Source organism: Bradyrhizobium sp. B120 (genome assembly GCF_049075665.1).
Taxonomy (GTDB): Bacteria; Pseudomonadota; Alphaproteobacteria; order Rhizobiales; family Xanthobacteraceae; genus Bradyrhizobium.
In genome coordinates, this window is the sequence record NZ_CP185242.1 from 6,106,666 (window position 1) to 6,164,336 (window position 57,671).

General features: G+C 59.9%; 46 protein-coding genes, 1 tRNA gene and 3 pseudogenes (2 of these 50 only partly in view). 23 read left to right on the forward strand and 27 right to left on the reverse strand.

Features of this window, described 5'->3' with window-relative positions:
• The 3 genes from ACOIX3_RS28410 to ACOIX3_RS28420 form a co-directional block, all read right to left on the reverse strand.
• Positions 1-782: the 5' portion of a FecR family protein gene (locus ACOIX3_RS28410; RefSeq protein WP_420965294.1), read on the reverse strand. Its footprint begins 205 nt before the window's first position; 782 of the gene's 987 nt are visible here — the first part of the coding sequence; it begins with the start codon at positions 780-782; the stop codon falls past the left edge of the window.
• Between the two features lie 93 nt (positions 783-875).
• A complete protein-coding gene (locus ACOIX3_RS28415) occupies positions 876-1,391 on the reverse strand; it encodes an RNA polymerase sigma factor (RefSeq protein WP_420965295.1) in 516 nt (171 codons plus the stop codon).
• Positions 1,388-2,071 carry a secretin and TonB N-terminal domain-containing protein gene (locus ACOIX3_RS28420; protein ID WP_420965296.1) on the reverse strand — a complete coding sequence of 228 codons (684 nt, stop codon included), beginning with the start codon at positions 2,069-2,071 and terminating at the stop codon, positions 1,388-1,390. Before ACOIX3_RS28420 ends, ACOIX3_RS28415 begins: the two co-directional genes overlap by 4 nt.
• Positions 2,072-2,990: 919 nt before the next feature.
• On the opposite strand from ACOIX3_RS28420, the gene ACOIX3_RS28425 reads away from it, so the two are divergent.
• From ACOIX3_RS28425 to ACOIX3_RS28440, 4 genes are all read left to right on the forward strand, one after another.
• Positions 2,991-3,064 (forward strand) — tRNA-Arg (locus tag ACOIX3_RS28425).
• 585 nt (positions 3,065-3,649) lie between these two features.
• Positions 3,650-4,822, forward strand: a complete 1,173-nt coding sequence (locus ACOIX3_RS28430) for a Fic family protein (RefSeq protein ID WP_420965297.1) — start codon at positions 3,650-3,652, stop codon at positions 4,820-4,822.
• Entirely contained in the window at positions 4,819-6,156 is a 1,338-nt protein-coding gene (locus ACOIX3_RS28435; protein WP_420965298.1) for a hypothetical protein, read from the forward strand. The genes ACOIX3_RS28430 and ACOIX3_RS28435 overlap by 4 nt, the downstream gene beginning before the upstream one ends.
• A complete protein-coding gene (locus ACOIX3_RS28440) occupies positions 6,153-8,531 on the forward strand; it encodes a hypothetical protein (protein WP_420965299.1) in 2,379 nt (792 codons plus the stop codon). Before ACOIX3_RS28435 ends, ACOIX3_RS28440 begins: the two co-directional genes overlap by 4 nt.
• 533 nt (positions 8,532-9,064) lie before the next feature.
• On the opposite strand, the gene ACOIX3_RS28445 is transcribed toward ACOIX3_RS28440, so the two are convergent.
• The 5 genes from ACOIX3_RS28445 to ACOIX3_RS28465 all read right to left on the reverse strand — a co-directional run bounded on the left by ACOIX3_RS28445 (position 9,065) and on the right by ACOIX3_RS28465 (position 14,309).
• Positions 9,065-10,126: a CBASS cGAMP-activated phospholipase gene (locus tag ACOIX3_RS28445; protein ID WP_420965300.1), complete on the reverse strand. Its 1,062-nt coding sequence runs from the start codon at positions 10,124-10,126 to the stop codon at positions 9,065-9,067.
• Positions 10,101-10,589 (reverse strand): hypothetical protein, encoded by a 489-nt coding sequence (locus ACOIX3_RS28450; RefSeq protein ID WP_420965301.1) that lies wholly within the window; start codon positions 10,587-10,589, stop codon positions 10,101-10,103. Before ACOIX3_RS28450 ends, ACOIX3_RS28445 begins: the two co-directional genes overlap by 26 nt.
• Complete coding sequence (locus tag ACOIX3_RS28455; protein ID WP_420965302.1) at positions 10,586-11,830, reverse strand: nucleotidyltransferase; 1,245 nt, start codon at positions 11,828-11,830, stop codon at positions 10,586-10,588. The genes ACOIX3_RS28450 and ACOIX3_RS28455 overlap by 4 nt, the downstream gene beginning before the upstream one ends.
• A 733-nt stretch (positions 11,831-12,563) precedes the next feature.
• A complete protein-coding gene (locus tag ACOIX3_RS28460) occupies positions 12,564-12,767 on the reverse strand; it encodes a cold-shock protein (RefSeq protein WP_420965303.1) in 204 nt (67 codons plus the stop codon).
• 1,029 nt (positions 12,768-13,796) lie between these two features.
• Positions 13,797-14,309: a hypothetical protein gene (locus tag ACOIX3_RS28465; protein WP_420965304.1), complete on the reverse strand. Its 513-nt coding sequence runs from the start codon at positions 14,307-14,309 to the stop codon at positions 13,797-13,799.
• A 125-nt stretch (positions 14,310-14,434) separates the two neighbouring features.
• Here ACOIX3_RS28465 and ACOIX3_RS28470 point away from each other — a divergent pair, with 125 nt between their 5' ends.
• From ACOIX3_RS28470 to ACOIX3_RS28480, 3 genes are all read left to right on the forward strand, one after another.
• Positions 14,435-14,782, forward strand: a complete 348-nt coding sequence (locus ACOIX3_RS28470; protein WP_420965305.1) for a spore coat protein U domain-containing protein — start codon at positions 14,435-14,437, stop codon at positions 14,780-14,782.
• Between the two features lie 711 nt (positions 14,783-15,493).
• Positions 15,494-16,054: a hypothetical protein gene (locus ACOIX3_RS28475; RefSeq protein WP_420965306.1), complete on the forward strand. Its 561-nt coding sequence runs from the start codon at positions 15,494-15,496 to the stop codon at positions 16,052-16,054.
• Between the two features lie 406 nt (positions 16,055-16,460).
• Positions 16,461-16,844: a hypothetical protein gene (locus ACOIX3_RS28480; RefSeq protein WP_420965307.1), complete on the forward strand. Its 384-nt coding sequence runs from the start codon at positions 16,461-16,463 to the stop codon at positions 16,842-16,844.
• Here the strand turns inward: ACOIX3_RS28480 and ACOIX3_RS28485 are convergent.
• From ACOIX3_RS28485 to ACOIX3_RS28495, 3 genes are all read right to left on the reverse strand, one after another.
• A complete protein-coding gene (locus tag ACOIX3_RS28485; protein ID WP_420965308.1) occupies positions 16,828-17,169 on the reverse strand; it encodes a hypothetical protein in 342 nt (113 codons plus the stop codon). The two genes, ACOIX3_RS28480 and ACOIX3_RS28485, sit on opposite strands and share 17 nt — an antisense overlap.
• A gap of 303 nt (positions 17,170-17,472) precedes the next feature.
• Positions 17,473-17,700: a hypothetical protein gene (locus ACOIX3_RS28490; RefSeq protein WP_420965309.1), complete on the reverse strand. Its 228-nt coding sequence runs from the start codon at positions 17,698-17,700 to the stop codon at positions 17,473-17,475.
• 56 nt (positions 17,701-17,756) lie between these two features.
• Complete coding sequence (locus tag ACOIX3_RS28495) at positions 17,757-18,266, reverse strand: hypothetical protein (protein WP_420965310.1); 510 nt, start codon at positions 18,264-18,266, stop codon at positions 17,757-17,759.
• Positions 18,267-18,596: 330 nt separating this feature from the next.
• Here ACOIX3_RS28495 and ACOIX3_RS28500 point away from each other — a divergent pair, with 330 nt between their 5' ends.
• Positions 18,597-20,408 (forward strand): patatin-like phospholipase family protein, encoded by a 1,812-nt coding sequence (locus tag ACOIX3_RS28500; RefSeq protein WP_420965311.1) that lies wholly within the window; start codon positions 18,597-18,599, stop codon positions 20,406-20,408.
• A gap of 80 nt (positions 20,409-20,488) precedes the next feature.
• Here the strand turns inward: ACOIX3_RS28500 and ACOIX3_RS28505 are convergent, their stop codons facing one another.
• On the reverse strand, positions 20,489-20,764 hold the full coding sequence (locus tag ACOIX3_RS28505; RefSeq protein WP_420971813.1) for a hypothetical protein: 276 nt from the start codon (positions 20,762-20,764) through the stop codon (positions 20,489-20,491).
• Positions 20,765-20,979: 215 nt separating this feature from the next.
• Between ACOIX3_RS28505 and ACOIX3_RS28510 the strand changes: the two genes are divergently transcribed.
• On the forward strand, positions 20,980-22,830 hold the full coding sequence (locus tag ACOIX3_RS28510; RefSeq protein WP_420965312.1) for a recombinase family protein: 1,851 nt from the start codon (positions 20,980-20,982) through the stop codon (positions 22,828-22,830).
• A gap of 765 nt (positions 22,831-23,595) precedes the next feature.
• On the opposite strand, the gene ACOIX3_RS28515 is transcribed toward ACOIX3_RS28510, so the two are convergent.
• From ACOIX3_RS28515 to ACOIX3_RS28530, 4 genes are all read right to left on the reverse strand, one after another.
• Entirely contained in the window at positions 23,596-24,936 is a 1,341-nt protein-coding gene (locus ACOIX3_RS28515) for a type II toxin-antitoxin system HipA family toxin (protein ID WP_420965313.1), read from the reverse strand.
• Between the two features lie 59 nt (positions 24,937-24,995).
• Positions 24,996-25,400 carry an XRE family transcriptional regulator gene (locus ACOIX3_RS28520; protein ID WP_420965314.1) on the reverse strand — a complete coding sequence of 135 codons (405 nt, stop codon included), beginning with the start codon at positions 25,398-25,400 and terminating at the stop codon, positions 24,996-24,998.
• A 685-nt stretch (positions 25,401-26,085) separates the two neighbouring features.
• Positions 26,086-26,748: a hypothetical protein gene (locus ACOIX3_RS28525; RefSeq protein WP_420965315.1), complete on the reverse strand. Its 663-nt coding sequence runs from the start codon at positions 26,746-26,748 to the stop codon at positions 26,086-26,088.
• Between the two features lie 487 nt (positions 26,749-27,235).
• Positions 27,236-27,448 (reverse strand): DUF2188 domain-containing protein, encoded by a 213-nt coding sequence (locus ACOIX3_RS28530; protein ID WP_420965316.1) that lies wholly within the window; start codon positions 27,446-27,448, stop codon positions 27,236-27,238.
• A gap of 394 nt (positions 27,449-27,842) precedes the next feature.
• Here ACOIX3_RS28530 and ACOIX3_RS28535 point away from each other — a divergent pair, with 394 nt between their 5' ends.
• Both ACOIX3_RS28535 and ACOIX3_RS28540 read left to right on the forward strand, forming a co-directional pair.
• A complete protein-coding gene (locus ACOIX3_RS28535) occupies positions 27,843-28,112 on the forward strand; it encodes a hypothetical protein (protein ID WP_420965317.1) in 270 nt (89 codons plus the stop codon).
• Between the two features lie 27 nt (positions 28,113-28,139).
• Positions 28,140-28,421 (forward strand): hypothetical protein, encoded by a 282-nt coding sequence (locus ACOIX3_RS28540; RefSeq protein WP_420965318.1) that lies wholly within the window; start codon positions 28,140-28,142, stop codon positions 28,419-28,421.
• 201 nt (positions 28,422-28,622) lie between these two features.
• Here ACOIX3_RS28540 and ACOIX3_RS28545 read toward each other — a convergent pair.
• Positions 28,623-29,717: pseudogene (locus ACOIX3_RS28545) on the reverse strand (IS3 family transposase); the annotation flags it as partial.
• Positions 29,718-29,820: 103 nt separating this feature from the next.
• On the opposite strand from ACOIX3_RS28545, the gene ACOIX3_RS28550 reads away from it, so the two are divergent.
• Positions 29,821-29,967, forward strand: coding sequence for a hypothetical protein (locus tag ACOIX3_RS28550; protein WP_420965319.1), 147 nt, complete (start codon positions 29,821-29,823; stop codon positions 29,965-29,967).
• 49 nt (positions 29,968-30,016) lie between these two features.
• The gene (locus tag ACOIX3_RS28555; protein WP_420965320.1) at positions 30,017-30,454 is read left to right on the forward strand and encodes a hypothetical protein; all 438 of its coding nucleotides are present in this window, start codon (positions 30,017-30,019) and stop codon (positions 30,452-30,454) included.
• Positions 30,455-30,488: 34 nt separating this feature from the next.
• On the opposite strand, the gene ACOIX3_RS28560 is transcribed toward ACOIX3_RS28555, so the two are convergent.
• On the reverse strand, positions 30,489-30,806 hold the full coding sequence (locus tag ACOIX3_RS28560; protein ID WP_420965321.1) for a hypothetical protein: 318 nt from the start codon (positions 30,804-30,806) through the stop codon (positions 30,489-30,491).
• Between ACOIX3_RS28560 and ACOIX3_RS28565 the strand changes: the two are divergent.
• Positions 30,793-31,558 (forward strand): annotated as a pseudogene (locus ACOIX3_RS28565) (IS6 family transposase). The gene ACOIX3_RS28560 and the pseudogene ACOIX3_RS28565 overlap by 14 nt on opposite strands.
• A gap of 1,883 nt (positions 31,559-33,441) precedes the next feature.
• Here the strand turns inward: ACOIX3_RS28565 and sfnG are convergent.
• The 7 genes from sfnG to ACOIX3_RS28600 form a co-directional block, all read right to left on the reverse strand.
• Positions 33,442-34,527, reverse strand: a complete 1,086-nt coding sequence (sfnG, locus tag ACOIX3_RS28570) for a dimethylsulfone monooxygenase SfnG (protein ID WP_420965322.1) — start codon at positions 34,525-34,527, stop codon at positions 33,442-33,444.
• A 16-nt stretch (positions 34,528-34,543) separates the two neighbouring features.
• On the reverse strand, positions 34,544-35,338 hold the full coding sequence (locus ACOIX3_RS28575; RefSeq protein WP_420965323.1) for an ABC transporter ATP-binding protein: 795 nt from the start codon (positions 35,336-35,338) through the stop codon (positions 34,544-34,546).
• Positions 35,339-35,356: 18 nt separating this feature from the next.
• A complete protein-coding gene (locus ACOIX3_RS28580) occupies positions 35,357-36,664 on the reverse strand; it encodes an ABC transporter substrate-binding protein (RefSeq protein WP_420965324.1) in 1,308 nt (435 codons plus the stop codon).
• 108 nt (positions 36,665-36,772) lie between these two features.
• Positions 36,773-37,831, reverse strand: a complete 1,059-nt coding sequence (locus ACOIX3_RS28585) for a branched-chain amino acid ABC transporter permease (RefSeq protein ID WP_420965325.1) — start codon at positions 37,829-37,831, stop codon at positions 36,773-36,775.
• Between the two features lie 3 nt (positions 37,832-37,834).
• Positions 37,835-38,716, reverse strand: a complete 882-nt coding sequence (locus tag ACOIX3_RS28590; RefSeq protein ID WP_420965326.1) for a branched-chain amino acid ABC transporter permease — start codon at positions 38,714-38,716, stop codon at positions 37,835-37,837.
• A gap of 7 nt (positions 38,717-38,723) precedes the next feature.
• A complete protein-coding gene (locus tag ACOIX3_RS28595) occupies positions 38,724-39,494 on the reverse strand; it encodes an ABC transporter ATP-binding protein (RefSeq protein WP_420965327.1) in 771 nt (256 codons plus the stop codon).
• 6 nt (positions 39,495-39,500) lie between these two features.
• Complete coding sequence (locus ACOIX3_RS28600; RefSeq protein WP_420965328.1) at positions 39,501-40,922, reverse strand: LLM class flavin-dependent oxidoreductase; 1,422 nt, start codon at positions 40,920-40,922, stop codon at positions 39,501-39,503.
• Here ACOIX3_RS28600 and ACOIX3_RS28605 point away from each other — a divergent pair.
• Positions 40,888-41,310 carry a hypothetical protein gene (locus ACOIX3_RS28605; protein WP_420965329.1) on the forward strand — a complete coding sequence of 141 codons (423 nt, stop codon included), beginning with the start codon at positions 40,888-40,890 and terminating at the stop codon, positions 41,308-41,310. The two genes, ACOIX3_RS28600 and ACOIX3_RS28605, sit on opposite strands and share 35 nt — an antisense overlap.
• Positions 41,311-41,439: 129 nt before the next feature.
• On the forward strand, positions 41,440-42,663 hold the full coding sequence (locus ACOIX3_RS28610) for an acyl-CoA dehydrogenase family protein (protein WP_420965330.1): 1,224 nt from the start codon (positions 41,440-41,442) through the stop codon (positions 42,661-42,663).
• Between the two features lie 156 nt (positions 42,664-42,819).
• On the opposite strand, the gene ACOIX3_RS28615 is transcribed toward ACOIX3_RS28610, so the two are convergent.
• On the reverse strand, positions 42,820-43,950 hold the full coding sequence (locus ACOIX3_RS28615; protein ID WP_420965331.1) for a Fic family protein: 1,131 nt from the start codon (positions 43,948-43,950) through the stop codon (positions 42,820-42,822).
• 144 nt (positions 43,951-44,094) lie between these two features.
• Between ACOIX3_RS28615 and ACOIX3_RS28620 the strand changes: the two genes are divergently transcribed.
• Positions 44,095-48,159, forward strand: coding sequence for a helix-turn-helix domain-containing protein (locus tag ACOIX3_RS28620; protein ID WP_420965332.1), 4,065 nt, complete (start codon positions 44,095-44,097; stop codon positions 48,157-48,159).
• A gap of 1,233 nt (positions 48,160-49,392) precedes the next feature.
• Here ACOIX3_RS28620 and ACOIX3_RS28625 read toward each other — a convergent pair.
• Positions 49,393-50,751: pseudogene (locus ACOIX3_RS28625) on the reverse strand (alpha,alpha-trehalose-phosphate synthase (UDP-forming)); the annotation flags it as partial.
• A 654-nt stretch (positions 50,752-51,405) separates the two neighbouring features.
• Between ACOIX3_RS28625 and ACOIX3_RS28630 the strand changes: the two are divergent.
• The 6 genes in view from ACOIX3_RS28630 to ACOIX3_RS28655 are tightly spaced (at most 34 nt apart) and all read left to right on the forward strand, a layout consistent with a single transcriptional unit that may run on beyond the window.
• Complete coding sequence (locus tag ACOIX3_RS28630; RefSeq protein ID WP_420965333.1) at positions 51,406-54,462, forward strand: DUF2169 family type VI secretion system accessory protein; 3,057 nt, start codon at positions 51,406-51,408, stop codon at positions 54,460-54,462.
• On the forward strand, positions 54,452-55,528 hold the full coding sequence (locus ACOIX3_RS28635; RefSeq protein ID WP_420965334.1) for a pentapeptide repeat-containing protein: 1,077 nt from the start codon (positions 54,452-54,454) through the stop codon (positions 55,526-55,528). The genes ACOIX3_RS28630 and ACOIX3_RS28635 overlap by 11 nt, the downstream gene beginning before the upstream one ends.
• Positions 55,529-55,532: 4 nt before the next feature.
• Positions 55,533-55,940, forward strand: a complete 408-nt coding sequence (locus ACOIX3_RS28640) for a DUF4150 domain-containing protein (protein WP_420965335.1) — start codon at positions 55,533-55,535, stop codon at positions 55,938-55,940.
• 34 nt (positions 55,941-55,974) lie between these two features.
• The gene (locus tag ACOIX3_RS28645; protein ID WP_420965336.1) at positions 55,975-56,916 is read left to right on the forward strand and encodes a hypothetical protein; all 942 of its coding nucleotides are present in this window, start codon (positions 55,975-55,977) and stop codon (positions 56,914-56,916) included.
• 17 nt (positions 56,917-56,933) lie between these two features.
• Positions 56,934-57,590, forward strand: a complete 657-nt coding sequence (locus tag ACOIX3_RS28650) for a DUF3540 domain-containing protein (RefSeq protein WP_420965337.1) — start codon at positions 56,934-56,936, stop codon at positions 57,588-57,590.
• 3 nt (positions 57,591-57,593) lie between these two features.
• Positions 57,594-57,671: the beginning of a tetratricopeptide repeat protein gene (locus ACOIX3_RS28655; RefSeq protein WP_420965338.1), read on the forward strand. Its footprint extends 1,698 nt past the window's final position; 78 of the gene's 1,776 nt are visible here — the first part of the coding sequence; the start codon lies at positions 57,594-57,596; its stop codon lies off the right edge, out of view.

The following is a 57,671-nucleotide window of genomic DNA, read 5'->3' on the forward strand; positions in this document are numbered from 1 at the left end:
AACAGCAGGAAGCCGCGCTGCCAGGCAGAGGCGGCTTCGATATCTGCAGCGGCAAGTGTCTCCCCGCGCGCGTCGTAGCGCAGTTGCTGCCCCTCCTTCATGGCGATCGCCTGGGCACCACCCTGGACCTGCAGCTCGCCCTTGAGGCAGGTCACGCAGACCGGCTGCTCGCCGCCAGCCGGCACATAGCGCACGTCGAACTGCGCCTTGTCGGCGAGAATCCATCGGTCGGCCGCGCGTACGCCAAAGCTGCGCCCGGACGTGGCGAACGCCGCCTCGCCGGAGAGCAACTCGATCCGTGCCGCGCCGGGATCGGCGGGCCGAAGCGCAATGCTGGTCTGCACGTTCATCTGGATCGAAACATCGCCCGGCAACGCCACGTGGCGCTGCTCGCCGGTGCCGGTCCGGTAGTCGGCCGCGAACTCCGACCAGGACGGCCACAGACCGAGCGGCGGCCGCGCAAGCGCATAGACGCTCGCCGCCGCGGCCGCGGTCGCGAGCCCGCCGCCAAGCAACGCACGGCGATTGAGCGGGCGCGAAGCGCTCGGCAACTGTCCGGTCATCATTGCCGCCCGCACATTGCGGCCGGCCGGCGCAAGGTCTCGCCACAGGCGGCTCGCGGCGGCGAAAGCGGCGCCATGGTCTGCGCTCTGGGCACACCAGCGCCGCAGCGCCTCGGCGTCAGCCGCGGTGGCCTGTCCGGAGGTGAGATGCCGGACCCAGCCCACCGCTTCCCGCTTGAGCGGATCAAATTCCATGTCGTCCTTATCCATCGCGCTCATGGTCGGCGTCCGCCCCGTGCCCACCTACGCAGAGATGCGGCGGCTTTTGCCACCACTCTCAAGAAGACGTTTCCAGACGGGCGGAACCGCATGCTATCCGCCGCTCCGATCACGCCGCATCAGACAATATTCTTGCGCCCGCTGCAGCTCTAGCTCAACCAGGCGCAGGGAAATACCGAAGCGGCGGGCTATCTCCTGCCGCGGCATCTGGTCGAGCCGCGCCGCCAGCAGAATCGCGCGGCGGCGCGGCGGCAGCTCGTGCAGGATGGCTTCCAGCCCGCGCAGATCCGAACGCGCGCGCGTCACCTGCTCCGGATCTGGCGCGCCATCGGCGATCTCGAGCAGTCCATCGACCTCGGCTGCGCTCAGGGTGCGGCTATCGGTATTGCGTTGGCGATCACGCGCCGCGTTCATGGCGACGCCAAAAATATAGCTGCCGGGATCGCGGACGACACCGACCGAATCCACCCGGGCGATGCGCAGCCAGGCGTCCTGCAGCGCCTCGCCCGCCAGCTCGGCCGATCCGAGCCGTCTTGCCAGCCGTCGCTTGAGTTCATCATAGCGCTCGACCAGCAGGCGTCTTATCAGCGTCAGGGACGCCTCGGTCATGGTGCCGCGCTGGCGCGACGCGCCGGAGAACCATTACAGGCCATCGTCGTGCCAGGTCCCTGCGGGACGACCACCAGAGTAACCGGCTGGGCAAGGCCCGCCGGCGGCGGCGCGTCGACCTGCATCCGGCGTAGCGCGTGATCGATGCCCGCATCGACCGTGGCGCTGCCCGCCGAGCCCAGCCGCGCGAATCGCTCCAAATTGCCGGCCGGATCGATCCAGAACTGCAGCGCGATCCGATAATGGCCCGGCCGTGCATCGGCTTCCGCACACAGCGCGGCCCGAAGGCCGGTCTGCAGCCGCGCATAATAATGATTCACCGGAACCGGCAGCGCCGCCTGCGCCGTGGCCGGTGCGGGATAAAGCACGAACGACGTCTCTCCGAGCACACGCGCCGACAGACCGCTACCCGCAAGCAGACGCGCAAGCGCTGCGTCCGCGGTCATGGGCCCGCGCACGGCGCTGGAGTGCAGTCCGGCCGTCAGGTTGCTGTTGTAGAGGACGTTCCGGCCAGCCACGGCACCATACTGCTCGAGCGCGGCCGCCAACGGCTGGACTGTGATATCAAAGTCGATCTGCGCCTCCTGTGCCGACACGTCCGGCGGCGCCAGGACAAGACAGACGCCGAACATCAGAGCACGGCACAGCCGAGCGCTCGACGCTCGCGCATCCGGGGTCAACTCGGCTCCTCGCCTCTACAAGCCTGTCATGGTCGGGCGGGGACGATAGGCAGGCTGTGTAACAATCTCATGTCAGCAGGGATCGACGGCTGGATCGCACAGCAATTGGGATGCGGGCCGATGTTTCTGATCCTCGGCGCTTCGCCGCGCTCTCGGTCGCGCTGTGGAGCATCTGCGCTCCGTTGTTGAAGCCTGGTTGTGCGACGAAGCCCCGGGCGCGCATCGGACGGAGTGGTTTCAAGCGTCGCCTCGTGTTCACTAACAACACCGCGACCTGGGCAATCGCCGGCCTTGCCGCCGGCAAGATCCTGAAGACGGCGCTCCGCGAACAGTCCTTCAACAAGGACCGTCGCGCGAGACCCATTTGTTCTCGGCGACCACTCCGCGAAGGTCCTGGAAAATAAGGATTTTCCTTTGGTGGGCGCACCAGGGCTCGAACCTGGGACCCGCTGATTAAGAGTCAGCCCCGGGTTGAGAACAATCAATGACTTACTGGTCGCACCACTGGGCTTATCCGACTGAAAGTTGGCATTCGTCGCACGATCATAGTGCACTGCCTGATATCCGAACACGCGCTACTCGGACTTTACGGGGTCAACTGCGACTAAATGGCCATCGATCGATAGGTTCAAATCGGGGACACGCAACACCCGATCCCGGCGAAATGGAACGTCTGTTCCAGGGATCGGGGTTACGCAAGAATCGGTGGTTACCGTGGCCCGCAACCACCGATTCTTGCGATTAGTCGAACGGGCCATTCCGCGATTGGCAGCGTAGGCCGCCCGTTGCTCTCCGAAGTGTCAAGGCAGCTGGTGCGAAAAGTGATTAAGAAAAAGTATTGTAATGCAAAGGCTTGCGAGGGCTGCGTGTTGGGGTTAACTCATGCGCGAAATCTGCGTAAGCACAGCGTAAGCAGTAAGCACCCGTAGCTCAGCTGGATAGAGCGTCGCCCTCCGAAAGCGAAGGCCACACGTACGAATCGTGTCGGGTGCGGCACTTCCGAACTGTAGGACGCCACGTAAGTTTGGACTTGTGCCACCCAGGCTGGACTCGGCGCCACCTATGTCTGGACTGGCAGCGAGTACCTTCCCTCCCGCCTATGGCTTCAATGGTTAGAATTGGCCGCTCATAACGGTCTGGTTCCTGCCGGGCCCACCAATGATCTCAACGGGCTGCGGGACTTTCGCCGGCTCAGATTTCCCGCCAACCAATCGCTCAACCAATACTACGTTCTTACGTGGTGCCCGACGCGTACCCACCGCGTTCGCTGCCCCGCGCAAGTAGTCCGGGTGATGATGGCCGTACGTTTCCCGCAGCGTTTTCTCGCTCATACCAAGAAAACCAGTCGCTTCCCACATGGGAGCGCCTGCTTGCATCAACCATGTGGCGCGGTGTGCCGAAGGGTAGGCCAAGGCGGTGCAGAACAGCATGATGCACGGCAAGCAACCGGCATTGAAACCGGCACAAGAACCGGAATATTCCTTTATATAATCCGAATAACCATAATATATTCAATAAATTGACTGCACTTGAAACTGGCATAAATTCCGGTATGCTGGCAACATGGATATTGGCAGCATGGAACCGATGGTCCCGGACGAGGCGTCGCGGGCGCTCGAGGACGACGTCCTTCCGCTGGTGGCAGAAGCGAACCAGCTCGCCGGCCGTATTCATCCGATCCTACGCGAGTCAATCGGCGACCTCGTGCGATCGATGAACTGCTATTATTCGAACCTAATCGAAGGCCATGACACTCATCCGCGCGATATCGAGCGGGCCTTGGCGAACGATTTTTCTTCCGAACCGAAGAAGCGCGACCTGCAAAAGGAGGCAGTCGCCCATATTCACGTTCAGAAACTGATCGATACTGGCAGCGATCCTGATGCGTGGCCAGCCTCGGCAGCCTACGCAGCGTGGCTGCACGAGGAATTTTGTTCACGTCTGCCCCCGGAGATGCTGTTCGTCACCAATAACACGACCGGTGAACGCCTCGAAATTGTTCCCGGCGAATGGCGCAAGCGTGATGTCCAGGTTGGACGACATGTGCCGCCCGAACACGACCAGCTCGCGCGCTTTATGGCGCGGTTTGACACCGCCTATGGATCGCCGGCGCTAAGCAAGACGCGCCAGATTCAGACTGTAGGCGCCGCTCATCATCGCTTCCTGTGGATCCACCCCTTCCTCGACGGCAATGGCCGCGTGGCGAGGTTAATGTCGCATGCTCTGTTCAAGCGGCTCGGAATAGGTACGAGCCTGTGGTCGGTCGCTCGCGGCCTTGCCCGTGACGAAACACGCTACAAGGCACTACTCGCACAAGCCGACGGTCCGCGCGAGGGTGACCGTGACGGCAGGGGCAACCTCACACAACGCGGGCTCATCGAATTCTGCAAATTCTTTCTTGAGCAATCGGTCGATCAGATTCGGTTCATGAGCGGCCTACTGGAACCCGCCACGCTGCTGACGCGAATGGAAATCCACATTGAGGAAGAAATCCGAACCAAGCGCTTGCAGCGGGGAAGCTTCTCGGTGTTACGGGAGGCGGTGATGAGCGGCGAAGTCGAGCGCTCCAGAATTCCGACACTCACAGGCTTTGAAGAGCGGACCGCGCGCAACGTTACTGCGGCGTTGGTGGATCGCGGCATGCTTACGGCCGCAACCCATCGCGCGCCCTTACGTTTGGCCTTCCCCGCCGACGTTGCTGAGCGTTGGTTTCCTAACCTCTATCCAACCAACGCTGGATCGCGATCATGACCGAGAAAGTCGTCGAGCTTATCCGGCGATTCACCCCGATGTCCGCCCGTTACCGGGAATGGGACACCCTGATGCCTGAGTCGGGTCGTTCGCAACGATGGCACGAGATCGAAGAAGAGCATCGCGTCCTGATCGTCGCCGATCCAGGTGCAGGCAAAACGTTCGAAGCGAAAAGCCGCGCGTGCAAAATGCGGGAGCGCGGCAAGAAAGCATTCTTCATTCGAATCGAGAGAATCGACTCGAGCTTCGATAAGGCACTCGAGGTTGGCACTTCGGAAGAGTTCGGCGCTTGGCTTAGTTCAACCGAAGAGGCGTGGTTCTTCCTCGATTCGGTCGACGAAGCTCAAATCGAAACTCCACGTGCGCTGGAAAATGCAGTGCGTGTGTTTGGTGCACGGATCCACGATGCGCTTGAGCGGACACACGTCTTCATCACCAGCCGCGCGGATGCTTGGCGCGCGCTTCCAGACCAGACGCTGATCGAACAGCATCTTCCCTATGGCGAACCCGAACAAGCTGAAGAAAGCGAGGCCAGCGGCAAACGCGACGAGATGCTCAAGCTGTTCTGGCTTGCCGGACTTTCTGAGAACGAAATCGCATTGTTCGCGGGTCACTACGGCGTCGGCGACGTTGGTGACTTTGTCAACGCTGTTAAGCGTGGGAACCTGTTGACGCTCGCTGAACGGCCCTTCGATCTAAAGGCACTTATTGGCGTCTGGATCGCAGACCGTAAACTCGGCAGCCGCTTCGATGTTCTCCAGCGGATGATCGGTCTTCAGCTGCAGTCCGCCAAAGCGGCGCCCGCACCGGTACGGGTTGACACGGCGAAGGCGCGCGATGGTGTCCGTCTGCTGGCTGGCGCGGTGATGCTAACGGGTAAGGCCGTGATTTGTTTGCCTAATGGCGCTCATAGTTCGGATCGGCTCGATCCGCGAATGGTTTTGTCCGGCTGGAGTGACCCGGAAATCGACGCCTTACTACGTACCGGGTTGTTCGACGACATCGTCTATACAAGCGTACGCTTCCGCCATCGCGAAATCCGCGAACTGCTTGCTGCGGAGTGGGCCGGCGACCTTCTCAGTGAGCCAGAAAGTCGCGAGCAAGTTGAGCGTCTATTCTTCCGCCATAGCTACGGAGAAGATATCATCGTCCCGCGCACACGGCCGACCCTGACCTGGCTGATTCTCCTGGACCAGGCGGTGCGCGATAAGGCACTGGCGTTGTCGCCTGAGATTGCGACCGAAGGAGGCGATCCTTCCCGGCTCCCACTCGAGGTGCGTCGCTCTATGCTGCACGACATCGTCGTGAGGATCGCGAAGGAAGACAAACAATGAGCATCATGGACAACGGCGCGATCGAGCGCATTGCGACACCCGACCTGACGAACGACGCGCTTGCGCTTCTCAACACCTACGGCACGAATGACGATGTTATCTTCTTTCTCGGCCGACTGGTGTGGCAGGGTGACATGGTGAACTGCGCGCCTGTCCTCGCTGCAATCGCTTGCGATTCATCACGTGGACTGTATGCACGCATCGCTGCGATCAGAGGCGTGATGGCGGTTGGCGAGGCCGATCAGAAGGAGCGAGTGTGGAAAAGGATCGCCGACAGTGCTGACCTGCTCGATCATGCCATACTCGCCGAGCTTTTTGATTGGACCCCTCCGACGACTCACGGCGTTGAGTTGGTGCTTCGCATGCTTGAGCATACTGCGCCTTTCGAGCGGTTCAGCACTAGCGGGGTTGATCGCGCGCTCCATTTGTTCATCGAGCGCCTTCCCATCATGTCGGACGAAGCGGAGCACCATCCGTTAGGACGTTTAGTTGAGGGTCTAAACAACTTCCTCCAGCGGGAGCCTTTCATTGAGCGCGGCGAGTGCCATGTCTCGGAAGAATTCGCCTGGATCATGCCGCCCGCGCTTCATGCGGTCGATCGGCTTGTGGCCGCTCGCTCTGCCCAGGCGTATACACAAGCGGCGATTGCGGTCATGCGTAATGTGACAGCACTCCGGTTTTGGTGTGGCGGCGATGTCAACGATTACAAAGACGCGCTCTCCAAGAACGTGCCGCGCTGGCGCTATCTCAACGATCTCCTCTACTGGACCAGTGTTTCCGATGCGCGGGTCAGGCTGGAACGCAAGGGTCAACCGCTGGTCGATGACTGGCAAGTTGCCGTCTTTGGCCATTTCTGGAGCTTCGGGCCTGAAGACTTCGAGCGTTGTCTGGAGTGGGCGCGCACGAAGGGAGGCGATGATCGGTCTGTTGCTATCTCTCGGTGCGTTCTTCTCTATGTCGAGGCGGATCGACCGGCGGCGTGGCTCGCGCCACTTCGAGCGGCGGTTGCCGATAGCGAGAAACTCACGGCAATGCTTGAAGCGCGGCTGGATCCCAAGCCGTCGCCTGAGATGGAGAAAATAAACGCCGAACATCAGCGTTGGAAGCGACGGCATGAAAGGCGGGAACGCAAGGAAAAGAGGAATCGGGCCGACTGGGTGCGGGCGCTAAGGGCCGATCCCGATCGTATTCTTCATCCTGTCGGGCTTAAACCCGGGGAGTTTAGTCGCGACCAGTATTATCTGCTCGCGAGTATCATGAATGGTAGTCTCTCTACGAGCCGTGAAGATGGGGCGAACTGGCAGTCGCTTGTCCCAGATTTTGGAGAAGCTGTAGCGCGCGCCTATCGCGATGCCGCGGTGGCGCACTGGCGCGCTTATCGGCCGAAACTTCGCTCCGAAGGCGCTGATTCCAATTCCACGCCATATTCGTTACTCTTTGCGATGGCCGGCCTTGCGATTGAAGCTGCCGAAGACAGCGCCTTTGCTGAGCGACTATCGCAGGATGAGGCGCGCGTGGCGTTTCGTTACATTACTTGCGAGCTCAATGGCTTCCCTGCATGGTTTGAGCGGCTGTATCGTGCCTTTCCGGAGATCGGGCATGAGACGGTGGCAAAAGAGTTGCTTTGGGAACTTGAGCACAGCGTGGCTGAACACCCGCTCCACTACATATTGCACGACATTTGGTATCACGCGCCGTGGCTGCACGCGGACACTTCGCCGCTGATTCTCGACTGGTTGCGAGCGAACAAGATGCCGAGCGCTGAGGGGCTGCGATATTGCATCAACATCCTGACGAGCGGCGGCATACCAGCTGAGACGCTAGCCGAACTTGCAGCCGAAAATGTCGCGAATAAAGAGTTCAGTGAACAACAAGCACGCTGGTTCAGTCTCTGGGTCGATACAGATCCCGACTCCGCCATTCCGTCGTTCGAGGCTGCCCTCGAAGAATTGCCGCCTGATGACGCGTCCGCCTTAGCACAGCAGTTCGTGGTTGGTCTTCTCGGCGATCGGCATGGCACCGGGACAAGAATTGGTGCATATCGCAACGCCCGGCATCTGAAGGCGCTTTATCTCCTGATGCACCGCTTTATTCGCGTCACAGAAGATATCGAGCGTGCAAATAAGGGGGTCTACTCGCCAACTTTGCGGGATGATGCCCAAGAGGCGCGCGACAGGCTATTTAATATGCTCGTTGAGGTGCCGGGTGCTGAGGCCTATGCGGCAATCAAAGCCCTTGAAGCTGAGCATCCCGACCCCGGGCACCGTCGCTGGATGGCGGCGCGGGCCCGCGATCGTGCCACCATGGATGCCGACGAGCCGGCATGGACTGCCGAGCAAGTCCGCGACTTCGCACGGAAGATCGCGGGTTTATGAACCGGAGCGTACAGCGCATCTTCAATATGGTTCTGTCTTCTAAGTCAGCTGGATGGGAACTAAGCTCGCTACGATCGAAACACGAAACCTTCGGACCGCGGCAAGTTGAGCTATAATCTGCAAACTTGCTGAGCAGACATCAAAAGAGGTTCGGTCGTTGTTCGCCTGCTTGCGGTCCCCAGCAGGCGTTCCGGCGGAGCTCGGTCCCCTGACCGTAGCAGCGTATTGCTAGGGGGTATCGAATCCTTGGCAACAAAGAGGCTGCGACCGGCCCTTAGGAAACTGTTCTTATCCACAAAATAAGGGTTCATCGTTTGTCGTTTTCCCAGAACGCGAGACTGATCGGGGATTTCATCGCGCGCACACGTCATGGGAGCCCCCGCGCAATCGCGCTAGGAGCGGGCTGGAGCGGCGTTCCGGGGGACTGGGGCCGTGTGACATAGGGGGAGCCCCGGAAACCGCGTCCGGACTCCGTTGCTGGACGTTGGATAGGCCCCGCTAACGCGTGATCCTGTATTCCGGAATGGCCAGGTCTAGGTCTCAACAGCGCGCGGACCGTAGACCGCGGGATAGGGCTCCGCAGGAGCGAGGAGAAATCGATCCCGGATGACGTCGCCATTATCTTCGATGAGCTTGCGCGCGATGCCGGGCAGTTCGGCGCTTGCCCGCGCGTAGTCGTCGAGATCGATCGGCTTCTTGCCGTCCGTTGGCGACGGGGCATTTAGCCGGATGAGTTGATCACGACCGATTAACAGCCCGGCCTGCCCCGTCGCGTTTTGGCTTTGCAAATGCATCGCCGACGAGATGATTTTCCTCCAATCCCAAAGGCCGCCGTGCATGATCTGCCCTTCGGTGAATTTGATCTCGGTATCACCCGTTCCCAAAGATAGGATGTGGACCTGTCGGCGTTGCAGCTGATAGCAAACGAGCGCATCAACTAGTCCGATCATGACCGGATTGTTTGCCCAAACCCCGCCATCAGCGAACATCCGTTGCCCATTCTTGTAGACCGGGAAGTAGGTGGGCGCAGCCGCAGTCGCCATCGCGACCGTGACCATGTCTTCCTTCCAGTCCATTTTGTAGTCTCGATGATGAGGCGTCTTGAACACGTTGACTTCGGTAAAGCCGTCAAACGACGGAATGCACAGCCTGCGCTCCGCATTCCCTATCTTCAATGATTGGAAGACCTGCTTGAGTGGCCCCTCAAGCTTCGCTGGATCATAGCGATGGTGTTGCGCGCCTTGTATCGATCGCCACACTCTGCGGAGATTGAGGAAATTGTACCGCGCAGGCGGGAATATCTTGTCGCCATGCTCAATGTAGAGGTCAAGAATGGTCTTAGCGGTCTTCCCGATCGACAGACCCAATGCGATGATGCCGCCGGTCGAAGTGCCCGTGATCATGTCGAAGTAGTCGCCGACGCAACGTCCGTTGAGGTAGCGGGCCTCGATCTCGGTCAGCATTGTCGCGGGCAGAATGCCGCGTATGCCGCCGCCGTCGATCGATAGAATGCGGAACGGTTTGCCCTCAGGCCAAGGCAGCGGTTCGCGAAGCCCGAGCAGGGTTCCGCTAGATCGGCGCGGCGGCTGGCTCAAGACGCTTTTCCTCGTCGTTCGGGGTGACATGGCGGCCGCCGCCACGCCACTTCTTCGTTACGAGCCAGCCCTCATAGAAGTAAAGCCACTGTGCCGCCCAGTGAATGGTCGTGTCTGCGATCAGGTCGTTGATGTCCCACTCGCGCAGTGTTGGGCTGAACAGACACAAGTACGGCTCCGCGGCGGCGTCGCTGCGGCTCCAGTAGACATGGGGGATCGGCCCTTCCTCATAGTCGGGATGGCGTTCGAGCAGCGGCTTCAGCACCTGAACACGTGGTTGCGCGTCGTGAAGCGATACGTCCTCAAGAACCATCGGAATCCGATGCCGAACGCGCACAAGATGCTCGCGCTTGTCGGGCGCCAAGGTTCCGTTCCACTCAACGTGAGACTCGCCCTTGTCGACGACCTTGAAGCCAGGCCAGCACTCGGCCATGGCCTCAATCTGCTGATCGATCGTGGTCACTGCGAAAGCTCGCCTCCGCCTTCACGCGTCGCGGCCTTCGCCGGTGTTGAGCTCGGAGCGACCACAGCCGGTGCTGCCATGCCGACAACCTTGCCGGTGTTGGTGAGACGCATGCGATTTGCATCCATCTCGTGACGCTGGGCTTCGAGCTTGCTCACGATCGCATAGGATGCCGCAGTCTCACCAAACAGGCGCTTCAGAACCTCTTGCTGTTCCGCAAGGCTGAGATCTTCATTGCGCAGCTTGTAGAGGTCGACGATCAGGCGGCGGAGGTCGCCATCGTACAGGTCTTGCGCGGTCTTGTTCTCGGGCCAGCGGTCGGTGAATTCATCGGCCGGGTAAGCTGGGTTGACCACGCGCACCGTGCCGCGCGGCCCGTTGGTCTCCAAAAGGCGCGTGCGGATATAGGTTGCAATGGCGATGACTTCGTCGAGAAGGCTCGGATGCACCGGTCCAGCGTCCAGCGACATCGCGGAAAGTGCGATGGCTGGCGGCTTGCGACCCTTCCGGCTAGGCGCGCGCCATACGATGTCCCTGTTGCGCTTCAACAGCTGCAAGGCCACAACGCGCGCCGACTTTTCCTCGATCGGAACATGTTCAGGCATCGGCTGGGTCTCGGCCTTCTCGACGATCTTGCCCTCGACCAGCATACGACGGCCCTTGAACAGATCGTGGAATGCCGGGTCGAAATCGACGTGATCGTTAAAGTGCTTGGCGAAGCCCCACGGGTTCACCCGCTTGTGGTAGGATTCGCCAGTCTCCGCCTTGTGATGGAAGAGGTTCCCAGCACGCTCCGGCCCATCGATGCGCGCGATTGGCATCAGGTCGACAGTCGTGCCGTCGTCGTACTCAACGGTGACGCAACGGCTGTTCTGGGTGACCTTGCCGTGATAGCGGCTCCCCTCCTCGCCATTGATGGCCTTGAACAAGAGCGAAAGGATCGCCGAGGGCGCGGTGTTGGACGCGACATCGAGTTCCATAACAACGTCGACGTCGTGCTGGTCTTTGGCGACCCGAGAGGCGATGGCCGTACCTGTCGCGAAACTTCCGCTGGGGTAACACTCGATGACCTTATTCTCGAGCGGGCTGCCCTCGCGATCGACATACTGGCACAATGCCCGAAAATTAGTCTCGGCCACCTCGTGCTTGGTCTTTGACAACTGGATGCGACGGGCCACATCCATCAACAGAGCGTCGTAGTCGTTGAGAACGGGCCACGGCCCCGGATAGGCAACGTTCATTAATGCAACTCCTTGGCGGCACCCACCGCACATTAACTGTTCAATGTTTGTTCAGGTGGGCGCGGCGCACAAGTTCCGCAAGATTAGTTCAAACAGATTCTTTCTAGCGCAATATCTTGACTAAATTATGGTTCCATGGGCCACTAATAGTGGATTCGCGGAAAGGTCGTATCTTGGCCAGTTTCCCGTGGCTGAGGCCCGCCGTCGCTCGCAGGAAGGTTACTCGACGAGACGAGGCGGGCCTGATCGCGGGTCTGCCGCGATCATCCGGTCGTGACCGAAACGACCGGAAACGTTGCAATGCCCGCATGCTGGGGAATGACAGACGACGGCGGGCTCCGATCGTGAACGCCCAATGGGCCAGATTGGTGCTCGATGACCACTCCACATAAGCAACGACCGCAAAGGCAAACACCGCTACGACCAGAACTCCGGCCACCGAAGCGGCGGCTGCCCTCGACCATTTTTTGCTGCTGAATGATGGCATCGCGATTCTCCGACACCGGGTTTGGCCCGTTCGTTAGATCGACTCGCGATTTTCAAATGTGAATGGTCTTACAATTCACGCGCACTTGATGCTGGACACGCCACCGGCGCGCTCAAGGTGCGCCGTAAACAGCGACCCCGGCGCAGGGAGCGCCAGGCTCGCCACTAAACTCCCGGTCGGGGGGCAACGAGATCGCGGGAGCATATGTACGACTCCCTGCATTGCCACTTGTTCCCGATAGCGGTGTCAGCCGACTCTGAGGTTTTCGGCGGATGTTTTGCCGCGATTTTCGCGCTCTTCGTAGCTTACTTTCGCACCCTCATTGAGGCTGCTCAGTCCCGCTTTCTCAACGGCTGAAATGTGCACGAAGACGTCTTTGCCGCCGTTGTCGGGTTGGATGAACCCAAATCCCTTGGCCGGATTGAACCACTTAACGGTACCTGTAGCCACGCCCGATCTCCTCTTTGGAATAGAGGATTGCAGCCTAGGTCGATAGCGCAGCCGACAGCAAGAAAAACCGGCCGAGCATGAATCGGCGACCTGGGTTGCTCGCCGAAAAACGATGTCGATTTTTCAGTCGATTGGGCTGGCCAAGTGAGTCCGTTAGCAAACCAGCAAGCAGGTCGGCCCGAGGGACGGGACCGGTTTGTGGAATGTCTTGCGGTCACCGTTTCGGAGGAGCCGGCGCCCCTGCCCCTTCCTGCCGGCTCCTCTTCTCTAATTTTCCGGTCAAGCTCCGATATTGGCATCGCAGGCGGGTCTAAATTTGATCCAGGTCAAGACTTGCCGACCCGTCCTCGTTCTATCTTTGTATGCGCTGGCATTGCGGACCAGCTGAAATTCAGCCGCCGGGACAAATCATTTCGAGCCCGGCGGCGTAATTTTTTGGGGGGCGATGGCATCTGCAACTGCGCCTACAGACAAAAAGTTTCTGTGCCCGATTTGCGGTGAGGTCACACTGACCCTTTCTGCCGCAGCAGCTGCCTTTGCGTCTCGTGCAATATCTGATCTCACTTGCCCCAACGGGCACAGACTCAAAATCACGCCAGAGGGCAAGGTCGTGGTCGCCCGATAACCTCCGCGTGAACGAAACACCATTTCGGCTGTCTCGAAGCGAGCGTGAAACAAACCGCGCGCAGCCTGTCGTTCAGCACCTGAAGGGGAGCGACGGCCATGATGAATTCAGTGTGGAGGCGCAAGGGCACGTTTCGCGGCAACCGCAGTCTCGCTGTCCTGTGTCGTCATTTTGCTAGCATGGCCGCTCCCCGTTGTGTCTCGAGCAATGCGCTCGGCAGTGAGTGGCAGTGCAGCAAGGCTGGTTTTGTTTTAACCACCTGCCGTCAGCTGCCGGCAGCCTGAGCCAATCTGGCATAGGCGCTGCAATTGAGACCGTGCTGGGGATTTCAGCGTCCCAGTTCAGGAAGGAAACGCCGCCGGGCGTGTATTTTTGAGACCGGCGGCGTATTTTCTTGGGTCGGATCAGATCCAAACAGCAGCCCAGTCGGGCAAGTCTGGAAGCGGCTTGTCCAGCAGGCCAGCGACAAGCACGCCGAGGGCCACGCCTTCGACGCAGCCTTCGGTGAACTCGACATTTTCGCCGTCCCACTCGAAGTGAAGCACTGCTGAGGCTATCGCCCGCATGCCCTCGATAGTCGTGGGGCGCATCGTGATCATGCGGGCAAACATCGTTCGCATTTGGTCCATGGCATCCTCAAACGCGTCTTCAGCCGCCGTGTGGTCAGCACCGATTTCGTAAAGCCGGTGAGTCTCGTCGCTGGCCGCATCACGGAGCCGCGATATTTCGACAAACTGGCGCCCCAGCTCGATCAGCTGTGCGTCATCGGTTGCTCCCTTCGACTGTGTCCAGACTTCCGCAGCAGGGCGCTCGCCGAGGTGTTCCCGAATGAGCCAACCGAACTGGCGATCCGGCCGCCAGTTCGATGACGCCACGTCGCCACGACCTACGTTCACGACCTCGCCGGCCGGCTGCACTGTCAGAAGTGCCGCAAGGCAGCGCCCAGCCGCCGAGCTGCTGCAGCTTTGGCAACGCTCGCCGATCGGAGACGAGACGTGACCGAGCTGACGCGCCGGCGCGACAAGGAGTCGGCTCGGGAGAAATGCAGGCAACAATACCCGGGACCTACGTCTGGAGTACGACCTCTCCGGTCGCCGCCTACGCGGCCTATCTTCTAACAAGCCCGAATTGTTCGTCGAGCCCGGGAACGACGACAAATGCGGGCTCCTCCCCCTGGACGGCGACAATCGCCGGAAATTGCATTGTTTCGACCACGCCACTCAACTTCGGTAACGCTTCGCTGTTGACGTCGAATATTGACGGCGTTGGAACGATATCAGTGAAGTGCACCAATACGACCCCGTGCTCGATCGGCCTCGACATGGGCGCGTTCCACCGCAAACCTCACCCCCTCCAGGAGCCTACGCCGACACCATCGTCGTCACCGTGACCTTCTAGCCTGATCTTCCCGGATGAGCGGTTTGAAAATCCGAAAGTAAAAATCGACACAATGCCGATCGCGGCAAATGTCCAACTCCTTCAATTTCGACAGCCGATGACCGCATCAGTTTCGCGCCAGAAACGAGCTCACCGAAACGCAACGAACGCGATCAAACTCGAACAAAAGCGCTGCCAAATCAACCAAGCCGATCTTTATCCCGCCGCTCATAACGGTCTGATTGCAGGTTCGAGTCCTGCCGGGCCCACCAATAGATCAATCACTTAGCTGGTTTTCGTTTCGTAAGCTGTTGGTCACCGCACCAGAAATGCCTCGCTTCGTTGGTCCGAGTGAAGGTTCAGCAGTCCGCAAACTGCTTCTGTATCTTCTATCTAGCGACCATTTCTCCCGCGTGATCGTAGTTTAGGCGGCAATTTCGCATTTCGATTCGCGGTCACACGCTGTATTCCGTGATCGGAACGGCCCTTCGACCGACTGAGAACCTACGAACGGAACGTGCAGATCGGCGACGTTGACAGCGACGCATCCGCGTCGCCTCTGGTCCGCTCACACCTCGAAAGCGGATATAGCAGCGGCCTACCCACGGTGATCGTGTTGATGTTGGAGCGGCAGTCGTCCCGCCGCTTGGCGACAAACCTGTAGATAGATTCCACGAAAGCAGTATAGCATCCACCGGCTGTCAACCGGCACGAGGGAAAACGATTGGACATCAAGCCACTCATCGCGGCTTCATTCTCGCCTGAAGAAGCTGGGGCATATGCCGCGTATTCGCTGAGTGATGCTGATCGTACTGCGCTCGCCGCGACCGGTACCGATCTGCTAAAGCATTTCCCGCCGATCCCCGCCGCATGCCTGGCCATGAGCTCCCTCCATTCCGTTTTGCTGGAGAAGCACGTGAAGCAGAAAGCGTATGTCGTGGTCGGGTCGCTATTCGCCGACAGTGTCCGCGTTTTCGGAGAAGATGGCGAGCTGGACGGCAAGCGCTTCAGCCAATCAGACCCGTCGTGGGACGGACACGGCTGGATAGTGCTCGGCGATCAGCTGGCCGATGCCTCCCTCTTCCGCACGGCGCGGTCAGGCAAGGGACACCCGGCCCTCGCAGCGTTGGTCAAGCGGGAAGTCTCGCCGCAGGCCGGGATGATGATCTGCAAGGCGTCCGACACTGAGAAGAGCGGCCTCCGGTATGAGGCGCGCTACGTCCTCACACAGAATCAGGTCGATGGCCTGGCGCGGGGTGCCGGAAGACTGATGGGCGCTCTTTGAGCTATGCGCGCATAGCGCCGCCGACGGGGACAGTGTGCAACTGTCCATTCGGCTTGGTGAAATGAGCCAAGCACTTTTTTCCAGTTGATGCCCGCGAACGTGTAGCCCGTCATGAACGCGATCCGCTGCAAAATGCGCTCCACATCACCCTTCGTCTCTCGACGGCGGACCGTGAGCTGGTCAGGTACTCGATGGCAACGACCGCAGTAACGGACGCCGATGCTCCCGATGGATGCCCGAATCTTTCGACGGCCAAGCGCGGCACACAATATGCAGCGAGGAACAACTGGAGTCGGACTACCGGATGCCAGTCGCGGACCGACGGAAGGGTCTGCTGATAGGCAGTTTGGGGCCATATGGAAACAGCATAGCATCCGGGTCGATGTCAACGCGGAGTGGGGGGACAATGGATTTCATTTATTTCAGAACCGACGATGCCGTCGCAGCGCAACGAGCGGCGGAATTTCTGCCCGAGGGCAGGCAATACACAATAGACAACAAGTGGAGCGTGCGCGTCGATAATCCGCATACGACGGGGATGCAGAAGCACAGCTACATCCAACTTAAATGGCAAGAGATCGCCGTCGCTTATCAAGACGGCACACCCAGCCACGGTTCCGACCTATCAAAGGTCCCAAGCTGGGTGCTAGACAAGGCTAAGGGGGCAATCACCGAAAGCTTCGTGGTCGTCGAGCGAGTGCCCGCGGCGGTCATTGCCGAGCCTCTAGGACATGAACTGACGGTACAGCAGGCAGTTGAGAACTTGTCCAAGACTAGCCGGAAGCAGTAGAAACCTTTTTCTTCGAGCCTTTCGACTTCTCGATGATCTCGTACTTCCGGTTATCACCTGGGAACTGGACGTATTCCTTATTGCCGTCGTGCCAGCGCAGGTACCGGAAGTTCTTGTGTGCGGTTACGTAGATGGCGCGCAACGCTTCCCGCGCAACATCCCTGTCAACACCTTCCTGTGAGAATGCGTTGTACAGGATCGTCCAGGCTACGGCGTATTCGTTGTAACACCGGTCATCAGTCGCGCCGAAGATGATGTCGGGCTTGAACCTCACCTTCTCAAACTCGTCGGCTATCTCGTCGACCGCACCCCAGCATGAAGACATGACAAGCGCCTTCGGACTGTAACGGTTGTCTGTGAATATCTGGACGAAGTCGGGCCAGTCGATCGATGTGTCATCGGTGAGGCTGATTCCTCTTCACGCCCATGACAGGAAACGTGCAGCACATTGCAATGCAGCTTTGCGGCGCGAGCGACCGCTTTCTTGAAATGCTTCGCGTCGACCGCATAGACGAGCCGGGCGTCGATGCTGAGCAGCTTGGTCAGGTTATAGGTGAGCGGGCCATCCAACTCTTCGGAATAGAAATCCTGCGGCCCGCTCGATTCGACAATGAGTACCTTCACTTTCTCAATCAATGTTCGTTCCCTGTCCGGTCAGCGCGACCGCCGGCTCTCGTATGTAGTTTTCTATATGCACCGCCCCCTGTCGCCGCTCGATCTCCGAGCAATTCCGGCACTCTGCGTTCACTTGCTGGTGCCGCTCGTCAGAGCCGTAGATGGCCTCGGTAAGCTGACGGTCGGTAATGCCGGAACGGCGACGGACGATGTAAACAATCACTTCGCGTAATGTAGTCATGTAAGCCTCCGTTATGGGGACTTCCTAGGTATCGGCACAAAAATCGAAAAGATAGTTCACCTCCCGGATTTATTTTCTGTTTGTTGCTTGGCTCCGGCTCCCGCCAGCTCACCCAGCCTGGCGATGAGCATACCGATCACCACGCTCAATGCGTTCTGCGCATCCTCAGTCTCAAGTTCGTGCTTCCAGTCCGGCACCCAGTAAACGATGCGGCCCAGCAGCTGCTTCGTATCGGTCGGCTCAATGCGGTGAGCGAGCTTGTTTCGGAGCGTATTCCACGCCTCCACCACGTCCCACATTGACTTGGGCTCGCCGTACTTGTCGTCCGTAACATCGCCAAAGACCGCCCGAGCTACACACAGGAGATTGAAAAAGGTGAGATGGCTTTTGCGGAGCTGGGCTGGGTCCTGCAGCGCGGCGTCGAGCTTTGCCCGGATCAGCTCTTCCAGCACCAGGTGCCCCTTGAGCACGAGCAGTGTCCCGTCCTCCGTGCGGGTCTCGATTTTGTGCAGTGCCGTTCTGATCTGCACGTAGGCGGCCGCGTGGGCCGGTATGTCCTCAACCATAGGGCCTACCTTGCGTTGTTCTTACTGAGCTTCCGGCGCGTGACCGTCACTTCAACGCACTCCCAGTCCTTCTGATGAGGCGCCGTAATCCGTGCTAACGCCTGCAAGCATCGTCAAGCCATAGCGGGCCGCTAACATACCACGATTGGCCTTCTTCGAACCCTCGATGCCACTCGTGTCCCCGTCCCTGGAGCGGATAATCTTGTCGAGACGCTGCTTATTCGCCTGACGGTAGAACAGCCGAGCTGTCTCGACTTGAAGGAAAACAGCACCTTCGGTACGTTCTAGTGGGGCCTAGCCCCGCGGCTGTCGTTATAGTGGGGCTCAACCATGAGTGATGCGGACGACCGGATCGGACTGGCGCTGTCCGGTGGAGGATTTCGGGCAACCTTATTTCACCTCGGCGTAGCGAGGTTTCTATTCGAAAGTGATCTGCTGAAACAGGTCAAGCTGGTCAGTGCGGTCTCTGGCGGCAGTATTTTTGCGGCGCATCTCATCCTAAATTGGGAGAGATACACCGGTTCAAAAGAAGACTTCGAGGCCGCGGCACGCGAAGTCTTGGATTTTGTCAAAACCGACATTCGCGGGCGGGTGCTTCGGCGTTGGCTGCTCGGCTGTTCCACCGTGCTGCCACGTTTCGCAATTCCGAAGGATGGGCGGTGGTCACTTGTCAATTTGTTGCAACGTCAATATGCGGGCCTATTTCGATCGGCGGCGACAAATCGTGAAGCAACTATCGGCGATCTTCGATGCGACGGCCGTCCAGCAGTGAGATTTAATTGTACAAGTCTTTCGGCCGGGGACCCATGCTATTTCGATCAAGCCGGCTTCGGCTGGTACAAGGATTGCGTTATAGAAAAACCGATAGAAGCGCTCGGCTTGCCGGTGGCCTATGCGGTCGCAGCTTCTTCGGCATTCCCGCCTTTGTTTCCACCGGTCGAAATCTCACATGTTACGCTGTCCTGCAATCGAAGTGATTTTGGTGACGACCAGTGCCTCACAGATGGCGGCGTCTTTGACAACTTGGGCATCGGGGGTCTGGTCGCAAAATATGTGAAAGGTAGGTCGGGCCGCGAACAAGACATACCGCTCGGATCCATCATCATCAGCGACGCCGAGGGAAATTTCGATTCGGATTTCGACACGAAGTACTCGTTTCCTGTAAACCGCAATGTTAGAGCCAGCGATCTTCTCATGAAGCGGGTAAGCGTTTTGCAGCTTGAGGAATTGCAAAGGCACTCGACAGGGACCACCGGGCAGGCAGGAATTCCGTTTGTTCGAGTTAAGATAAGGGAGTCAATTCGCGATTTAAATGACAAAACGGTTCTTTTGCCGGAAGCTCAGCGTGCGCTGATCAATGTGAGAACCGATTTGGATTGCTTTACGCCGGAAGAGGCTACCGCGCTCATCGCCCATGGTTATAGCAAGGCCCGTGAAGCCCTGCTCGACAAGAAGCCCAACGCCGCAACGTTTTCTTGGGATCCATTGCGAAATTGGAATGCGGTGAAGGTTCTCCCCGCAAAGGAGTTCCAGCGTTCAGCCGAGAGAAAGTGGAGATTGTGGTCGCCAGGTGATCCGGTGAGCTGGGTTACCGGGTTGTACGCCGTTTTCGTATGCGTTCTCCTCGCGACTCCCACTCTCCTCTTCGCAGTGCAATCCTCGATCGACGCCCAAAAGGCTGCCGACGCTGCGAATGCCGCGATTGCAGCCCAGGCGGCCAAGGAAGCTGCGCAAGCGCAGGCGGCAACGGCGCAGGCTGCAAAGACTGCTGCGCAAGTGCAGGCACTTGGCGCTGCTGTCTTTCAGATTCAAACGTTGATGGGTTCGGCAAGCAGCGGCTGCTCAGGTGGGCCGCACGGGGTGCCACCTGAGCCTGGCTGGCCTGGTTTGCAGGCGCACGGAAGCAGTGCTGTGAATGCGCTGAACGAAGCGAAATTGTCTTTGACAAAACGTCAGACGTCCGAAGCGGCGCAACAGATCAATACTGCTCAGGCTGAGTTGGACGCGTTAGTCAACGGTTTGCATAAGAGTTGTTCTGGCGGCTCTAGTGGAGAGGATCCGACTAGCTATGGTGATTATCTGGCGGTCAGGGCTAGAATTCAGGAGGGCCTGAACCAGTTGAAGGGTTCATTGGGAAACTAGCCGCGCACCAACAGCTTTCGCTGCGCCGCGCAGATAGTCCGGGTGATGGTGGCCATAGGTCTCGCGTAACGTCTTCTCGCTCATACCCAGGAACCCCGCTGAGCCCCGTGCTGCATCAGCCACGTCGCTGCGGTATGTCGAAGGGTGTGGGGCGTCACGTTGCCAGTGGTCACGTCTAGGCCGGCAATCCGCACCCCAGATGCAAAGCCAGTTTTGACCGATGCCACAGGCCTGCCATTCCACTCCACGAAGTGGCCCTTCGCGATACCTAGCCGCGACCACCTCCGCAGATGGGCCAGCAACCGACTTGGCAACGGTACTGGCGTTTGCCGCTTCATGCTGACCCGCTTTCCCATCGCGAGCCGGTAAAAAATCCCGTTCTGCAAATCGACAAATGACTTTCAACCCGGAAAGGCGAAGCGGTAGCAATGGCACCCGCCCGCGTGCCGGTGTACAGGTTTGCAGCGGGCTATCCGGCAAAACTAACTCTCAACTTTAGGAAGAACATCGGATAAGGTGCAGATCCAAAGCGTTGCCACGGGGAGATGGACCTGTGCCATCGTCACGCATCATGAGCGACGGCCAGGTGCGCGCGGCGCAATACCTGCGCATGTCGACGGAAAATCAACAATACTCGACTGAGAACCAGCAGAATGCGATTGCGGAGTATGCTGAACTGCATGGTTATGCGGTCGTCGCCTCATACATTGATGCTGGAAAAAGTGGTCTTTCGCTGAAAGGTCGAGATGCGCTGAAACAGCTGCTCAGCGATTCGCTTGCGACGCCGCGCGCTTTCGATGTCATCCTGGTTCTTGATGTCAGCCGCTGGGGGCGGTTTCAGAATCCCGACCAGGCCGCTCACTACGAGTTTCTATGCCGACAGGCTGGCGTCCGCGTCGTGTATTGTGGTGAACCGTTCGGGGAAGATGTCGCTCCCATCACAACCATCATCAAGCACCTGAAGCGCGTTATGGCGAGCGAATATAGTCGCGAGCTTTCCGGAAAACTGTCGCGGGCGCATCGGCAGCAAGCGCAACTTGGCTTCCGCCAAGGCGGCGGGCTACTCTACGGTTTCAGGCGGCAACTCGTGGACGCCAAGCGAAGGCCGAGGCAGATCCTGAAGAGAGGCGAGTACAAGGCTCTCAGCCAAGACAAGGTGGTGGTCGTCCCGGGTCCCGCCGAAGAACTTGAGGTGATCAGGCGCATATTCAAGCTCTACGCACGTAACAAGATGTCCATTTATGAGATTGCACGACGGCTCGCGAAGGCGGGCGTGAAGGCTTATGGTGGCAAAGCGCTTTCGGAGACGACCATTCACAGGATCCTCGCCAGCGAACTCTGTGTGGGCCGGATGACCTACAATGTCACCACAAAACGGTTGCAGGGCCACGCGACAAAGAACCCGGAATCGACGTGGACGCGTTTTCAAGCATTCGAACCGATCGTATCGCCTGCACAATTCCGCAGGGCACAGGAGCGTTTGGCTGTCGGCAACCGGCGTTGGGACAAAGAGAAGATCATCGCATCGCTGAAGCGACTGCTCGAAAAGAACGGGCATCTATCCCAACGGCTGCTCAACAGCACCGATGGCGCTCCGTCCGCGGACACTATCGATCGCCACTTGGGCTCGCTTTGTACTGCCTACGCCGCCGCCGGCTACGATCCCACCACCAGGATTTTTTTTGGCAACAACGGGAGATATTGGACGGAAGCTGCCGTCATCATAGGGCTGCAGCAGCTTCATGCCGCGAAGGGCCGGATCTCGAACCGGCTTATCGAATGCTGCCCGGACTTGCCGTGTCCGAGGCATATCCGCTTTCGCTTCGGTTCCCTCGCGAATGCGCTGCGCAAGGCGGCACTGCCCGCGCCAACCCATGGCGAGATACAGCGCGACGGGTGGAGACGGAGGAAGGACGGCGGCGGCAACAACTATATTCATGGCGTCCGCTGGAGTGACGCGGAGCTTCTGCAGGCCTTGCGCCGCCTTCACAGCGAGCACGGATATGTAACGCAGAATCTTCTCGACTGGGATGAGGATACGCCCGGCGCCTATCATTTCGTGAAGCGATTTGGTTCGTTCACCCAGGCGAAGGCCTTGGCCAAGCTGCCGCTCGAGACGCATTCGCAAATCATGCTGGCGGCCTGCCAGCGCAAGCGTCATGGCAAAACAATCAGGCGTCAGCGGCGTCATCCGGGGCAGCGTCCCAAACTTGGCTATCGCACGGATGACCTCTTGCTTGGGCTCAAGCGCCTCGTGGAACGCGAGGGTGCCATTTCCGCGCGTCTGATCAATGACGATCCAGACTTGCCTTGGTCGGCGACCGTGGCTCGCCATTTTGGGAAGCTATCCAAGGCCTATCAGATGCTCGGTCTGGTCCGCCTGGAGGGTAAGCCGGCACGATTTGGCTTGCCGCGAAGATAAAGCCATATGCGACGTACGCTCGGAGTTTTGCCCCTCTGCAAGGTGGGCCGATCCTCATCGGTCATATTGCCAAGGTTGAGCGGTCTAATCCGACCCGGACCCCATCAGCCGACCTATCCGGCGCATGGTCCTCTCGACCGTGCCGTCCTTGAGGCGCACGATTTCGATATAGATGTTGCGACCCGACTTCTTCTATAGGCGATCCAACGAATCGCGGTCTTCCGCGGCGATGACGGGGTTCGTGCACTGCCAAACACGGACTGCGACCCTCCCTCCCCAGCGCGAGGCTGCCAAGCATGATCGCCGGCTTTCCGAGCTATGGTGGTCGGCCACATGGCTGGCTGCGCAGCTACTTGAAATCAGATGCAACAAAAATAACGCGCAAGGAATCACGAATTCAGCTTTCCAGGACCTTCGAATTGCTCACAGGGTGTGAAACTGATTTCAGCTCGCGATTGCCGACATTTTCGTCAACCGCGAAGCCGAAGTCAGCAGGTGCCGGGAGCACCCGTCGGCCAGCGTACCGATATTCTCGTGAGCGCAGTGCGCCAGCGCCTCGACGGCGAGACATTCGACTCGGCCTCCGCCGTCCTCGAAAACACAGAGGGGGGCGAGTGGGGATCCGACCGACGGCCATCGCAAAGACTTCAATAGGGCTATCTCTCGATGGAACCAAGACGGAGCTCGAGCGGCGGCCTTTTTGTGTAGCTCGCGGGCATCGTGGTTCGGTCGGTCGTTATCGAATGCCACGTTCAGAGGTTATGATCACCGGGCCGAATTCCGCTGACGCGCGGTCGAGGGCTTCTTCGCCACGGTCTCCTTCGTCGCCTCTTGCCGGCGATCGGCGTCAGCATCTCCCAAGCCAGCCACGCTGGGAATGATCGGCTGTCCCAGAGCCAGGGCCCGCTCGACCTGTGCATTATCCATCGCAGGAGCAATGGTCCTAAGTTCGGCAGCCGTCATTGCTACTTTGCTGCCAATCGCGCGCCATTCATTTTTGATTGTGGTCGCCATTGCCAATGCAATGGATTTAGCGGCGCTGGTATCGACATCGAAAAAGGGAGCCGCGTCGATCACCGCGTCGATGTCGAGAACGTTGCCATGCAGCTCGGAGATTGCCGTCTTCAGTCTCGTGCCGATCTCCGGAACGGGATTGACGTCAAACGCCGGCGACAAGCCCCATTTCCCGGCGCCACGATAAAGGAAGCCGAGATTCCGCAGATGGTCATCGGTATTTTGGATGAGCACATTAAACATCATCCGTCGAAAAAGCTCAGCCATGTCAGCCTTCGGCTCTTTCGACCAGACTCGCATCTGCATGGCTACGTCGACGTAGTTTCCCGGCTCGGCCCCAGGTAAACCCATGAAGGTTTGCCCCGAAATGAAAGGGATCCGCGCTCCTTTGTCATTGCGATCAAAACGTTTGACGATCGCCACTGGAAACTGCAGGCTGCTTGGCAGGACGTCCGCCTTCGAAGCAGAAATTCCGACGCGTTCGGCCAATCTGAGCGCCATGACTTCGGCGCGCGCGATAGCGTACTGATCGTCGATCTTGGCTAACTTCACGATCCACAGCGAGCCGTCTTCTGCCCTGGCGTTGACCTTTGGTCGCGCGCCGCCCAGCGATCCGATGGCGTTCCGCAGAAGGTCTCCACCGACCGTTCGGGCGCGGTTCTCCCGATAGAGAGTGGGGTCATTCTCGAAAGCTCGCGCCTCTACGACGATCTGCTCGAGGTCGAGAAGCCGCGGGATAATCACTTGTTCCGGACCGGACTTCGGCGGCGCCAGGGCGGTCGCATTCTTGTCGGGACTATCGAAATATCTGAGTGCGCCGGAACGCAGGAAGTCGTCGGCCTCCAGCAAATCGAGGTCTGTCAACGTACGACCTCCGAGCGCCATCTTGATGATGGCACGTCCCCAGGAATCGGGCGTGCCATCGGCGATGGGAGCAGGCAACGATGAACCGTCGTTTGCCTTGTTGGTGTAGATCGGGACCAGGCTGAGCGGGATGCCGGGAGCTATTGCGAAGGCCTCTGCACGCGCAATCCAGCTGGGATCATAGGTGAACGCTGAAGTCTCCCGTCCGCCCGGTTCTGCGTCGACCATCAATTCGCCGACAGGAATGCCGGCGGCACCAAGTCGGACAAATATGTTCCGCGTAGGCATCAGAATCCTACATAGCTGTTGTCGTCAATTTCCGACTCTCTCGGGCTTTCGGCCTTTGTCTTGGGCTCCGACCGGGCGCCGTTGATCCGCTGTATGCGACGAGGAGCTTCCTGCCGGGTCAGCATCATGCCGACATCGTCCTTCATCGGGTCAGCGAGCTCGCTGACCGCGTTGAGGCGTCCCAGGACGAACATGGCCATCGTGAGAATGTTCAGTGCAATGCCGGGATCGCCACGCTCAAGCCGGTGAAGTGTGGCCCGCGACACTCCCATTTGTTGGGCGAAATCCTCGGCTGCGATCCGCCGCCGGCGCCGGGTAAGTGAAATGTCACGACCGAGCTTCGCCAGGGCGCGGACCACCAGCGGGTAAATGACGGATCCGGTTCGGGCCGCGTTCTCGCTCATGTCGCATATCCAAGTCATTGTGCAATCTTATGTTTCAACTGCGATACACACCATAAACCAGAATAGGCAGCAGAAACACCGTGATTTTTGCTCATGCTCCTGGGGACGCAGCCTGCATCAAGAACGTCCCTCCAGTAGTGACAAGGTCTTTCGCGCTCATCGCCGTGTGTATGGCGTCGCTCCTAACCCTTCCCGCATTCGCCGCGGCGCCTCTTGCCCATCGACCACAAGGTCGCCTGTCTTGTTCGACGCCAGGCGGATCACGGCCGTCGTAGCCCCGCCGACCAGCGAATTTCGCGTCGACGCCGAGACCCTGCGCCTTCGCCGCAGATCTTCTTTCCGCTGCCCGCCAGATTGTCGCCGAACGGACCGAAGGTCCCTGTCATCCAGGTGCTCGGCATCTTCGCCAACCTGATACCAAGTTCGTGGACGACGTCCTCAAGCTCGCGGGTCGTTGCGATCCGTCGCTGAAGGCTGCGTCGCCCGAGTTTTGACAAAAAACAAACGTCTCGACATAAGCCGCTCGAGAATCTCCAGGTGAGCGGTCAGGTTTGGTTCGTCCCAGCTTGGTGGCCGGTCTGTCGGCAGTGGCACGTCAGCTCTCCTGGTTGGCCAAATGTACCGCGAAGCTGCAATTCGCTCCGGCGGCCCGCCTCACCGCTCACGGACGCGCAACGGCCGACAATTAGTCCCAGCAACATATCCCTGTTTGCATCCACCTGTCGTATTCGGCCAGCGTGAGGCTCGGAAAATTGGCCGACTCTGGATCGTCCGCCCGCATCTTCCGCATTTTTCCGCAGATGGCGTGGACCGATGCCTGCGAAATCCCTAGGGCCGCGCCTACGGCATATTCCGCTTCCGTCGATGGGCCTTTGCAGTCGCGGCCCTTCGCCAGGTCACGCTCTCCCCTGTAAAGAGCTTCTACAAAGTGATCCCACCATGGCCACGATTTGAATGCCTGTCGCCTCTGCTGGGGTAAGGCAGCCTCGTCGAACAGAGGCTGGAGAGCGCCGATGGTTTCCAATATTGCGGTGTCTAGCGGACGGTGCGGTTTGACGACAGGGCGTCCGCGACCGGAAACACGCTCCATGCGACTGCGTGCCGCCTGTGTCACGCCAAGCGACTCCAAATGCAGGATATCGCCTTTTTTCCATTCGTGGCGGCGCCGATATGCGGCAAGTCGTTGACCGCGATAGTGTTGCTGCTCAAGCCTTTCCAACCAGGCGATGATCGACTTTTGAAAATGGGCAATCAGCAAGACGGCACCCGCAACAAGATATTGGCCAGCTGCCTGCGCGTTTTCTTCCCGCGTGTCGTCACGCACGATTGAGGGTTGAACGTCATCCATCTGCTCACCTCGATCTTCGAGTTAGGTACCTGGGCAGGATGTCCTGTTCGCCACACGGAGGCACGATAATCTAAGTCTTGACTCAATCATCGGGCTTTGGCCAGAATCCGGCTTGAGCCGATGGCAGCCCCTCGCGTCGGGTCAAGGCCGCGTAGCGCCTCGCGGGCTTGACCTTGAGGCGGTCGGGATGGCGAAGCTCTTACTGCGGAGCATGCGACATGCACCCGGAACGGCACCAGTGATAGCGATGCCGCAGGCAGATGTCGGGCCAAGTGCAACCCCGAGACCGGTCAGAACGGCACCCGGCGCACGCATCAGTGATAGCGGTGCCGTAGGCAGTTGCTTGACCGAGTGCCTCCGGCGAGGCGTTCATTGTCAAGCGTGAAGGATCGTTACCGCAGGCGGAGACGCAATTCCCGCGCGCGGGATCTGCGCGTGGCTCCGGGCATCACCTAGAGCCTGGCCGAACGGCACGCCCACCGAATGATCAGGCTTTACGCCACTTGTCGGGCTTGCCGACGTTCGTATGCTTGACCCGCTCGACAATCGGGCTGCGGCCGGGATTGAGCTGACGGGCACGTTCGATCGCCTCGCGTTGGGTCGGCTTCACATCGCTGGCGCGCTCCGAGCCGCCACGGCGAACCGCATAATCACCCTGATCGCGGCGCTCGACGTAAAGTTTGTCCTTGTTATTACTCATCGGGAAAACCCCTTAAGATTGCTAAGCCGTCAAAATGGGGAGCGGCTGGCGCCTTTTTGAAGGCCTGCCGAAAAAAGAATCCGCTTGCGCGGGCGCGACTCAGTGCGGGTGATTCCCGATTCGAGTAATGTCCAAGGAAAGCGAACGGGGTACCGGGAAATCGCCCGGCCGCTTGGAGGTGGGAGGCCTGCGCAGGGCCTTTGCTGGTCCGCTGGAAGGCGCAGCCCTAAGCGGACCAAGTGTAGGGTTTGGGAAGGCTTCCCTTCCCGATCCGGTGTTGCTCGCCGGACACAGCGGCAAAAGCCGCCCTCACTACGAGTGAGCGTCAGTAGTGAGGGCGACGGCTGGCCCAACGCGGTCGTAGAATCGCCGTCGATTCGCAGGGAGTGCCCCAATGCAAATGTTCAGCGCCGGCGACGTCGTCAGGTTTCAGGCCTATACGCAGGACGCGGCGCAAGCCGACTACGCGACAGGTACCGTGCTGACGGTACGCGCGGACATTCCGCTGCTCGGGGAACGGGTGGACGTCGATTTCGGCGGAGTGATCCGGCGAGGCGTCGAGACTGGGCGTCTCGAGCTCGTCCGGCGCGCGCCGAAGGACGCTTACGACGCTCGCTGGACCGAAGATCCCGACGAGGCCGTCGCCCGGTGTGAGAAACGCTGAGAAAGCGAAAGAAAAGAGGAAATAGCGATGGCCTACAAACCGACCAAGATCGACACCAGCGGCGATACGCTGGTGACTGGCTTCAAAAACCCTGGCGCCTCTAACGACGGCAGATTTGCCCGGATGGCATTTGTCACCCAAGACGGTACGGAAGTGCCCATCAAGATGCCAGGTGAGCTCATCGACAAATTTTTGCCTGACCTCATGAACCTTGCCGCCGAGTGCGAGAGGCGGCGCAATGCCGGCACCAACCCGGCTAGGGTATTTCAGATCAAGCAGGGTGATGTTGTGAAGTGGACCCTATGCTGAGGACCACCGGGTCCGGTTTCTTAAGTGGAGCTGCTGCCGTTCGTTCTTCCCAATACTTTACGCTACTCTTGCTTGCTGCTGTTGTGGCTGTGGGGATGTGGGCAACGCGCAGCGTTGTCCAAGCTTCTCGCTTGCGAGAAGCGTCATATCCACAGCCTCTTCGCCGAATGCGCCGGTGACACCGGCCCGCCAGACCGCCATCGGCGCGCGGTTTTCCAGCGCCTGATGGGGGCGCTGGAAATTGTAAAACTCGATCCATCGGGCGATTCCGGCTTTGGCCTCGTGGCCATCCGAATAACCCTTGAGATAGATGTCCTCGTATTTGAGCGAGCGCCACAGCCGCTCGATGAACACGTTGTCCATCCAGCGGCCGCGACCGTCCATCGAGATCCTGACGCCGGTGGCGGCCAGCGTGCCGGTGAAGGCGGCGCTGGTGAACTGGCTGCCCTGGTCGGTATTGAAGATCTCAGGCCGGCCGAAGCGCGCCAAGGCCTCTTCGAGCGCAGACACACAGAACGATGCGTCCATCGTGTTCGACAGGCGCCAGGCCAGCACCGCACGGCTCGCCCAATCGATGATCGCCACCAGATATAGAAAGCCCTGGCCGATCGGCACATAGGTGATATCGGCCGCCCACACTTGATTTGGCCGGTCGATCACCATATGGCGCAGGAGATACGGGAAGATCTTGTGTCCCGGCGCCGGCTTTGTGGTTCTGGGCTTTGGTCCCAGCGCCGCGATGCCCATCTTGCGCATCAACCGCCGCACGCGCTTGCGATTGATGCGACAGCCTTCGCCATTGAGCATCGCCGTCATCCGCCGCGAGCCCAGGAACGGCCAGGCCGTGAACAGCTGGTCGATCCGTCGCATCAGCTCAAGGTCGTTGTCATTGGCCGGCCGCGGCGGCCGATATACGCTCGATCGCGCAACGCTCAGCAGTTGGCATTGCCGGCGGATCGATAGACTCTCATGATCGCGCTGAAGCAATCCTCGGCGATCCGGCGCGCTCATCTTCCGGACCTCCTGGCTAAGAAATCTCGCTCGACCGTCAATTGTCCGATCTTGGCGTGGAGCTTCTCGACCTCCAGTTCATGGGCCGCCTCGCCATCCCGACCAGCGCCCGCGTCGAACGCCCGAACCGCTTGAATCCTGAAGCTGCTTCTTCCAAGCATAAATCTGGTTCACATGCACCTGGTAGCGCTGCGCCAGATCCGTCACCGTTGATTGTTCTCGCAGCGCCTCCAAGGCGATCTTTGCCTTCAGCGCTGCATCGATTTTCCGTCTCGTCTTCTTCATGGTCCGCTCCGTTTATCAAAACGGAACGGCATCCGCACCACCTAAGCCGCCGGTCCAAAATCCGGGGTCCACTTCAGTTGGACAAACGTCCGAAGACACCATGATGTTCAACTTCAAGACCCCGCAGGGCCAGGATTTTCGATTCGAGATGGACAAGATTGGCGCGAAGTTCATCCGGGAATCGCTCGGCGTTATTCTCGGCTTGATAGAACAGCGGAGCGGCCCGATCGACAAGCCGACGCGGCAGTAACTCCGAAGCGGTCACATGACCGCTGGCTCGGCATCACCAAGAGGAGATCATGGGCCCGATTCTTTCCTATTTGGGATTGGCAGCGACCGGTGTGATGGCCTGGTTCGCTGCAGAATTTATTGGACGACCGATCAGGACCTTTTTTGATTTGCGAATGGAAGTTCGCCGTCAAATGTTGTTCCTCGCCAATGTCCAGACGGAATTGCCGAAGCCATTTGTCACCCTGGAAGACCGAAGCCGCAAAAGATACGACGACATTGTATCGGCCAGGCGGGAAAAGAGCCGGACCCTTAGGGAGCTGGGCGCGCGGATGCTGGCCTATGCTGAAGGCGAAAGGTTTGCCCCGCTCGTGCTGCACAAGCTTGGCTATGATCCTCACGGAGCTGGCAGCGCCCTCATTGGCCTGTCGAACCACTTGAGCACGCACAACGAAGAGCGGGCGAGATTCAGTATCGCTGTCGGCAAGACGCTTCGTTTCCCCGACTGAGTCGGCTACTGCGGCCGGCACCTTCGGCCCGCTTTCAATTAGCGTTCATCGCTTGGCCGAAGTTGCCAGCCACCTGAAGGGCGGCGCCGGCCGCGCTGATAACCAGCCCGCGCACGATGAGGGTCATCCGCTCTCGCAGCTCATCGACAGCTTTCCGGCGGGAATCGATCTGCTTTCCGAGCACGCCACCAGTAATATCGACGCGTCCCTCGGGGCCGTCCGAAATGATCAGTTGATCGAACGATGTCATCGCCTGCGCGATATCAACGGCTTCAATAGTCGTGATTTTGGTTGTCTGCCGCACCTCGTAACCGAGCGTCACGAAGCCAACAAATTCGATCAGCGTTACCACCCGGGCCCCTCTTTATCGGCGCCATCGCTTCCCACCGGAAGTGATCAGCTATGCCGTTTGGTTGTATTTCCGGTTTCCCTTAAGCTTGCGCATGGTCGAGGAAATGCTGGCGGCGCGTGGCGTTGGCGTGACCTATGAAACCGTGCGCCAGTGGGGACGGAAATTCGGCAAGGCGTTCTCCGATCGGATCCGCCAGCGCGCTCCCGCTCGCGGTGACAAATGGCATCTGGACGAAGTCGTTATCTCGATCGCGGGCGAACAACATTGGCTCTGGCGTGCTGTCGACCAGAATGGCTTTGTTCTCGACGTCTTGATCCAGCGCCGAAGAGACTCGCGCGCTGCGCAGCGGCTCATGAAGAAGCTCTTGAAATCCGCCGGCACGCCGCCGCGCGTGATGATCACGGACAAGCTCCGTTCGTACGGCGCTGCGAGGGCGAAGATGGGCTTTCACGTCGAACATCGCCAGCACAAAGCTCTCAACAATCGGGCCGAGAATTCTCATCAGCCGACGCGGTGACGCGAGCGGATCATGAAGCGTTTCAAATCGTCCCGTCAGGCTCAACGGTTTCTGTCGGTTCACGATCAGGTCGCGAACCTTTTGCACATCCCCCATCCCGGAGCCGTCACTGCCGACTTCCGTCGCGCTTCGCGCGAGCGAGCCTTTGCGACTTGGCGCGAGATCTCCACGACAGGCGCTATCGCCTAATCTCGAACCTTTGAGAAGCGCCTCCTTCAGCTCGGGGGTCGATTAGGTTGACGATGCCCCTTGGGCTGCAGCTTGATCTCGAACAGCGTCCCTGGCTCGCCCTTCAAGGCGCGCGGTGGATCCACAGACGCAGTTCCATCGAGTCGATGCGTCCAGCAAACCTACAACTCAATAAGGTCCGAGTTCAGGACGGTGATGCGTCTGGGCAACTGTTGTCGACTAGTTCAAAAATGTCACCCCAAGTCGGCGTGCGTCACGCCAAACTACTTGGCATATCGTATCAACGTCCGCGCTTGGAACGCGCAGCCCGAAGGCTGCGGGCACGAAACGCGCGTCAGGCGTCTGAACGATTGCGGAGGATCCCGTGAGGTGGCGGACCTTGCAGCGCATTGGACTGCCATCAACCAAGATCTGTCCTGCGCAGACACTGCTTTTCCGCTCATTCGACATGTTTCGCCGTCCCCAATATAGCACCTGCACCTTTTGACCGGCGACTTCCGCCTCAAATAAGGCCAGACCATGGTGTCACGCTACTCTAGGCGTCTCTTTTGATCGTGTCCCATTTCGTGGTGGAGCTGAGTGTGGGTCACCACGTTCCCCGACCTGGGCCGGATCGGTCAGCTGGCGATAGCCGAGAGGCTGACGGTGGGATCAGCCATCGAACTGCGCAACCTGGGACTTTCTCTTCGAGGTATGGCCGAGAGCGTGCGGCGATCTCAGGTAGGGTTCAGAAGTATCTGGCCCGAAAATATCCGCTCAACTACGGGGCCCTCTCGAATCCTACTTCCTGAAGCTGAAAGAGTACCGCATCGAGCCGCCCACGATCTTCGAGTTGAACCACGGAGCGCAGATATTGATCGATTATCTCGATTTCGTGGGATCTCATCTGATCGGGGGACAATTGAAGGCCGCGAGGAATAAGGCGAGCGCCGTCGCGGACGAGATTGGATAACTGCGTGCCGTGCTCGGCAGAACTCGAACCCGCGTGTGGCGGAGTGGTGCGGCTAAGAACCGGTCATCCTGGCCCCCGACAATGGCTGCAGATTGCTTAGGCTCCGACGCTGGATCGGAGATATCAGTTAGCCCAAGACTCTTGCGTCAGAAGGCGAACTCCTCGCCGCGCATATCGCAGCAACCACCGCAGCGCTTAGAGTACTGGTTCTTACGCTTCAGAACAATGGAGCGATCGCGCACGGCGAATTTCCGGAGGCCCTCCACATGTACATGGAGAAATCGCGGGGGCACGCCGCGCCGATCACTCTAGGGCTCCTCGACGACCTGTGACGCGCTTTGATGGACTGAAAGGGGGGCGCACAAATGGGAAACGATCGCGGTGAAGTAGAGAGAGGCCCGTGCCCATGCGGCCATGGCGAAAGATAGCTGATCACTGCTCGTCTGATCAGTTTATGCCGCCTTCGACGCTCTCGCGCCAAAGCGAAGTATGAGCTGCCCCACCTCAGCGGCCGGCTTGGCGGCGCTGAAAGTATCACTGCCCTGCTTGCGGCAATCTGATCGAAGCTTTCGGAGCCACTCACCTCATTGCTTACCGGTTGACGATATAGCCATCAATTAAAATGCTCCGCGATCAGTAGGGCCATCTCGTTTGGTGGATCTTTGGAAAGGTGCTTGACTCGTGCGGCTTGAACGTTCCGCGTTCGATGGCGTGATCGAGGTCGTCCTTGTACTCGGCGGCCGTGCCTTGAGCTTAGAGAACATTGGATAACTGAATCGGACCAGACGCGCGGTAAACTCCTGAACGACCTGGGCTAGCAGCTCCTCCGATGGCGTCGAGATGCCGCTCTATGCCGAATTTTGCTAAGTGTCTATCGTGCAAAGCGCACGAGAAGCACGGGCTAGACTGCCGGGCAGTCAGGACTTGGTGTTGCGTGCAAATTGTAGAGAACGGGGCTCCGCTTACCCTCTCCGGGTTCAAGCAAGCTCAGCGGCGTAGGCTCTTCCGCTTTGGCTGGACTTCAGCAGAGGGATGACCTCGCGGCCGAAGGCCGGCAATTCGTCGGTGAAGTTTAGGAAGGCACAGAGGATCATGTCGACGCCGACAGCTTCATAGGCGCGGATGCGCTCGGCGATCAGCTCGGGAGGACCGAAGAGACGGGTTTTGAAGCCGTCATTGGGCTGCACCAGGTTAGCGTGACTGGAATCGGCCCACATCCCGATCTTCTCCGCCGTCGATGCGCCTGCCTGCTTCACCTGATCTGCGAAAGCTTGCACGATCTCCGGGTCGGCGCCTGCGATGATCGCTTCGAGCTGATCGAGCGCTTCCTGCTCGGTCGGCCGCTGGATGATGAAGCCGTTGAGCCCGAACTTCACCGTGCGGCCCTCCGCCTTGGCGAGCGCGCGGACCTCATCGATCTGCTGCTTGGCGACTTCCACGGTAGTGGCGTTGAGGAAATACCAATCCGAATATTTCGCAGCCATCCGGCGCGCGGCCTTGGAATTGCCACCCTGGAAGATCTCCGGATACGGTTGAGAGATCGGCCTCGGCTTCAGCCATGCATCGTTGATGCTGTAGAAATCGCCCTTGAAGGTGAAGCGGTCTTGCGTCCAGAGGCCCTTGAGTACCTGGATGAACTCTTCCGAGCGGCGGTAGCGTTCATCATGCTCGAGCCAGGGTTCGCCGAATGCGCGGAATTCCTCCTTGAACCAGCCGGTCAAGATGTTGATGGCAAAGCGCCCCTTGGAATACACATCGATGGTGGCTCCCACCTTCGCGATCATGGCCGGATGCCAGAAGCCGGTGTGGATCGCGCTGATGAGCTTCAGTCGCCTGGTCTGGGCCGAGAGCACTGCCGTGCACGTGATGGCCTCCTGCTGCAGCTCCCAGCCGTGGCTCGCAATGAAGCGCGCCGGCGCCAGCCCATATTCGAATCCGAGATCTTCGGCCTCGCGCGCAAGGGCGGCATTGTAGTCGAGGGTCCAATCGGTCCGCTGTGGAACATTGCTGATGACAAAGCCGCCGCTGCCGAGCGGCATCCAATATCCGAAGCGAATTGCCATGACGGGCTGCTCCCACTTATGTGACTGAGGTTTGGACAGGCTCTGCGGCAGCCGCCGTACCGGTTGCTGCAGCACCGAGATAAAATTCGGCGACATCGTCGCGTTCAGCGAGTTCGGCCGCGGTGCCCGATGCAGCTACCCGTCCGTTCTCAAGGACATAGCCGTGGTCGGCAAACTGCAGGACATGATGCGTGTTCTGCTCGGCCAGGAGGAAGCTGACGCCCTCATTCCTGTTGAGGTCGCGGATGATGTGGAAGATCTCTTCTACAATCATGGGTGCCAGCCCCATCGACGGCTCATCAAGCAGCATGAGCGTCGGGCGCGTCATCAGCGCTCGGCCGATCGCCACCATCTGCTGCTCGCCTCCCGAGGTCAGTCCACAACGAGCCCTGCGGCGCTGCTTCAGGCGCGGAAACCAGCTGTAGATGCGATCGAGATCTTCAGCGAGTGCACGACGGCTGGGCCGGCGCACAAAGCCGCCGCTGAGCAGATTCTCCTCGACCGTGAGCTGTGGAAAGACGCGGCGGCCTTCGAGAACCTGGACGAGGCCCTTGGCCACAAGATCGGCCGGATCGAGTCGGCTGGTCACCTCGCCGCGCCAGCTGATCGCGCCGCTGCTCAGGTGGCCGCGCTCGGACGCTAGCAGATTGGAAATCGCTTTCAGCGTCGTCGTCTTCCCGGCGCCATTGGCGCCGAGAAGAGCAACGATCGAGCCTTGTTCGACCCTGAGCGACACACCGCGCAAGGCCAGGATCGCGTGACCGTACAGAACCTCGATATTGTCGACGTCGAGAAATTGAGACGTGGTCATGACGATCCCTCAGCCATCTCAGTTGGTGGCATCGCGTGGCGTGATGCCCTTTTCCTTGGCGTAGGCGGCTGCCCGCTCATAGATCAGCGGCAGTAGCAGATCCCGGTCGGATTTCACCCAGCCGTTTGACACCACGCTCCACTTCTCGCCGTCCCACTGCAGCACCTTGCCGGCGCCGCCACCCTCGTGGTCTTTGGCCGACAATTTCAGCGGTTGCTGGAGGCCGGTGGCGCCGATTTCCGCAAGCCGCTTCTCGGAGAGGTCAAGATGCTCAAGGCCCCACTGCGCCTCCTCGCCATTGATCGGCCGCGCGCCGAAATGGGCTTGCGCGGTGCGTATCGCCTCGACCGCGATGATCGCCTCATCGACCCCGGAATTGTAGTAGACTGAGCCGAAGCTCTTCGGGTCCTTGAGATCGCTCAGGCCCTTGTCGACAATGTACTTCTTGAGCTTCTGATGGATCTCGAAATTGGCGCCGGCCGGAAATGGCGTGATCGCGAGGTAACCCTTGGCCACGGCGCCCGCCGGGCGGACATCTTCTTCCGAGCCCGACCAGATGCCACCGATGATATGATCGACCGGGAAGCCGACTTTGGCCGCGGTCTTGATCGCAACCGGCGTCATCACGCCCCAGCCGCGCAGGAACACCCAGTCGGGCTTGAGCTGGCGGATCTTGGTCCATTGCGCCGATTGTTCATTGCCCGGATGCGGCACCGGAATCTGGATGTCCTCAAAGCCGTAGGTCTTTGCAAGATGGGCGAGCGGAACCTGGGTCTCCTTGCCGTAGGGCGAGTCGTGATAGACGGTCGCGATCTTGAGGCCCTTCAGCTTGTCCTTGCCGCCGACCTTTTCCGCGATGAAATTGACTGCTGAGGACGCTTCGCTCCAGAAGCTGAAAACGACCGGGAAACTGTAGGGAAAGACCCGTCCGTCGATCGCTTCGGTGCGGCCATAGGCGATCGTCACCAGCGGAATCTTGTCCGCCACCGATTTCTCGGTAAGCGCCTTCGAGATCGGATCGCCGTGCGGCAGGAAGATCGGAACGGCCGATCCGTTCTTGCCTGCCTTCACCCGTTCATAGCATTCGACACCCTTCTCGACCTCCCAATTGGTCTCGCACTCGTCCCAGACCAGCTTGATCCCGTTGATGCCGCCTTCCACCTCGTTGATGTATCGGAAATAGTCGATCTCGCCCGCCCAGACCGGAATGCCGCTCGAGGCATACGCCCCGACGCGAAAGGTCGCGAGCGGGAAATATTGCGTTTTCGCCTCTTCGGCCGAGGCGACAGTGCCGACGGCTGACAGACCGAGCACAGCCAGCCCCATCACCCTACTCACGATCCCGATTCGCATCTTATGTTCTCGCCAAGACATCTGCTTATCCTTCATCTGACTATTGAACTCAGGTTTGATCGTCGCGCGCGGCCAGCGACACTAGCGGGCCAACCGCGAAACCAGTTGCGTCCATGCCCGCGACAACAAGGCCGCGAGCCCCCTCGGCTCCTTGATCAGGAACCAGACGATGAGCGCGCCGAAGAGCGCCTTCTGAAAGTTCTCGAGTTGCCCGGCATCGACCGCGCCTGCGAACAGCCGGCCCCCGACATGATCGAGCAGGATCGGCAGGAAGATCATGAAAGCGGCGCCAAGATAGCCGCCGCTGATGCTGCCCATGCCACCGATAATGATCGCAAACATCACCTCAAACGAGCGGTCGAGGTTGAAGCTGCGCGCGTCGACCGTGCCAAGATAGGCGAAGCCCCAAAGTGCACCCGCAATGCCGATCACCAGCGAGCTCACGAAGAAGGCCTTCAGCTTCCCGGCCGTGACCGGAATGCCGATCACCGAAGCCGCCGTGTCCATGTCGCGGATCGCCATCCAGGTCAGGCCAGTCTGGCTGCGAACCAGACGGATCGAGATCACCGTCACGGTTGCGACCGTGGCCAGGGTCAGGAGATAGCGGCCGGCCGGGCTCGAGAGGTCGTGACCAAGAAGCGCGAGCCGCGGCGCCGAAATCGAACTCGAGGTGGAGTAGTTCGAGAACCAGCCATATTGATTGAACAGCCATTCAAGCAGGAACTGGGTGGCCAGCGTCGATGCGACGAGATAGAATCCCTTGATCCGCAGGCTTGGCAGGCCTGCAATGATCCCAACGAGCCCGGCAATGATCCCTCCGAACAACAGGCTGACGGGCAACGGCAGCTCCGGCAGGCGCAGCAGCAGATTGTAGGTCGCATATGCTCCGACCGACATGAACCCGCCGCTGCCAAGCGAGGCCTGGCCCGCATAGCCCATCAGCAGGTTCAACCCCAAAGCCGTGAGGGACATGATCAGAAACGGGATCAGGACGGCATTGAGCCAGTAGTCGTTCGCCACCAGTGGAATGCCGGCAAGCACAACGAGCAGCACAAGGGCCAAGCCGAGATGCAACCGGTCGTGCGCCGTCACGCCAGACGGGCTGAACCCTTCGATTGCTTCCGTGCCAATCACCGACATGCTTCAGATCCTTTCAATCGGCGCTTCGCCGAAGAGACCGGCCGGCCGGATCAACAGAAAGGCGACCGCCAGCACATAGGAGAACCAGGTCGATACGCTGCCGCCCAACAGGTTCCCGAGATAGATCTCCGCGAGGCTGTCACCGGCACCGACGATCAGGCCGCCGACGATCGCACCGGATATTGAGGTGAATCCCCCGATGATCAGTACCGGAAGCGCCTTGAGTACGACGAGGGTGAGCGCGAACTGAACGCCCTGGCGCGCGCCCCAGAGCAGGCCAGCGACCAGCGAGACGAAGCCAGCGACGCCCCACACGATCTGCCACAGGGTTTGCAGCCGGATCCCGATCGAGAGCGCGGCCTGCGGATCGTCTGCGATCGCGCGCAGCGCGATTCCGACCCGCGTCGTGTTGAAGAAGATCGACAGTGCGACCACGAGAACGCCGGCCGTGCCGGCGGCGACAAGGTCGAACTGGCTGATTTGGACCCCACTGATCGTGATCGGCGTGTCGACGATGCCAAGATCGAGCTCGTGCACGCTCGCGCCCATCGCGATCTGCGCAAGTCCCTCGATCACAAAGGACACTCCAAGGGTTGCCATGAACAGAGTGATCTGCGGCCGGTTGACCAGCGGCCGCAAGACGACGCGCTCCACCGCAATACCGATCACCACCATGATCGAGAGCGTGATCAGCGCGGCGAGCCAGAAATCGAACCCCTTGTCGCGCAGGGTCACGAAGGTGAGCGCCGCGCACAACACCATTGACCCCTGCGCGAAATTGAAGACCCCGGAGGCCTTGAAGACCAGCACGAACCCGATCGCAACCAGCGAGTACATGACGCCCGCGAGCAAGCCGCCGACCAGCGTTTCGATGAAGAAGCTCATCTGGGCCTCAATGCACCGTGCCCAGATAGGCGGCGATCACGTCGGGGTTCCTGCGGACCTCCTCGGGAGTGCCGTCACCGACCTTGCGGCCGTAGTCGAGCACGACGACATGATGCGAGAGCCCCATGACGACGTTCATGTCGTGCTCGATAAGCACGATCGTGGTGGCAAGCGTGCGGTTGGTCTCCAGGATGAACCGGCTCATCTCGTGCTTCTCGTCCTGGTTCATGCCGGCCATGGGCTCGTCGAGCAGCAGTAGGCTCGGTCGGCCGACCAACGCTCGCGCGAGATCGACCCGCTTCTGAACGCCGTAAGGAAGGGTCGCGGCCACCGCGTCGCGGTGTCTGCTCAGATCCAGGAACGCGAGGATCTCGTCCGCCCGCCGGCCGAACTCGAGCGTCTCTCTCCTGTCGCGGCCAGATCCAAAGGCGTGCTCGATGAGAAACGTCCGGCTGTGCCTGATGAGCCCCGCCAGCACGTTGTCGAGAACGCTCAGATGCCTGAACAACGCGTTGTGCTGGAAGGTCCTGCCCACGCCCAGGTGTGCGGCATGCGCGGGGCGGATACGAACGAACTGCTGACCGTCGAAGATGATGCTGCCGCTGTCGGCCCGATAGACTCCATTGATGATGTTCAACAGCGAGCTCTTGCCTGCCCCGTTCGGACCGATCAGCGCGCAAATCTCGCCCCGCGTGACCTCGAAATTCAGGGCATTGAGTGCCTTGATTCCCTTGAACGACAGGGACACGTCGCGCAGCTGCAGAATCGCCCCCGACATCGTGCGTCACGCCTCGACCGTCTGCCGCTCCGGCGCACCGGTCGCCTGGCCGGCACGCCGCTTCACCGCCTCGATGTCACGATAGGCTGCGGCCGGATGGCTCGATGGCAAATATGACCCCTCGCCGAACAGCTTCTCACGCAGGGTCCCGGGACGATAGGCGGTCGGATAGACGCCGCGCCGCTGCAGTTCGGGGACGAGCAGATTGACCACATCCTCGAAGGTTTCCGGAGTTACGGCGTAGGCCAGATTGAACCCGTCGACATCGGTCTCCTCCACCCACTCCTGCAGGATGTCCGCCACCGTCGACGGCGAGCCGACGAACACCGGGCCGAGGCCGCCGATGCCGCCCCAGCGCGCCAATTCCTCAATCGACCAGGACTTGCTGCCGCTGGCGAGGTGTTCGACGACCGAGACGATGGCGTTGGTGTCGACCTTCTTGACCAGATCGGTCGGCGCGTACCTCCCGAAGTCGATGCCGCTCCAGCCCGACATGAACACCAGAGCGCCGTCATAGGAAGCATACTGCTGATACTCCTTGAACTTCGCCTCTGCCTTGGCGTCGGTTTCGTCGACGATCACCGTGACCAGATTATAGGTCAGTATCTTTCGGGGATCGCGGCCGGCCTCCGCCGCCTGCCGCCGCACCTCGGCAACGTAGGATTTCAGAACCGGCTTGATCGGAGCCGCGACGAAGACACACTCAGCGTGCCCGGCCGCAAAGGCCTTGCCGGCGCCTGAGGCGCCGGCCTGATAGAGCAACGGCGTTCGCTGCGGCGACGGCTCGCACAGATGATAGCCGGGTACATCGAAGTATTTTCCCTTATGCGCAATCTCGTGAACCTTCGAGGGATCCGTAAACATCCGCTTCTCGGCATCGCGCAGAACGGCCCCTTCCTCCCAGCTTCCCTCAAACAACTTGTAGAGCACCTCGACATATTCGTTCGCCACCTCGTACCGATTGTCGTGACGGCGCAACCCACCCTGCCCGATATTCTTCGCCCCGCTTTCGAGGTACGAGGTCACGATGTTCCAGCCGACGCGACCCTTGGTGTGGTGATCCGCTGTCGAGAGCCGGCGTGCGAACGTATACGGGTGCTCGAACGACGTCGATGCGGTAATGCCGATTCCGAGATGTTGTGTTGCGAGTGCGATCGGAGCCACGAGCTGCAACGGATCGTTGACAGGGATTTGCGCTGCCTGCTCGAGCGCATGGAACAGCGAATTCTTGTAGACGTCATAATAGCCGATGACGTCCGCAATGAAGATGCCGTCGAAGATTCCGCGCTCGAGCGTTCGCCCCAAATCCTGCCAATAATCGAGATCCTTGTACTTATAGGATCGATCTCGGGGATGCGCCCAAACGCCAGGCGATTGATGGCCGACACAATTCATGTCGAACGCATTGAAACGAATTTGCCGTACCATCGGTGTGTCCCCGCGCGCCGCCAGCTTCACTCTTTCTTCTCGCTGGTATCTCGCCACAGGAGACGATCAGTGGTCCATCGCTTTTATCCGTGTTTTTCAACGCGCACGTTTCTTCAATGCTCTGCCTGACAAGAGAAAATCTCTCTCGAGTTTACGCGATCGAATGCCGGCGCCGATAAGACTGGGCGGCACACTCTACGCTGATGACAAGAAAACCACTTCGTCCCAATCGAACGTCGATATAACTCGCCGCGCGGCGCTGCATTGTGAGGAATGCGTTTCTCGAGATGAATGTGCCGGCACTCGTCGCGCATTGTGCGGCCGACAGGCTGACGCGCGCACCGGCCGCCCGGTGCTTTACCGCATTACGCAGCAGATTTTTCTTTGAACGGCGTGCCGCTCCGAACGATCGCCTTGGAACTTCGAGAAATACAGTCTGGCCCTCCAGCGACGGCTGGCTATTCTTTCGAAGGCGATCGATTTCGATCTACTGCGTTGGACAAAGAGAAGCAAAGCGATGACCATTCACCTCGTCAATCGGGCCATCAGCGACGAAGAACTCGAAGGGCGCTTCGCCCCGGTCTTCAAGAAGATCGCAGCCGGTGCAGTGGAACGCGAACGAAACCGCACGCTCCCTTTAGAAGAGATCAAACTGCTGAAAGAGACGGGCTTTGGAGCTCTGCGCGTGCCAGTCGAGCTCGGGGGGCTCGGCGCATCGCTCCGCCAGACCTTCGATCTGCTCATCGCACTCGCGGCCGCGGACTCCAATCTGCCACAGGCGCTGCGGGCACATTTCAACCTTGTCGAAGATCTGCGCCTGAACATGAATGAGGCGGTCAGATCGCGCTGGCTCAGAGCCATCGCGGACGGCGCCCTGATCGGGGTCGCGGTTACTGAATTGGGCGTAGGTGCTGTCGATCGCTACCGGACCGCGGTGACGTCGGGGGGAGCCGACCTGCGGCTCAATGGCACAAAGTATTACACCACCGGCACTCTGTACGCCGATCACCTGATCGTGGCGGCTGACCAGAACGGCAAGCGAGTTTCCGTCCTTGTCGACACCAAGCAGCCCGGCGTCAGCGTTCAGGACGACTGGGATGGCTTCGGCCAGAGGCTCACCGCGAGCGGCACAGCGGAGTTCCGGAATGTAGAGATCCCCGAGGATCGAATTCTTGGTCCCGGATATGGAACGGAAGGCCGGGTTTTTGGAACGGCCCATGTTCAGCTGATCCTGCTTGCGACCCTTGCCGGCATTGCGCGACGCGCCGCGGCCGATACAGCTGACTGGATCAGACAGCGAACCCGTACCTTCACACATGCGACCGCCGACCTGCCGCGGAACGATCCATTGGTGCAGCAGGTCATCGGCAGGCTCTCGGCCGCCGCTTTTGGTGCCCGGGCGACCGTTCTCGCCGCCGTCGACGAGCTCGCGAGAACACTCGACGGTCGCCATCAGGACCCTCAGCAGCTTGATTCCTCCGAGCTTGCGGCGGCCCAGGCCCAAGTCGTGGCCATCAAGCTCGTTCTCGACGCCACGACCGAGCTGTTCGAGGTGGGCGGAGCTTCTCTCAGCTCGGAGAAGCTCGCGATCGACCGGCACTGGCGCAACGCACGCACCATCGCCTCCCATAACCCTGCAATCTTCAAGCTTCGTTCAATCGGTGCACACGAATTGAATGATGAAGCACTACCCTACGCATGGAGCGCCGGCGTGCGTCGGGCAGAACGAGACGGTAACTGACGCACCTCTCCTACGGAAGCTGCGCATCATCGACCAAGAAGTTTGGAATGCGCGGTGAAGGCACGCCAAAAATCGCTTGCCTATGAGGCGTCTGAGCCCGGCGTTGCCGACAGCCATGGTTCAGAATGCTCCTGGTTTCATACCGACAACGCGCGGTTAAGTAGGCCGATCAGATTGATCTGCATTGCTAAGTACAAGAGAGTAGCTGGTGCTGCGGCCGCCACCGAGATCCTTCTGCAGAATACCGCGCTTGATCAAGTCATTAATGTCGCGCGTTGCGGTCGGCTGCGAGACCTTCGCAATTTTCTCCCACTTCGACGACGTAAGCTTTCCTTCAAAACCGTCGAGCAAGCGATTCAGCATCAGTCGCTGGCGATCGTTGAGGCCGCTCGCGCCGTGCTTTTCCCAGAATGCCGCCTTCTGCAGGACGTTACCGATGATCGTCTCGGCGCCGTCGAAAGCCCGACCGAGGCAATCGAGAAACCAGACAAGCCATCTGGTGATATCAAGCGTGCCGCGCTGGGTCCGCTCCAGGATGTCGTAATAAGCTTTGCGCTCCTTCCGGATTTGCGCGGACATGCTGTAGAAGCGCTGCGTGCTGTGCTCAGACCGCGCCAGCGCCAAATCGGCAATCGCACGCGCGATTCGTCCGTTGCCATCCTCGAAAGGATGGATGGTCACGAACCACAGATGCGCAAGCGCAGCCTTGATGACAGGGTCCTGGCCCTGCTCGGTATTGAACCAGTCCAGAAACGCCTTCATCTCGGCCTGGAGCCGCTTGGCCGCGGGCGCCTCGAAGTGAACACGCTCGCGGCCGAAAGGCCCCGATATTACCTGCATGGGGCCCGCCTCTTCGGTCCGCCAACCGCCGACGGTGATCTTCTGCATGCCGGTCCGGCCCGTCGGAAAAAGGGCGGCATGCCACCCGAACAGCCGGTCGGTGGTCAGAGCTTGATCGTATTTCTGGGTGGCATCGAGCATCAGCTCGACCACGCCCTCGACATGCCTTTCCGCAGGAGTGAGGGCGCCGATATCCATGCCAAGCCGTTGGGCGATCGATGAGCGGACCTGGTCGCGATCAAGGATCTCGCCCTCGATCTCGCTTGATTTAACAACTTCCTCGGTCAGCGTTTGCAGGGCGGCTTCGGCCTTGAGGTTGAAGCCAAGGCTGCCCATCCGGCCCAGCAGATGGCCCTGCTTGTGCCGGACCGCGACAAGCCGCTCCGACACTTCTGCCGAGTTCCACTCAAATTCGGGCCACTCTGCCCTTTCGTGAATATAAACCATGGTCTGCCCCCTACCACGCGAGTATGGGGCTAATCTCTTCATCTTCAAGGCATTCCCCTCATCCCTTGATTAGAATAGGGGCATTAATCTCTTCACGGTCAAGCGCTTGCACGTATCGATAGGATGTCATATAAATAATATGACATGAAAAAGCCGAGTTCCGCTCCAAACCACGACCTTACCCCGGCCCAGGCCCGTGCCGCCCGGGCGCTGCTGGCATGGTCGCAGCAGGACCTTGCCACCAACGCCAACATCGCCACTTCGACGGTCGCCGACTTCGAGCGAGGACGGCGAACGCCGGTGCCCCAGAACGCAGAAGCCATGCGGGGCGCGTTTGAACGCGCCGGGATTTCATTCCCGGAGGGCGGCGCCGTCATGGGGCCGGCATTGCCGAAGCTTGCTGACCTTACAAAGACCGGCGCACCGATCCGATATGTGAACGGCACCGATCTTGCTCAATGGGCAGAGCGGCGCGACGGCCAGGCCTCCATGCCGACCTTGATCGCCAAGCTGGTCCGCGCAAGCGGAAGTGCGTCGTTGCATTTCCCTTCTGATGAAGCGGTCCAGTTCGCCGGCTGGGATGGCATCACCCAGGCTGCGATTGCGTCCGAATATGTCCCGGCCGGATCGACGGGATGGGAGATCGGCACGCAACGTGAGGGAATCGCGGGCAAGGCCAACGAGGACTACGCCAAGCGAACCGATGACCCATTGGGTCTTGAGCAGAGCGTTTCCACCTTCATTTTCGTGACGCCACGGCCGTGGCCGAAGAAGGACGAATGGGCTCTTCAGAAACGCGCTGAAGGTATCTGGAAGGACGTCAAAGCATATGACGGCACCGATCTGGTCCACTGGATCGAGCAATACCCTGCGGTAGGCCAATGGCTGGCGAGTGCCCTCGGGAAGCGCCCACCGGGCGTGCGCCAGCTCGAAGAGGTGTGGCAAGAGTGGTCGCTCGCGACACAACGGCCGCTCACCCCGGAACTCGTTCTCAGCGACCGGGACGAAGATAGTGCGACCCTGCTCCGCTGGCTGCGGGAAGGGAATTCGGCGATCGCCTTCCAGAGTGAAAGCTCCGAGGAAGTTGCAGCATTTGCTTACGCCACAATCAGCCAACTCCCCGCCGACATCGCGGAGCATTACTTCGCTCGTTGCGTCGTCGCCTCGAATTCTGATGCCGCCCGCCATCTTGCCAGCAGCCGCACGCCTCTGATCATCGTGATCCTCGAACCCGAGACCGGTGTTGCGGAAGCCATCGCGGCGAAAGGTCACCACGTCCTGGCGGCGTTTGGGCCGACCCCTGGCCTGCAAGGCACCGTGAGGAAGCTGAGCCGGCCTTCACGCGACGGTATCGAGGCAGCCCTGATCGATAGCGGCGTTGCGGAAGATAAAGCAAAGACCTTTGCGCGCGATTCCGCGCGTAGCTTGGCGATCCTTCGCCGACTGATGCCGGGAGTCGCCAGCCGGGTGCCGCAATGGGCCCAGGGCACGATCTCCCGGCCACTGCTCGCCGCGCTGTTGGCCGGCATGTGGGACGAAAGCCATGAAGCCGATAAGGTCATCATGTCTCGGCTATCGGACATGCCCTACGATGCCTTCATCGCCAGCATCGCACCGTATGTCGGCGAGTTCGACAGTCCGCTTCGCAAGGTCGGGCAGACCTGGAAGGTCGCCTCTCCCCGCGACGCCTGGCTGCTTTTGGCGTCCCATTTCACGGTCGCGGATATCGACCGGTTCCGTGCCGCCACGATCGATGTATTAAGCGCCGCTGATCCCCGATACACCTTGAGCCCGGAAGATCGTTGGTATGCGTCGACACGGGGCATTGAGCCGGAATACTCGGCCCTGCTGCGGCATGGTTTGGGGGAAACCCTCATTCTGCTGGCGCTGTTCGGTGATCGCGCCACAATGGCCCCCCTCGCCTCGCAATGTCCCGACACCGTGGTCCGGAAAGTGCTCCGGGGCGCGGACGGACAGCGCTGGTGGTCGCTGTCGCGGGATTTCCAATTGCTTGCCGAAGCCTCGCCCGAGGAATTCCTCTCAGCGGTCGAGGACAGCCTCGACAACGAGAACCCGCCAATCGCGGCGCTGTATAGCTCCGATGAGAGCCCGATATTCGGCAGCGCCGAACATCTCTCGGACCTGTTGTGGGCCCTGGAGTCGCTCGCGTGGTCTCCGCAGCTCCTGCTCCACGTTTCACTGGTGCTGGCGCGGCTGGATCAACTGGATCGCGGCAACAGCCGCTACCTGAACCGGCCGTCCGCCAGCCTACGCACCACGTTCCTGCTCTGGAGCCCGCAGACCAATGCCACCTTCACCCAGCGCCTGAAGGTCCTGGATCGCATCCGCAAGCGTTATCCAAATCCGGCGTGGAAGCTGATGCTGGGCATTCTGCCAACCGGCCACGACTCCTTCTCGCCGGCAGCGTCTACCCGATGGCGCGACTTTTCCACCGATAAGAAGGAAGTCGTCACCTATCAGCTGATCGGTAAAGGTGCCGAAGCCCTTCTTGACCGTCTCCTTGAAGACGTTGGCTCCAACGCGGCGCGCTGGGTCGACCTGCTTGACCGGTGGAGCGATCTTGGCGACAGACGCCGAAAGGCGGCCAAGCAACTGGAGCAGGTCATCCAGGGCAATCTCGCTAAGGAGGATCGCGAGTTGCTGCGCGGCAAGCTGAGGGGCTTGTTGCACCATCAGCGCAGCTTCAGAGACGCCGACTGGGGATTGCCGGAAGAGGACGTCGCAGAACTGCAGGTGATCTATGACGCCCTTGCGCCGCTGGATCCCATCGAAAGCATTGCCTGGCTGTTCGAGACCTCGGTCTCCTTGCCTGACCCAACCGGCGACTGGCAGAAGGACCGGCAACAGCTTCAGTCCGAGCGAGCCGCTGCCGCAGAAAAATTCCTGCGGGATAATGGGGCCGAAAGATTTTTCGACCTGATCGGCGTCGTCCGTGAACCCGGCTATCTGGGACAATCGATCGCGGAATCCGGCCTGTCTGAGGAAACCCGCAAGCAGCTGCTGGTGCGCGCCCTAAAGAGTGAGGACGACAAACATCAAATGTTCGCCCGCGGCATTGTCGCGACCTGGTATGGCAGCGCCGGTCGCGAATGGGCCGAGCACTTGTTCGATCAGGCCCTGCAGGGTGCCTGGGGCGACAAGGCGCTCCTGACGATCCTTCTGGCGCTGCCCTCGACAGGTTGGGTTTGGGCGCTGACCCGACGGGCGGGCGACGTCATCGAGGGTTCGTATTGGAAACGGCTCAACATCTTGTGGAGCAAGGAGGACGATTCCGACCCCGCCTACGCAGTGGAGAAGCTGATCGAGGCGGGCCGCGCCCGCGCCAGCGTCCACTTCATCGGCTACCACCTCCATGACGGCAGAAAGTTCGCGTCTGATTTGCTTGTGAAGGCATTGCTTGAGGCCGTGCGGCAGCCGGTCGAGGGTGAGTTGGAGATGAACGACCGGACGATGTTCCAGCACTACGCCCAGGAGATCTTCAAGCAGTTCGACAAAGCAGATGACGTGTCTACCGAGACGCTCGCGCTACTCGAATGGCAGTACTTGGCCATGTTCGAGCACTCACAGCGTAAGGCTAAGGCGATCATGTCAGAGCTCGCTACAAAGCCTGATCTCTTCGTCCAAATGCTTGCGGCGATCTATAAGCCTAGTGAGGATAGCGGCGTGGTCGATCAACCCGTCGAAAATGAGCAGCACGCCCGTAATATCGCGGACCAGGCTTACCGGCTGCTACGGCTGTGGGACGTGATTCCAGGGACGGAGGCCGACGGTACGATCGATGGCGCCAAGCTCGAAGCCTGGATCAAGGAGGCACGCAAGCTTGCCCACGCCAAGGGCCGGGGTCTGGTTGCAGACCAGAAGATCGGCGAGCTGCTGTCGGCCTCGAAGGTTGACGCGGACGGTATCTGGCCTGCCGTCCCGGTCCGGGACGTGATCGAGGCGATCCGCAGCCGCGACCTGGAAATTGGAATGGCGATCGGAAAGTTCAATCGCCGCGGGGTCACTATGCGGGCGTATGGAGACGGCGGCAATCAGGAGCGGCAGTTGGCGAAACAATTCCGGGATTGGTCTAAGGAAACGGCTTTTGATTGGCCCCGCACCTCGGGGATTCTCGAAAACCTCGCCAAGGACTATGACCGTCAGGCGAAGGCTCACGATGACGATGCCGAACGCAAGGATTGGCGGTAACGGGGATGCGTTTTCTCTCGTCGGTCATCGGTGGTTCCTCGGTTGCGTTGGCGTGTCGCAACCCGATCCTACCGGAGAACTGCCGGTGACCACCGCAAGGCCGCCCGCCCGCTACGGCGCTATTTGAGGCGCGCGTGCGGGCGGCTTTGCTCTACCGAGCTACACCATCACTGGGGACACGACCGGGCAGGGCGCGCGTTCTCGAAAAACCAGAAGAATGGGCCGCCAGCGAATGATACCGGGGGGAATAGAACGTCGTCCAGGATCGACTCGTTGTCCTTCACCCAGCTTAAGGCAGCGTCCCCCATCCCTTGGGCCATCGCGCGCGGCGGCGCAGTGTCCAGCGTATCGGGCGGCCCTCGTGCTTGCGCCACCTTGCCGCCCCGAAGCAGATGTGCGGCGTTCTCGAACCGCAGGCACTCATCGAAGGACCAAGGGTAGCGCGGCTAACCGACGCGACGGGAACTGGTCCGTGACGCTTTCCGCCAGAATGCGCCGTGCCTGACGCAAAGAGCGCGAATGGAACTCCAAGGTCCGAACTCAGGTCGCACACAAACAGCTGGGCTTCTGTCGTTGTGACCTGCCTCGGGCGGACTGCACCGTGCACACGCGGCGCGCGGCAAGACTTTTGGGCGCGCAAAAGAACGATCCCCCTGCCGGCGGGTTCTTACTGCACTACTAAAGGCCCGCGACGGCTATTTCGTCACCGCACTGTAATAGGCGAGCCTCACACGAAATATGCACGCGAGAAGGCACACGTGATTCCTTCGGCCGAAGATATGGTCCAGCGGACCGCCAGAGTATTCAAAGCCATGGCTGTTCAAAGCTTTAGGGACAGTTTGCAGTCCAGCGCGCTGTTCAGCCACCCTTAAGTCGAGGTATGAGAATTACGTTGACGCCCCACGGATTGTTAGGGGTCACCTCCCTTATCCCTGCAGCCAACTGCGCCATGTAGGGATGACCGTGGATGTAAAAATTTGTCGTCGGCCGGAACGGCTTCGGGAAGGCGTCCACTCTATTCAGCTCACCGAGCACGACGTCCGGAGCCGGTTGGGGACCGTGATTCCAGCCCGACCCTACGATGCGCGTGAAGTCATCATCTATTCTCCTCGCCCGCACATCGAACGCTGGACGTGACAAATGTCGCGGCGGGTCCAAATGGCTCGCACCGCCGGCCAATTTCCCCTCGACCTTTCGAGCAGCAAGGCTCCCTACATCCCTCGGGCCCTGTCCCGCGAGTTTCTCGGTCTGAATTTTCTCCAACTCGTCAATAAAGTGCGTCGACCATTTCTGGATGGGATACGCTCGAAGCTTCTCCATCATCCTTTTCCATCGAGAGCTGCGCTCTTCGGGCACCATCGAAATTGCGGCCGAAATCTTGTCTGCTATGTCATCGATGTCGTTGGGATCGACGAGCAGCGCCGCGTCGAGTTCCTTGGCCGCGCCGGCAAATTTCGACAAAACCAGCACGCCGGGATCGCTGCAGTCTTGCGCGGCGACATATTCTTTCGCCACGAGATTCATCCCGTCACGCAACGGTGTTACCACGCCGACACGTGCGGCACGGTAGAGACCGGCGAGCACGGCCTGGCTCTGAGGCTTCGTTTCGTGACGGATCGGCTTCCAGCCGGCCGCACCATGACGGGCGTTGACATCGTCGACAAGAGCCTCCACCTCGCTCTGATAATCTCTGTAGCTCTTGATGCTGGATCGTGAGGAGGTAGCGATCTGCAAAAGCGAGATGCTGCGCGGCTCCTTTTTCAAAAGGCGATCGAAGGCCAGAATGCGATTGTCAAGCCCCTTGGTGTAGTCGAGCCGGTCAACGCCGATGGCAAGCTTCTCACGATCGAGACCTTCCAATAGCGACGAAACATCGGCATTCGAAACTGCGTCTGCGGCGGATTGTGCAAAATTGTCTGTATCTATGCCGATCGGAAACACTTGGCACCGGGTTGCACCGCCATTGCGCGAGATCACAAGTCCGTCTGCGTTCGATGTGAGCCCGAGATCGACACGGACACAGGCAAGGAAATTCTGCCTGTCCTCGTTGGTCTGAAAGCCGACCAAATCATACGCAAGCATCGATTCGGTCAATTCGCGATGATGCGGCACCAACTGCACATGGGGCGCCGGCCATGGCGTGTGCAGGAAGAAACCGATCGGCTGGTCGACGCCCCGATTACGCAGCTCAGCACCGAGCGTGAGGAAATGATAATCATGCACCCAGAACGCGTCCCGGTCCCCATAGTTGAGCAGCGCGTCCGCCATGCGGGCGTTGATTTCACGGTAGCAGCTATAATCGCCTTCCGAGGACGAGATCCGGTCTGTTAGCGAATGTAGTGCCGGCCATAGTTCCGAATTGGCAAAGCCCTCATAATGGCGGCGATACTGCTCGGCAGGCAGATTCACCCTCACGAGCGTGCCTCCGCCGAACGCCATCACAGACGGATCAGCCTCCAGCGGGCGCGAGGGCCCTACCCAAACTGCTCCTGATGGTTTCACCACAGGGACCAGCGCCGCCTCAAGCCCGCCTGTCTTGGGTTCATCGACGTCGCTGCTGGCAACACGGTTCGACACGACGACGAGATTCACAAGTCATCCTTTCCCGTCTGATGTGCCGTTTAGCCGGACGTTCGATCAGTTTGCCACGCTTGATCGCCGAAGATTTGCGGCCTGAAACCCGACCGGACTGGGACGATTTCACGCGCGCTTCGTCGGCTGTTACTAAACACTGCGACCCGCCTCGAATAACGGGCGAGCCACGCAGGCCCTCGCTGACCTACAAGACAAGTGTGGTCATTCCGGCGCCCAGTGCACGACAGCTTCGTCTCGCGAGGCCAGCTTTCCCAAGGCCAACGAAGCACCGGTATTTCTGCAGACGGAACCGCTTGTACTCTTCGGCGAGCCGCACCCCCTACGTGGTCTTCTATCAGGCCGCTCGAGCGGCCTGCGAGCCGATGATCCCCCAGGAGCAAATCGCGGCTGCCTCTCGATCAAACCGTTGCGGTGCGGAGCGCCCATTTACGTAACGCCGAGCCGAATTGCTGCCTACCTAACTTGGTATGTGACACAGAGACGCGCTCGCATGGTGGGACCGAAAGTCCGTCACGCTCGAGAGATATAGATAAAAGCGAATTCGTCTCGGCAGGTTTCATGCCCATTTTGGTAAAGCCACGCACATTGAGTCTGTTGACCAAATGCGAGCGTCGCCCTCCCGGGGCCAGCCTCATCATTTCGGTCTTCGCGATGTTCGACCTCGCCAACCCGGACGCCGATCGTCTGCAGGGCGAGCAGGAGCTTTGGGTGATGGCCGCCAAGGAGCTCCCGCCCGGCGCCCCTCTCGATATCGGCATGCCCAAGCCGCAAGCGGAGGTGCTCATCGGCGGACATGCGGCGGCGCCTGACGGACGGCTAACCGAGCGCATGATGTTGGGCTTTGCGCTCGGACCGATCCAGAAGCATCTTCTGGTGACTGGCGACCGCTATTGGCAGATGACCGGCTCCGGCTGGCGACCGACAGCAGTACAACCGTTCCGGCAAATGCCGCTAACGCGGCAACGCGCCTTCGGTGGGTCTGGCTACGCGGCGAACCGGGTCGGCGCCGGCCACGAGGCTCTCCGCCGCAGCATGGCCGGCGAACTGGTGGCCCTGCCCAACGTAGAAGACCCCGAGCACGCGATTCAATTCATCGACACGATCGCACCGCCAGCAGTCTTCGGACCAATCGCGATTGATGATAAGGAACGCCTGCAATACGCAGGATCCTATGACACCGCGTGGCTGCGATCAGTTGCTCCCGCTCTGGCGACCGATGCCGCTCCGCGGTTGTTTCTGTTCGCTCCGCCAGACCAGCGCCTGAGCGGCTTCATCAGCGGCGGAGAACCTTACGCGCTGCAGAACTTCTGCGCCGCGCATCCATTGATCGAAGGCCACCTGCCGACCTTTCGGGTGCGCTGCTTCATCGGCTGGAGCGATGCGACACGTGGCGTCACGGAACTGCAGACACGCATCGATACCCTTTGGCTGTTCGCGGGAGCCCGCCACGGCGTCATGATCTACCGCACCGCGATTGCCGTACAGGAATTGGACGGCAGAGACGTGGGCGACATTATGATCGCTTACGAGCAACAACGCGAGCCTCCGCGGCCGTTCGACCATTATCTGAATGTCCGGCAGCTGCGGCTCGACCCGGCGAGCGCCGCACGCTATGCCTTTTCGGAACATCAACTTGCTCCCGAAACTTCGGCTGCCGAACGCGCAAGCCGCGCAGCGCGGCGTCGCCATTTGGCCGAACAGCGTGCAGCACGGCAGCAGGCATCGATGCGCTGGGCGCTCGATCAGGAGTTCGCGCGCATTGAGTTTCCGTCTTCGCTACGCCCGACGATCGAGATACCGCCGATCGAACCATCAGTCATTCCGGAATTGTTGCCGGAGGAACTCGAGAGCGGCGAGATCGATTTGGCCGAGATCCTCGACGCGTTGGAGACGGTCCAGGCCAAGGCAGAATCCGATGTAGACAAGCTTGACGCCCAATATCAACCGATACGTGCCACCTATGAAAAGATTTCCGATGGAACCGCCACATCGAGCGATATCGACGCGTTGCTTGCCGCGATCTCTTCCACGGACGCTGCGCAGTCGATGGCCACAAGCTTTGAGCAGGCTCCGCCGCTCCATGCGCCATCGGACGCTGATCGGGCCCTCACCGGCGATATCGAAGACAAGCTCGCGCGGGCGAAACACTGGCGTGGCGAAATCCTTGCCGCGGCACCGCAACCGCTCGACGAGCAGAACCAATTCGAACTTGCACATGCTCGTTTCTTTAACCTGGCAGCTGGACGACCGCTCGAACCGATACGCAACGCGATATCGGATAACTCGTTTTCACTTCCCGATATTGCGGCGCTGGTCCTGCCGGAAGAAGCCCGGAGCGTCACACCCGAGACGCCGCCGCGCCCGACCATTGACGAGATAATGACGCAGATTGAGGCCTCTGGGACACCGCCTGACGCCGCCGAACAGGCGCGTAAGGCGCTTGCCGACGCTGAAGCGGGGCTCAAAAGGGCCGTTCCTGCGTTACCGTCCGATGACCGCGCGCCGTTCGAGGCCTTAAGTGCGCCGCATCCAACGGCAGCTGATGAGCCCGAAGCAGGGATCGCCGCGGCGACGACCAAATCTACGAAAGCATTGACTGTCCTGCGGACCGAGATCGACAAAGCGGAAGGACAGTTGGCTGCCGGCATGGCCGCGGCAAGGCTCGCCTCACCGAAGCCGCTCAAGCCTGAAACGACGCTGGCACCAGCCGTCGCACGCGCGCTGGGCGATCTGGTGGAAGAGGAATGCCAGCGCGGTGGCACGGTTGCAGGTCGGGATCTCGCCGGCGCCGACCTCTCCTGGCGGAGATTCGCGAATGCGGACTTCTCCGGCGCCTTCCTTGAACGTGCGAAGCTGAACGGGACAAACCTGGCCGGTGCAAAACTGATGAAGGCCGCACTGACCGGCGCGACGCTCATCAATGCTGATTTAAGCGCGACCGATCTTACCGAAGCCAATCTCGGTGAAGCCGACTGCCGCGGAACGCGTTTCGCTGGCAGCCAACTTGTGCGCACCAATCTTCTCGGTGCGCGCATGGTGGGCGCATGCTTCGACCACGCGCGCCTTGGCGAGCTCCAGGTTTTGCGGGTACCAATGATCGGGGCAACCTTCCGCGGTGCGCAAATACATCAATGCGCCTTCATCAAAGTCGCCCTCGATAACAGCGTTTGGGGGAACGCCATTCTTGAGCGCGGACAATTCATGGATTTATCGTTATCTGGTGCGAGCTTCGTTGGCGCGCGACTTGAGCAAACCTGCTTTCTCAAGGTGGCGGCGCGCCAACTCGATCTCTCGAACTCGCAATTTGACCAAGTCAGCTTCATCGGCGACGTCGACCTGCGTGATGCACGTTTCGGCCGCAGCAGTGCCGAGGCGCTCTCCTTTCAGGCGGCCAACCTCAGCGGCGCCGACTTCACCCTGGCCCGACTAAACGGTGTTTACTTCGGCAAGTCCACGCTGGCGCGCGCTACCTTCCGAATGACATCGCTGAAACGCGCGGTCTTCACCGGCAACGATCTGCGGGGCGCCGACTTCTATGCCGCCAACCTGCTCGAGGCACATCTCAATCAGGCCGACCTCACCGGCGCCAGCCTACGCCATGCAAATCTCTATGGCGCCGACCTGATGGATGCCTCCTTGGTCGCGACCGATTTGAGCAACGCAAATATTGACCGCACCGTCCTGATGGTCACGCGCAATGTCAATTGATCTCATATTGCAGTCGATCGCCCATAAGCTCCCCGTACGCGAAGCCAGTCTAGATGGCCAGACGCTATCCGGGCTGAGCCTGACGGATGGCGTTGTGCTGAGCTCTTCCTTTCGCAACAGCCACTTCACGCGTGCCCACGTTACTGGCATGACGTTTCAGGATTGCGACTTCAGCGAAGCTTCCTTCGCCGACGCTTGCTTTGAAAGATGCATATTCGCGGGTTGCCGCGCTGGTGGCTCCGACTGGCGGCGGACGCGCTTCACCCAATCGACGTTGATGTCGTCGGATTTCAGGCATAGCGACTTCACCGAGACGCGGTTCAGCCAGACGACAGCGATGCGCTGCACGTTGGCCCATACCCTCTTGCGCAGGGCCACCCTATCTCAAAGCGCTCTCATGGATTGCGAGCTCACCGGCCTCGTGCTCGACAATGCCAGGCTCACGAACGCAGCCATAACGCAGGCCGATTTGCGTAGCGCGCAGCTTACGGGACTGCGTTGCGACACGATCCTTTTCTCCGAATGTGATCTGTCGGAGCGGGATCTCTCCGGGCTGACGCTTGCGCGAGCGAACCTGAGCGGTGCCAAGCTGAACGGCACAAACCTGTCCGGAGCCGACCTCTCCGGTTCGGTATTGGTGGGTGCGAGCCTCGTGGGTGCTGATCTCTCCCGTGCCACCGCTCCGAACACAGTGTTTGTGCGGGCTAACCTCCGAGCAGCAAGGTTGCGCAACGCCGATTTGACGCAATGCATCTTCGAAGAGGCGCGCCTCGACGGCTGCGATCTTTCGGGGACAAAATTGGGGACGTCCGTTTTCACACGTGCATCGGCCACGTCTGCCGTGTTTTCCCGCGCCGACATGTCCTACGCGCTGATGCACCACGCCAAGGTTGATGGCAGCGACTTTTCCGGCTCGCGATTTCTGCGCACTGACCTTCACTGCGCGTCGGCCAAAGGCACTCTGTTCACGACCGGGCGTGGGGGTACCCTGCAAACCGTGCCGGAACGCGCCGTCGCCGAACTCTACGATGCAAGCCGGGTCATCCCTCTCAACGGAGCAGGTTAGACATATGACTTTTGTCAATTCAAGTGGCCCGATGTCGGCGGCGGATCTCGCGTTTCCTGACGTCTGCAACACGCCATCTGGTCCCGCCGTCGTGCCTGCCGCCTACCCAAACCTCACTCTGAACACGACGGCTATTCCGACGCAGTCCCGGTGCCTGATCATGTGTATGCCTGCACACAACATGACGACCGAGCGCGCGACATCGATGGGTGACAACGCAGGTGTGGCCCTCGGCGTCATCTCTGGTCTTGTCATGGGCCCTGGCCGTGCCAAGGCGGGATCCGACAATTTGTCAATCGGCGGATCACCGGCAACCAAAATGGGGATGCCCACCAAGCAGAATGGTGCCAACCCGAACGCGTTCGGACTTTCGATATCGCCCTCTCAAACCCGCTTGACGGCGCTGCGCTAAGGTGCCGACAGCCATACGATTGGGGAAGCCCGCTATGCCAAATGCCTATATGCGACTGGTCGTTCCAGGATCCCTGACATCTCCCCTGACCGAGTCAACTTATCTGCGCCTCGGCTCTTATTCAGACGAAGAAGCAAAACTCGTCACCGGTCTCACGACGACCATTAGCGAAAGTCCACACGAGAGCGACAACGCCGGCTTGCTTGCCTTCACCAATAACGACTTCCAGGCAAATGTCGAAGGCGCTGCACTGCTCAAAATCGGTCGAGGTCAGACCACTGAGGTCACGAACGGCAACTCCCAACATCAGGTCTCGAAAGGTACCTATGAGATTTCCGCCGAGAATGGTGTGTCAATCAGTGCTGGCGCTAATGGTACGCCTGCGGACATCACTCTGACGGCCTCCAACCGCGTCAAGCTAATCAACAACGGCCACAAAACGGAAACGACAGTTGGCAACTCGGAAAAGCAGACGATGGGCGACACCAAGGAATTCTTCCAGGGGACCAAATACACCTGCATGAGAGGCGCAGCTACCACGCTGACGATGGCACGGAACGTATGCATGTTCTTTGGAGAATCGTTCACCTTCAAGGTCTCCAGAGAATGTTCATTCAATCTGAGCGACCTGAGCTCTATCACGATCGGCAACAAACTCGACATTGTCGAAGGAAACGACATCAAGCAAGTGATCGGCAATTCGGCCAAGTGTGTTTTCGGACCTAACTTCAAGTCGGCTGATAGCGATACCAAAATTCTCAGCAAAAGCGATTTCAAGCTCGCGCCTGTCGACGACTTGAAGGTGGTCGGCCGCGACGGAAAGGTCTGCAAGACCAGCGTTTCGGTCACGGAAGATGAATCGTGGCGGGGAAAGTCAAGCATGGAACAGTACGAACTTGTGTCCCGAGCAGCCGAGATCCTGTCCAGCACCGGCAATGAGGAAGTCATACAAAAGAAGTTGATAAATTTCATGTAGGTAGCTGGAGAGCAAGAATGACGATCACGATCCGCGCCACAGATGTCGACAGCTTCGCGATGGCCGAGCGCTTGCTTGAACCCGGACATCACACAGCTCGTATCGTGTCAGTCAGCGACGATGGCGCTGCGGCGGAGGTTGAACTCGGCGGCGCTCGTCACAGGGCGACGGTGGCTGTTGGCTGCGTGGTCCGGCCCATACTACAGGACATAGTGCTGCTCTTCACTAACATGGAGCAGTCCTTCGTCGTGACCGTGCTCGAGCGAGCGGCTTCCAATGGTGTCATGATCGGCCCACCCGCGGGTCGCAATATGTCGATCGAGGGCGAAACCATCACCATCGCTGCGCGCCAGCGCATTTCCTTGCGCGCCGATAGTATTGATCTGCGGGCTAAGCTGTTTGCCGTGCTCGCGAACAAAGGAACCTGGATCGGCAAGCTCTACACGTTGATCGCGGACCACGTCAGATGCTCGGCGCGTATCCAGGAAGCAAGCGCCGAGTCGCTTACGATAAAAGCGGTCGCGCGCGTCGCGGTGATCGAGCGGATCGACTCATTGCAGACCGAGACCCAGGCCATTAGGGTCACCGGCATTGCTTCCGAGATGGCCCACAGCAAGGTCATCGCGGTGAGCGAGGATCTCCGCCTTGACGGCAAACGCGTCACGGTTGCGTAGCGCATGCTATACACTGGCATGCCGGCTCCTCCGACCCGGCAAGACCGGGTTAGAACGGCCCAAGAGTTCATTGCGGCCGGC

Bases quoted from the DNA above. Each gene is read 5' to 3' on its own strand.
- ACOIX3_RS28645 (WP_420965336.1), top strand. From the start codon at position 55,975: ATGCCAAATGCCTATATGCGACTGGTCGTTCCAGGATCCCTGACATCT.
- ACOIX3_RS28610 (WP_420965330.1), top strand. From the start codon at position 41,440: ATGACCATTCACCTCGTCAATCGGGCCATCAGCGACGAAGAACTCGAA.
- ACOIX3_RS28555 (WP_420965320.1), top strand. From the start codon at position 30,017: ATGGGCCCGATTCTTTCCTATTTGGGATTGGCAGCGACCGGTGTGATG.
- ACOIX3_RS28535 (WP_420965317.1), top strand. From the start codon at position 27,843: ATGCAAATGTTCAGCGCCGGCGACGTCGTCAGGTTTCAGGCCTATACG.
- ACOIX3_RS28605 (WP_420965329.1), top strand. From the start codon at position 40,888: ATGTCGAACGCATTGAAACGAATTTGCCGTACCATCGGTGTGTCCCCG.
- ACOIX3_RS28550 (WP_420965319.1), top strand. From the start codon at position 29,821: ATGTTCAACTTCAAGACCCCGCAGGGCCAGGATTTTCGATTCGAGATG.
- ACOIX3_RS28525 (WP_420965315.1), bottom strand. From the start codon at position 26,748: ATGGATGACGTTCAACCCTCAATCGTGCGTGACGACACGCGGGAAGAA.
- ACOIX3_RS28470 (WP_420965305.1), top strand. From the start codon at position 14,435: ATGCAGGCAACAATACCCGGGACCTACGTCTGGAGTACGACCTCTCCG.
- ACOIX3_RS28515 (WP_420965313.1), bottom strand. From the start codon at position 24,936: ATGGTCGACGCAGAACCGGGCGGACGGGAGACTTCAGCGTTCACCTAT.
- ACOIX3_RS28455 (WP_420965302.1), bottom strand. From the start codon at position 11,830: ATGAACGTTGCCTATCCGGGGCCGTGGCCCGTTCTCAACGACTACGAC.
- ACOIX3_RS28415 (WP_420965295.1), bottom strand. From the start codon at position 1,391: ATGACCGAGGCGTCCCTGACGCTGATAAGACGCCTGCTGGTCGAGCGC.
- ACOIX3_RS28510 (WP_420965312.1), top strand. From the start codon at position 20,980: ATGAGCGACGGCCAGGTGCGCGCGGCGCAATACCTGCGCATGTCGACG.
- ACOIX3_RS28430 (WP_420965297.1), top strand. From the start codon at position 3,650: ATGGAACCGATGGTCCCGGACGAGGCGTCGCGGGCGCTCGAGGACGAC.
- ACOIX3_RS28640 (WP_420965335.1), top strand. From the start codon at position 55,533: ATGACTTTTGTCAATTCAAGTGGCCCGATGTCGGCGGCGGATCTCGCG.
- ACOIX3_RS28585 (WP_420965325.1), bottom strand. From the start codon at position 37,831: ATGTCGGTGATTGGCACGGAAGCAATCGAAGGGTTCAGCCCGTCTGGC.
- ACOIX3_RS28480 (WP_420965307.1), top strand. From the start codon at position 16,461: ATGGATTTCATTTATTTCAGAACCGACGATGCCGTCGCAGCGCAACGA.
- ACOIX3_RS28440 (WP_420965299.1), top strand. From the start codon at position 6,153: ATGAGCATCATGGACAACGGCGCGATCGAGCGCATTGCGACACCCGAC.
- ACOIX3_RS28500 (WP_420965311.1), top strand. From the start codon at position 18,597: ATGAGTGATGCGGACGACCGGATCGGACTGGCGCTGTCCGGTGGAGGA.
- sfnG (WP_420965322.1), bottom strand. From the start codon at position 34,527: ATGGCAATTCGCTTCGGATATTGGATGCCGCTCGGCAGCGGCGGCTTT.
- ACOIX3_RS28530 (WP_420965316.1), bottom strand. From the start codon at position 27,448: ATGAGTAATAACAAGGACAAACTTTACGTCGAGCGCCGCGATCAGGGT.
- ACOIX3_RS28615 (WP_420965331.1), bottom strand. From the start codon at position 43,950: ATGGTTTATATTCACGAAAGGGCAGAGTGGCCCGAATTTGAGTGGAAC.
- ACOIX3_RS28635 (WP_420965334.1), top strand. From the start codon at position 54,452: ATGTCAATTGATCTCATATTGCAGTCGATCGCCCATAAGCTCCCCGTA.
- ACOIX3_RS28490 (WP_420965309.1), bottom strand. From the start codon at position 17,700: ATGACTACATTACGCGAAGTGATTGTTTACATCGTCCGTCGCCGTTCC.
- ACOIX3_RS28495 (WP_420965310.1), bottom strand. From the start codon at position 18,266: ATGGTTGAGGACATACCGGCCCACGCGGCCGCCTACGTGCAGATCAGA.
- ACOIX3_RS28435 (WP_420965298.1), top strand. From the start codon at position 4,819: ATGACCGAGAAAGTCGTCGAGCTTATCCGGCGATTCACCCCGATGTCC.
- ACOIX3_RS28600 (WP_420965328.1), bottom strand. From the start codon at position 40,922: ATGGTACGGCAAATTCGTTTCAATGCGTTCGACATGAATTGTGTCGGC.
- ACOIX3_RS28505 (WP_420971813.1), bottom strand. From the start codon at position 20,764: ATGGGAAAGCGGGTCAGCATGAAGCGGCAAACGCCAGTACCGTTGCCA.
- ACOIX3_RS28520 (WP_420965314.1), bottom strand. From the start codon at position 25,400: ATGAGCGAGAACGCGGCCCGAACCGGATCCGTCATTTACCCGCTGGTG.
- ACOIX3_RS28590 (WP_420965326.1), bottom strand. From the start codon at position 38,716: ATGAGCTTCTTCATCGAAACGCTGGTCGGCGGCTTGCTCGCGGGCGTC.
- ACOIX3_RS28580 (WP_420965324.1), bottom strand. From the start codon at position 36,664: ATGGGGCTGGCTGTGCTCGGTCTGTCAGCCGTCGGCACTGTCGCCTCG.
- ACOIX3_RS28595 (WP_420965327.1), bottom strand. From the start codon at position 39,494: ATGTCGGGGGCGATTCTGCAGCTGCGCGACGTGTCCCTGTCGTTCAAG.
- ACOIX3_RS28575 (WP_420965323.1), bottom strand. From the start codon at position 35,338: ATGACCACGTCTCAATTTCTCGACGTCGACAATATCGAGGTTCTGTAC.
- ACOIX3_RS28540 (WP_420965318.1), top strand. From the start codon at position 28,140: ATGGCCTACAAACCGACCAAGATCGACACCAGCGGCGATACGCTGGTG.
- ACOIX3_RS28620 (WP_420965332.1), top strand. From the start codon at position 44,095: ATGAAAAAGCCGAGTTCCGCTCCAAACCACGACCTTACCCCGGCCCAG.
- ACOIX3_RS28650 (WP_420965337.1), top strand. From the start codon at position 56,934: ATGACGATCACGATCCGCGCCACAGATGTCGACAGCTTCGCGATGGCC.
- ACOIX3_RS28630 (WP_420965333.1), top strand. From the start codon at position 51,406: ATGTTCGACCTCGCCAACCCGGACGCCGATCGTCTGCAGGGCGAGCAG.
- ACOIX3_RS28485 (WP_420965308.1), bottom strand. From the start codon at position 17,169: ATGTCTTCATGCTGGGGTGCGGTCGACGAGATAGCCGACGAGTTTGAG.